The organism is Streptomyces sp. CB00316, from assembly GCF_001905595.1.
Classification (GTDB): Bacteria; Actinomycetota; Actinomycetes; order Streptomycetales; family Streptomycetaceae; genus Streptomyces.
Genome location: NZ_LIXI01000010.1, coordinates 170,828 through 226,930, shown reverse-complemented (window position 1 = coordinate 226,930; position 56,103 = coordinate 170,828). Strand labels below are relative to the sequence as shown.

General features: G+C 71.4%; 53 protein-coding genes and 5 pseudogenes (1 of these 58 running past the window's edge). 25 read left to right on the top strand and 33 right to left on the bottom strand.

The annotated features are described in order from the left end of the window. Positions 1–125: the 3' end of an aminopeptidase P family protein gene (locus tag AMK21_RS26435; protein ID WP_073881699.1), read on the top strand. 1,015 nt of this gene lie to the left of the window's left edge; the window shows 125 of its 1,140 coding nt (coding positions 1,016–1,140); its start codon lies off the left edge, out of view; its stop codon occupies positions 123–125. A 57-nt stretch (positions 126–182) separates the two neighbouring features. Here the strand turns inward: AMK21_RS26435 and AMK21_RS26430 are convergent, their stop codons facing one another. Continuing rightward, complete coding sequence (locus tag AMK21_RS26430) at positions 183–1,496, bottom strand: phytase (RefSeq protein WP_073881698.1); 1,314 nt, start codon at positions 1,494–1,496, stop codon at positions 183–185. Between the two features lie 216 nt (positions 1,497–1,712). After that, positions 1,713–3,473, bottom strand: coding sequence for a malto-oligosyltrehalose trehalohydrolase (treZ, locus tag AMK21_RS26425; RefSeq protein ID WP_073881697.1), 1,761 nt, complete (start codon positions 3,471–3,473; stop codon positions 1,713–1,715). A 210-nt stretch (positions 3,474–3,683) separates the two neighbouring features. Between treZ and AMK21_RS26420 the strand changes: the two genes are divergently transcribed. Both AMK21_RS26420 and AMK21_RS26415 read left to right on the top strand, forming a co-directional pair. Next, positions 3,684–5,078: a GH1 family beta-glucosidase gene (locus tag AMK21_RS26420; RefSeq protein WP_073881696.1), complete on the top strand. Its 1,395-nt coding sequence runs from the start codon at positions 3,684–3,686 to the stop codon at positions 5,076–5,078. A gap of 14 nt (positions 5,079–5,092) precedes the next feature. Continuing rightward, positions 5,093–6,241 carry an alpha-L-fucosidase gene (locus AMK21_RS26415; protein WP_073881695.1) on the top strand — a complete coding sequence of 383 codons (1,149 nt, stop codon included), beginning with the start codon at positions 5,093–5,095 and terminating at the stop codon, positions 6,239–6,241. Here the strand turns inward: AMK21_RS26415 and AMK21_RS26410 are convergent. Both AMK21_RS26410 and AMK21_RS36720 read right to left on the bottom strand, forming a co-directional pair. After that, positions 6,201–7,124 (bottom strand): GNAT family N-acetyltransferase, encoded by a 924-nt coding sequence (locus AMK21_RS26410; RefSeq protein ID WP_073881694.1) that lies wholly within the window; start codon positions 7,122–7,124, stop codon positions 6,201–6,203. The genes AMK21_RS26415 and AMK21_RS26410 overlap by 41 nt on opposite strands. 62 nt (positions 7,125–7,186) lie before the next feature. After that, positions 7,187–7,315, bottom strand: coding sequence for a hypothetical protein (locus tag AMK21_RS36720; RefSeq protein WP_267893935.1), 129 nt, complete (start codon positions 7,313–7,315; stop codon positions 7,187–7,189). A gap of 147 nt (positions 7,316–7,462) precedes the next feature. Here AMK21_RS36720 and AMK21_RS26405 point away from each other — a divergent pair, with 147 nt between their 5' ends. Together AMK21_RS26405 and AMK21_RS26400 are read left to right on the top strand one after the other, a co-directional pair. Continuing rightward, positions 7,463–8,029, top strand: coding sequence for a DUF1707 and FHA domain-containing protein (locus AMK21_RS26405; RefSeq protein WP_073881693.1), 567 nt, complete (start codon positions 7,463–7,465; stop codon positions 8,027–8,029). 198 nt (positions 8,030–8,227) lie between these two features. After that, positions 8,228–9,247: a cytochrome P450 gene (locus AMK21_RS26400; protein WP_073881692.1), complete on the top strand. Its 1,020-nt coding sequence runs from the start codon at positions 8,228–8,230 to the stop codon at positions 9,245–9,247. Between the two features lie 44 nt (positions 9,248–9,291). Here the strand turns inward: AMK21_RS26400 and treY are convergent, their stop codons facing one another. Next, complete coding sequence (gene treY, locus AMK21_RS26395; protein ID WP_073881691.1) at positions 9,292–11,679, bottom strand: malto-oligosyltrehalose synthase; 2,388 nt, start codon at positions 11,677–11,679, stop codon at positions 9,292–9,294. 81 nt (positions 11,680–11,760) lie between these two features. Beyond that, entirely contained in the window at positions 11,761–13,890 is a 2,130-nt protein-coding gene (gene glgX, locus AMK21_RS26390; RefSeq protein ID WP_073881690.1) for a glycogen debranching protein GlgX, read from the bottom strand. A 394-nt stretch (positions 13,891–14,284) separates the two neighbouring features. Between glgX and AMK21_RS26385 the strand changes: the two genes are divergently transcribed. Both AMK21_RS26385 and AMK21_RS26380 read left to right on the top strand, forming a co-directional pair. Further along, the gene (locus tag AMK21_RS26385) at positions 14,285–15,520 is read left to right on the top strand and encodes an SAV2148 family HEPN domain-containing protein (RefSeq protein ID WP_073881783.1); all 1,236 of its coding nucleotides are present in this window, start codon (positions 14,285–14,287) and stop codon (positions 15,518–15,520) included. 101 nt (positions 15,521–15,621) lie between these two features. Then, positions 15,622–16,335 carry a 3'-5' exonuclease gene (locus AMK21_RS26380; RefSeq protein WP_073881689.1) on the top strand — a complete coding sequence of 238 codons (714 nt, stop codon included), beginning with the start codon at positions 15,622–15,624 and terminating at the stop codon, positions 16,333–16,335. A 12-nt stretch (positions 16,336–16,347) separates the two neighbouring features. Here AMK21_RS26380 and AMK21_RS26375 read toward each other — a convergent pair whose 3' ends face one another. The 6 genes from AMK21_RS26375 to AMK21_RS26350 form a co-directional block, all read right to left on the bottom strand. Then, entirely contained in the window at positions 16,348–16,701 is a 354-nt protein-coding gene (locus AMK21_RS26375) for a DUF4333 domain-containing protein (protein ID WP_073881688.1), read from the bottom strand. 93 nt (positions 16,702–16,794) lie between these two features. After that, on the bottom strand, positions 16,795–17,307 hold the full coding sequence (locus AMK21_RS26370) for a hypothetical protein (protein ID WP_073881687.1): 513 nt from the start codon (positions 17,305–17,307) through the stop codon (positions 16,795–16,797). Between the two features lie 59 nt (positions 17,308–17,366). Continuing rightward, entirely contained in the window at positions 17,367–17,864 is a 498-nt protein-coding gene (locus tag AMK21_RS26365; RefSeq protein ID WP_073881686.1) for a hypothetical protein, read from the bottom strand. Positions 17,865–17,922: 58 nt separating this feature from the next. Further along, positions 17,923–19,248, bottom strand: coding sequence for a hypothetical protein (locus tag AMK21_RS26360; RefSeq protein WP_234422055.1), 1,326 nt, complete (start codon positions 19,246–19,248; stop codon positions 17,923–17,925). After that, positions 19,245–19,652, bottom strand: a complete 408-nt coding sequence (locus tag AMK21_RS26355) for a hypothetical protein (RefSeq protein WP_079181265.1) — start codon at positions 19,650–19,652, stop codon at positions 19,245–19,247. The genes AMK21_RS26360 and AMK21_RS26355 overlap by 4 nt, the downstream gene beginning before the upstream one ends. A 97-nt stretch (positions 19,653–19,749) precedes the next feature. Beyond that, positions 19,750–20,616, bottom strand: a complete 867-nt coding sequence (locus tag AMK21_RS26350) for a phosphotransferase enzyme family protein (RefSeq protein ID WP_073881781.1) — start codon at positions 20,614–20,616, stop codon at positions 19,750–19,752. A gap of 105 nt (positions 20,617–20,721) precedes the next feature. On the opposite strand from AMK21_RS26350, the pseudogene AMK21_RS26345 reads away from it, so the two are divergent. The 3 genes and pseudogenes from AMK21_RS26345 to AMK21_RS26335 form a co-directional block, all read left to right on the top strand. Further along, positions 20,722–21,323 (top strand): annotated as a pseudogene (locus AMK21_RS26345) (extracellular solute-binding protein); the annotation flags it as partial. A gap of 9 nt (positions 21,324–21,332) precedes the next feature. Further along, a pseudogene (mgt, locus tag AMK21_RS26340) lies at positions 21,333–22,578 on the top strand (macrolide-inactivating glycosyltransferase); the annotation flags it as partial. A gap of 536 nt (positions 22,579–23,114) precedes the next feature. Further along, positions 23,115–24,320, top strand: coding sequence for a S8 family peptidase (locus AMK21_RS26335; protein ID WP_073881683.1), 1,206 nt, complete (start codon positions 23,115–23,117; stop codon positions 24,318–24,320). Between the two features lie 137 nt (positions 24,321–24,457). Here the strand turns inward: AMK21_RS26335 and AMK21_RS26330 are convergent. Together AMK21_RS26330 and AMK21_RS26325 are read right to left on the bottom strand one after the other, a co-directional pair. After that, a pseudogene (locus AMK21_RS26330) lies at positions 24,458–25,248 on the bottom strand (transposase). 27 nt (positions 25,249–25,275) lie between these two features. Continuing rightward, complete coding sequence (locus AMK21_RS26325) at positions 25,276–25,830, bottom strand: ABATE domain-containing protein (RefSeq protein WP_073881682.1); 555 nt, start codon at positions 25,828–25,830, stop codon at positions 25,276–25,278. 104 nt (positions 25,831–25,934) lie between these two features. Here AMK21_RS26325 and AMK21_RS26320 point away from each other — a divergent pair, with 104 nt between their 5' ends. From AMK21_RS26320 to AMK21_RS36320, 6 genes and pseudogenes are all read left to right on the top strand, one after another. Beyond that, positions 25,935–26,228 carry a hypothetical protein gene (locus AMK21_RS26320; RefSeq protein ID WP_073881681.1) on the top strand — a complete coding sequence of 98 codons (294 nt, stop codon included), beginning with the start codon at positions 25,935–25,937 and terminating at the stop codon, positions 26,226–26,228. Positions 26,229–26,254: 26 nt separating this feature from the next. After that, positions 26,255–27,340 carry a DNA alkylation repair protein gene (locus AMK21_RS26315; protein WP_073881680.1) on the top strand — a complete coding sequence of 362 codons (1,086 nt, stop codon included), beginning with the start codon at positions 26,255–26,257 and terminating at the stop codon, positions 27,338–27,340. A 136-nt stretch (positions 27,341–27,476) separates the two neighbouring features. Beyond that, positions 27,477–28,025, top strand: coding sequence for a DUF1697 domain-containing protein (locus tag AMK21_RS26310; RefSeq protein WP_073881679.1), 549 nt, complete (start codon positions 27,477–27,479; stop codon positions 28,023–28,025). Next, complete coding sequence (locus tag AMK21_RS26305) at positions 28,018–28,401, top strand: DUF4440 domain-containing protein (RefSeq protein ID WP_073881678.1); 384 nt, start codon at positions 28,018–28,020, stop codon at positions 28,399–28,401. The genes AMK21_RS26310 and AMK21_RS26305 overlap by 8 nt, the downstream gene beginning before the upstream one ends. Before the next feature lie 819 nt (positions 28,402–29,220). Next, entirely contained in the window at positions 29,221–29,946 is a 726-nt protein-coding gene (locus tag AMK21_RS26300) for a DUF1775 domain-containing protein (RefSeq protein WP_234422054.1), read from the top strand. Positions 29,947–30,029: 83 nt separating this feature from the next. Next, positions 30,030–30,185 (top strand): annotated as a pseudogene (locus AMK21_RS36320) (disulfide bond formation protein DsbA); the annotation flags it as partial. Positions 30,186–30,205: 20 nt separating this feature from the next. On the opposite strand, the gene AMK21_RS26290 reads toward AMK21_RS36320, so the two are convergent. From AMK21_RS26290 to AMK21_RS26230, 14 genes and pseudogenes are all read right to left on the bottom strand, one after another. Beyond that, positions 30,206–30,958: a sirohydrochlorin chelatase gene (locus AMK21_RS26290; RefSeq protein WP_073881676.1), complete on the bottom strand. Its 753-nt coding sequence runs from the start codon at positions 30,956–30,958 to the stop codon at positions 30,206–30,208. Positions 30,959–30,966: 8 nt separating this feature from the next. Beyond that, entirely contained in the window at positions 30,967–31,893 is a 927-nt protein-coding gene (locus AMK21_RS26285; protein WP_073881675.1) for an ABC transporter permease, read from the bottom strand. After that, on the bottom strand, positions 31,880–32,671 hold the full coding sequence (locus AMK21_RS26280; protein WP_073881674.1) for an ABC transporter ATP-binding protein: 792 nt from the start codon (positions 32,669–32,671) through the stop codon (positions 31,880–31,882). The genes AMK21_RS26285 and AMK21_RS26280 overlap by 14 nt, the downstream gene beginning before the upstream one ends. Positions 32,672–32,736: 65 nt before the next feature. Then, positions 32,737–33,852: an aliphatic sulfonate ABC transporter substrate-binding protein gene (locus AMK21_RS26275; RefSeq protein ID WP_073881673.1), complete on the bottom strand. Its 1,116-nt coding sequence runs from the start codon at positions 33,850–33,852 to the stop codon at positions 32,737–32,739. A 230-nt stretch (positions 33,853–34,082) separates the two neighbouring features. Further along, positions 34,083–35,432 carry a sulfate adenylyltransferase subunit 1 gene (locus AMK21_RS26270; RefSeq protein ID WP_073881672.1) on the bottom strand — a complete coding sequence of 450 codons (1,350 nt, stop codon included), beginning with the start codon at positions 35,430–35,432 and terminating at the stop codon, positions 34,083–34,085. A 2-nt stretch (positions 35,433–35,434) separates the two neighbouring features. Next, entirely contained in the window at positions 35,435–36,370 is a 936-nt protein-coding gene (gene cysD, locus AMK21_RS26265) for a sulfate adenylyltransferase subunit CysD (protein WP_073881671.1), read from the bottom strand. After that, the gene (cysC, locus tag AMK21_RS26260; RefSeq protein ID WP_234422053.1) at positions 36,367–36,912 is read right to left on the bottom strand and encodes an adenylyl-sulfate kinase; all 546 of its coding nucleotides are present in this window, start codon (positions 36,910–36,912) and stop codon (positions 36,367–36,369) included. The genes cysD and cysC overlap by 4 nt, the downstream gene beginning before the upstream one ends. A 23-nt stretch (positions 36,913–36,935) precedes the next feature. After that, positions 36,936–37,652: a phosphoadenylyl-sulfate reductase gene (locus tag AMK21_RS26255; protein ID WP_073881669.1), complete on the bottom strand. Its 717-nt coding sequence runs from the start codon at positions 37,650–37,652 to the stop codon at positions 36,936–36,938. After that, positions 37,649–37,828 carry a hypothetical protein gene (locus tag AMK21_RS26250; RefSeq protein WP_073881668.1) on the bottom strand — a complete coding sequence of 60 codons (180 nt, stop codon included), beginning with the start codon at positions 37,826–37,828 and terminating at the stop codon, positions 37,649–37,651. Before AMK21_RS26250 ends, AMK21_RS26255 begins: the two co-directional genes overlap by 4 nt. Further along, entirely contained in the window at positions 37,825–39,522 is a 1,698-nt protein-coding gene (locus AMK21_RS26245) for a nitrite/sulfite reductase (protein ID WP_073881667.1), read from the bottom strand. Before AMK21_RS26245 ends, AMK21_RS26250 begins: the two co-directional genes overlap by 4 nt. Positions 39,523–39,637: 115 nt before the next feature. After that, a pseudogene (locus tag AMK21_RS36945) lies at positions 39,638–39,709 on the bottom strand (putative leader peptide); the annotation flags it as partial. A 188-nt stretch (positions 39,710–39,897) separates the two neighbouring features. Further along, positions 39,898–40,524, bottom strand: a complete 627-nt coding sequence (locus tag AMK21_RS26240) for a GNAT family N-acetyltransferase (protein ID WP_073881666.1) — start codon at positions 40,522–40,524, stop codon at positions 39,898–39,900. A gap of 61 nt (positions 40,525–40,585) precedes the next feature. Then, entirely contained in the window at positions 40,586–41,878 is a 1,293-nt protein-coding gene (locus tag AMK21_RS26235; protein ID WP_073881780.1) for a helix-turn-helix domain-containing protein, read from the bottom strand. A 237-nt stretch (positions 41,879–42,115) separates the two neighbouring features. After that, positions 42,116–43,753, bottom strand: a complete 1,638-nt coding sequence (locus AMK21_RS26230) for an acyl-CoA dehydrogenase family protein (RefSeq protein WP_073881665.1) — start codon at positions 43,751–43,753, stop codon at positions 42,116–42,118. A gap of 17 nt (positions 43,754–43,770) precedes the next feature. On the opposite strand from AMK21_RS26230, the gene AMK21_RS26225 reads away from it, so the two are divergent. Both AMK21_RS26225 and AMK21_RS26220 read left to right on the top strand, forming a co-directional pair. Continuing rightward, positions 43,771–44,985, top strand: coding sequence for a YihY/virulence factor BrkB family protein (locus tag AMK21_RS26225; RefSeq protein ID WP_199863291.1), 1,215 nt, complete (start codon positions 43,771–43,773; stop codon positions 44,983–44,985). A 34-nt stretch (positions 44,986–45,019) separates the two neighbouring features. Further along, entirely contained in the window at positions 45,020–45,835 is an 816-nt protein-coding gene (locus tag AMK21_RS26220) for a DUF6597 domain-containing transcriptional factor (protein WP_073881663.1), read from the top strand. Here the strand turns inward: AMK21_RS26220 and AMK21_RS26215 are convergent. The 4 genes from AMK21_RS26215 to AMK21_RS26200 form a co-directional block, all read right to left on the bottom strand. Further along, positions 45,748–46,167: a VOC family protein gene (locus AMK21_RS26215; RefSeq protein ID WP_073881662.1), complete on the bottom strand. Its 420-nt coding sequence runs from the start codon at positions 46,165–46,167 to the stop codon at positions 45,748–45,750. The genes AMK21_RS26220 and AMK21_RS26215 overlap by 88 nt on opposite strands. A 65-nt stretch (positions 46,168–46,232) precedes the next feature. Next, the gene (locus AMK21_RS26210; protein WP_073881661.1) at positions 46,233–47,783 is read right to left on the bottom strand and encodes a 3-hydroxyacyl-CoA dehydrogenase; all 1,551 of its coding nucleotides are present in this window, start codon (positions 47,781–47,783) and stop codon (positions 46,233–46,235) included. Positions 47,784–47,825: 42 nt separating this feature from the next. Continuing rightward, positions 47,826–48,611 carry a CoA-transferase subunit beta gene (locus tag AMK21_RS26205; protein ID WP_073881660.1) on the bottom strand — a complete coding sequence of 262 codons (786 nt, stop codon included), beginning with the start codon at positions 48,609–48,611 and terminating at the stop codon, positions 47,826–47,828. Then, positions 48,608–49,561, bottom strand: coding sequence for a CoA transferase subunit A (locus tag AMK21_RS26200; RefSeq protein WP_107429995.1), 954 nt, complete (start codon positions 49,559–49,561; stop codon positions 48,608–48,610). The genes AMK21_RS26205 and AMK21_RS26200 overlap by 4 nt, the downstream gene beginning before the upstream one ends. A 109-nt stretch (positions 49,562–49,670) precedes the next feature. On the opposite strand from AMK21_RS26200, the gene AMK21_RS26195 reads away from it, so the two are divergent. Both AMK21_RS26195 and AMK21_RS26190 read left to right on the top strand, forming a co-directional pair. Further along, positions 49,671–50,576 carry a LysR family transcriptional regulator gene (locus AMK21_RS26195; protein ID WP_073881658.1) on the top strand — a complete coding sequence of 302 codons (906 nt, stop codon included), beginning with the start codon at positions 49,671–49,673 and terminating at the stop codon, positions 50,574–50,576. Between the two features lie 137 nt (positions 50,577–50,713). Next, positions 50,714–51,934: an acetyl-CoA C-acetyltransferase gene (locus AMK21_RS26190; protein ID WP_073881657.1), complete on the top strand. Its 1,221-nt coding sequence runs from the start codon at positions 50,714–50,716 to the stop codon at positions 51,932–51,934. Positions 51,935–52,321: 387 nt separating this feature from the next. Here the strand turns inward: AMK21_RS26190 and AMK21_RS36940 are convergent, their stop codons facing one another. Next, positions 52,322–53,161 carry a chaplin gene (locus AMK21_RS36940; RefSeq protein ID WP_073881656.1) on the bottom strand — a complete coding sequence of 280 codons (840 nt, stop codon included), beginning with the start codon at positions 53,159–53,161 and terminating at the stop codon, positions 52,322–52,324. Between the two features lie 578 nt (positions 53,162–53,739). Between AMK21_RS36940 and AMK21_RS26180 the strand changes: the two genes are divergently transcribed. From AMK21_RS26180 to AMK21_RS26160, 5 genes are all read left to right on the top strand, one after another. After that, positions 53,740–54,141, top strand: coding sequence for a rodlin (locus AMK21_RS26180; protein ID WP_073881655.1), 402 nt, complete (start codon positions 53,740–53,742; stop codon positions 54,139–54,141). A gap of 313 nt (positions 54,142–54,454) precedes the next feature. Next, on the top strand, positions 54,455–54,688 hold the full coding sequence (locus AMK21_RS26175; protein WP_073881654.1) for a chaplin: 234 nt from the start codon (positions 54,455–54,457) through the stop codon (positions 54,686–54,688). A gap of 249 nt (positions 54,689–54,937) precedes the next feature. Further along, positions 54,938–55,228: a hypothetical protein gene (locus AMK21_RS26170; RefSeq protein WP_073881653.1), complete on the top strand. Its 291-nt coding sequence runs from the start codon at positions 54,938–54,940 to the stop codon at positions 55,226–55,228. A gap of 68 nt (positions 55,229–55,296) precedes the next feature. Continuing rightward, a complete protein-coding gene (locus AMK21_RS26165) occupies positions 55,297–55,707 on the top strand; it encodes a rodlin (protein WP_073881652.1) in 411 nt (136 codons plus the stop codon). A 189-nt stretch (positions 55,708–55,896) separates the two neighbouring features. After that, complete coding sequence (locus AMK21_RS26160; RefSeq protein WP_073881651.1) at positions 55,897–56,103, top strand: hypothetical protein; 207 nt, start codon at positions 55,897–55,899, stop codon at positions 56,101–56,103.

Below are 56,103 nucleotides of genomic sequence, written 5' to 3'. Positions count from 1 at the left end.
CCGTGGAGCCGGGCATCTATCTCCCCGGCCGCTTCGGGGTCCGCATCGAGGACATCGTGACCGTCACCGAGAGCGGCGGCCGTCGCCTCAACGCCACCTCGCGTGAGCTGGCGATCGTGGAGTAGCCCGACGTGCAGGACACCGCCTGGGGAGGAGCGCGCCCCCTCCCCAGGCGGCGGGCCTCAGTCCGAGTCGCGGGGGTCGAACGACTTGGTGTCGACCTTCAGCGGCTTCGGGAACGCTCCGGCGACGGCGTCCCAGCGGACGAACTTGAAGTTGGTGCCCTCGCGGTCGCCGTCGGCCGGGGTGGCCTCGCCGTCGTGGGTCACCAGCATGCCCTTCGGGAAGGCTCCGCCCAGGGGCACGTTGACCACGGTGGAGCCGTCGGAGTGCTGCACGCCGTCGGTGGCGCCGTCGGTGATGGCGAAGGAGCCGATGTAGTCGTTCTTCTTCTCCCGGCCGTACACGGCGAAGGTGTCGTCGCCCTGGCTGGAGGCGAGGACGTATCCGGTGCCGTCAGCGGCGTGGTAGAGGGTGATGCCCTCCGCGTCGGCGCCCAGGTGCTCACCACCGAAGCCGGGGTCGTTCTGCGGGTCGAGAACGCATTCCTCCTCCGCGTCGTACGTCCACGGAGTGCCGTACTCACGCACGCGGTCGATCAGCTTCGGCTTCTCGAACTTCTCGTCGTCGAGCCCGATACGCCACAGGCCCACGGTCTCCTGCGCGGCGTACAGGACGTGCCTCTCCTGGTCCACGGCCATGCCCTCGACCTGCGGGCGCTCGCCCGGGTCGGCGCACGGCGTCCACCTGGTGCCGTTGGGCAGGGTGAAGGTGTCGGGCAGGTCGAGGGTGTCCTCGGTCTTGTAGCCGACGCGCCCGCCACGGTCCTTGAGCTGGAGCAGCCGCAGGCGAGTCCGCTCACGCTGGGAGACCACCACGTAGGCGTCGTCGTCGTCCTTGAAGGCGGTCAGCCCGTACGAGGTGCGTTGGTCGTCCACCTCCGCCTCGTCGGCGGCGAAGACCGGGGCGGTTCCGGGGGCGGTCACATCCTTGAGCGGGGGTTTGCCTGCCGCGACAGCGGCCGGGTCGATGGCGTACGCGCGGACACGGTCGCGGCCCCGGTCGCTGACCAGAGCCAGGTCCGTCTTCCTGCCGCCCAGCTCGAAGCCGTAGATGACATCGACGTTGTTGAAGCGACCGGCGCCGGTGCCCTCCGTCGGAGCCTTGGGCGCCGGTACGTGCTGAAGGCGTCGGCCGTCGAGGCCGTAGACGTCGAGACCGGCTTCCTTCAGAGTGCCGATGACGATGCTGATCCCGGGGTTCTCGGGGTGGACCCAGACAGCCGGGTCGTCTGCGTCGGCGCTGCCGCCGGCCTGGTCGTCGTAGACCGTCGGGGTTTCGACGGTGGCCGTGAGAGTCACCGGGGCGGTGGGCCCGGTCACCAGGGCGAACGCGGTGACCAGTGAGGCCGTGGTGCTGAGTGCGAAGGCGCTCACGTTACTCCTCGGTAGGTGTGTGAACGCCTGAAACGCTATGCAGAGTTCGCGAAGCGAGCGGTACGGGACCGTGAATGCCGTGTGACCTCTCGGGGCACCCTGTGCGCCCACCAGCGGTCACCTTCCCGCCCGCGTCGCGTTCTTCGGTGTTCTCCCGCCGGACTCCCGAGAGCGCGACGTGAGCGAGTGTGACGCCTCGGCCGCGCATCAGGGAGTTCAGTCGTCCGCCAGCACGACGCACGACTTGGGCGGCAGATGCAGCACCCCGTCCGCACCCGGCGCCCCGACCGGCTCCCAGGCCGCCACCACCCGTCCGCCGACGCGCCGGTGGCGGCCGGAGCCGAGCGGGATCGTGGCCGGGCCGTCCGCCAGGTTGACCGCGATCCGCAGATCGCCCCTGCGGTACGCCAGCCAGCGGGCGTCCTCGTCGAACGCGGTCTTCACCGCGGCGAGGTCGGGGTCGTGGAGGTCCGGCAACGTCCTTCGCAGCGCGATCAGTTGGCGGTACCAGGCCAGCAGCCGGGCGTGCGGTTCGCGCTCCGGCTCGGACCAGTCCAGACAGGAGCGGTCGCGGGTCGACGGGTCCTGCGGGTCGGGGATCTCCTCCTCCGCCCAGCCGTGCGCGCCGAACTCCCGCCGCCGGCCGTTGCGCACGGCCTCCGCCAGCTCCGGGTCGGTGTGGTCGGTGAAGAACTGCCACGGGGTGCGCGCCCCCCACTCCTCGCCCATGAACAGCATCGGCGTGAACGGGCCGGTGAGCACGAGGGTGGCGGCGCAGGCCTGGAGGCCGGGGGAGAGGGAGGCGGCGAGGCGGTCGCCGAGGGCCCGGTTGCCGATCTGGTCATGGGTCTGGGCGTAGCCGACGAAGCGGTGGGCGGGGGTGCGGGACACGTCGACCGGGCGGCCGTGGGTGCGGCCCCGGAAGGTGGAGTACGTCCCGTTGTGGAAGAACGCCGACGTGACCGTCTTGGCCAGGGCGGCGAGCGGGGCCCGGGCGAAGTCCCCGTAGTAGCCCTGGGACTCGCCGGTGAGCGCGGTGTGCAGGGCGTGGTGGAAGTCGTCGTTCCACTGGGCGTGCAGCCCGAGGCCGCCCGCCGGACGCGGGCTGGTGGTGCGCGGGTCGCAGAGGTCGGACTCGGCGATCAGCCCCAGCGGCCGCCCCAGCTCCAGCGCGAGCGCGTCGACCGCCGCCGACAGCTCCTCCAGGAAGGTGAGCGCCCGGGTGTCGGCGAGCGCGTGCACCGCGTCCAGGCGCAGCCCGTCCAGCCGGTAGTCCCGCAGCCAGGCCAGCGCACTGCCCAGCAGGAACGCCCGTACCTCGTCCGAGCCCGGGGCGTCCAGGTTGACCGCCGCGCCCCATGGCGTGTGGTGGGTGTCGGTGAAGTACGGGCCGAAGGCGGGCAGGTAGTTGCCGGACGGGCCCAGGTGGTTGTGGACCACGTCCAAGACCACCCCGAGCCCCAGCCCGTGCGCCGTGTCGACAAAGCGCTTGAGCCCCTCGGGCCCGCCGTACGGCTCGTGCACCGCCCAGAGCGAGACCCCCTCGTACCCCCACCCGTTGGTGCCGGGGAACGGGCAGACCGGCATCAGCGACACATGGGTGATGCCCAGCTCCGCCAGATGGCCCAGCCGCGCCGCCGCCGCGTCGAACGTGCCCTCCGGCGTGTACGTCCCCACGTGCAGCTCGTACAGGACCGCGCGGTTCAGCCGCCGCCCCGCCCAGCCGTTACGCCAGGCGTACGCCCCCTGGTCGACGACCGCGCTCGGCCCGTCGGGTCCGTCCGGCTGGCGCCGCGACCGAGGATCGGGCAGCAGCGGCCCGTCGTCCACCCGGAACCCGTAACGCTCCCCGTCCGCCGCCTCCGCCTCGGCGCTCCACCACCCCTCCCGCCGCGGGTCGCGCTCCATCGGGTACCGGACCGCCGCCGCCTCCAGCACGACCGTGTCCGCCTCGGGGGCCCACACATCGAACCGCATCCACCACTCCTCGTCCGTACCGGGTCGTCAGATCGCCGGATCGCCGCGCGGACCGGGGGAGAGGTCGCCGTGCCCGGAGCACCTCAACCCACGACCGCGCACCCCTAGAACCGGCCCGTCACCGGCCACTAAGGTCTGGTCCTGATCATTGCCCGGCCTGCTCCCCGCTCATACAGGTTTCGTTCATCCGTACGACTCATGGAGGCCGCGATGCCCGTACCGCAGTTCCCGCCCGGCTTCCTGTGGGGCGCCTCCGCCTCCGCCTTCCAGACCGAAGGTGCGGTGGACGCCGACGGCAAGGGCCCCTCGGGCTGGGACGCGTTCGCCGCCCAGCCGGGCCGGATCAAGGACGGCACCGACACCACCCGGGGCACCGGCTTCCACGCCCGCTACCGCGAGGACGTCGCCCTGCTCTCCGGGCTCGGCGCCGACGCCTTCCGGTTCTCCATCAGCTGGCCCCGCGTGGTCCCGGGCGGCAGCGGCGCCGTCAACGCCGACGGCCTCGACTTCTACGACCGGCTCGTCGACGAGCTCTGCGCCCACGGCATCACCCCCGCCCCCACCCTCTACCACTGGGACACCCCGCTCCCGCTGGAGGAGGCCGGCGGCTGGCTCGACCGGGACACCGCCTACCGCTTCGCCGAGTACGCCGGAATCGTCGCCGAGCGCCTCGCGGACCGGGTCCCGATGTGGATCACCATCAACGAACCCGCCGAGGTCACGATGCTCGGCTACGCGCTGGGCGGGCACGCCCCCGGCCGCACCCTCCTCTTCGACGCCCTGCCCGCCGCCCACCACCAGCTCCTCGCCCACGGCCTCGCGGTCCGCGCCCTGCGCGCGGCGGGCGCCGACAACATCGGCATCGCGCTCTCCCACGCCCCGGTCTGGACGGCCGGCGACTCCGACGAGGACCGAGCGGGAGCCGAGCTGTACGACACCCTCACCAACTGGCTCTTCGCCGACCCCGTCCTCACCGGCCGCTACCCGGACGAAGGGATCGCCGGCCTGATGCCGGGCCCGGTCGCCGACGACCTCAAGGTCATCTCGACCCCGCTCGACTGGTACGGCGTCAACTACTACAACCCCACCCTGGTCGGCGCGCCCCGGCCGGAGGCCCTGGAGACCTTCTCCGGCTTCGCGATGCCCGCCGAACTCCCCTTCGGGATACGCGAGATCGAGGGGTACGAGAAGACCGGCTTCGGCTGGCCCGTGGTCCCCGAAGGGTTCACCGAGATCCTCACCCTGCTGCACCGCCGCTACGGCGACCGCCTCCCCCCGCTCCACATCACCGAGAACGGCTGCGCCCTTGACGAGCCGCTCGCCGACGACCGCCGGATCGCCTATCTGGAGAGCCACCTCACCGCCCTGCGCGCGGCGATGGACGCCGGGGTCGACGTACGCGGCTACTTCACCTGGTCGCTCACCGACAACGTGGAGTGGACGGAGGGGGCCTCGCAGCGGTTCGGGCTGGTGCACATCGACTACGAGACCCTCACCCGTACGCCGAAGGCCTCGTACGCCTGGTACCGCGACCTGATCCGAACGCAGAAGACGCAGATGCGGATCCAGGCCGCCGAAAGGGCTTACGCACGGCCCCCCGAATGATCAATACTCCCGCCATGGTCGCTTCATGGTGGTCCCGGGCCCGGCTGGGGATCTTCGTTCACTGGACGCCCGCCTCCGTCCCCGGCTGGGCCCCGCCCTACGTCCCGCCGGGCGAACTTCCGGTGGCGGGCCGGCGTGCGCCGCTCGGCTGGACCTCGTACGCGGAGTGGTACGAGAACTCCCTCCGTTTCCCCGGCTCCCCGGCCGCCGCCCACCACCGCGCCTCCTACGGCACCCGCCCCTACACCGACTTCGGCCGCGACTTCGAGGACGGGCTCGCCACCTGGGACCCGGCGGCCTGGGCGCGCAGCTTCCGTGAGGCGGGCGCCGGGTACGCGGTGCTGGTCACCAAGCACCACGACGGTTTCTGCCTCTGGCCCTCCGAGACCCGGAACCCGCACCGCACCGGCTGGCACACCACCCGGGACGTGGTCGGCGAGTTCGCCGAGGCCGTTCGGGCCGAGGGCCTGCGGTTCGGTGTCTACTACTCCGGCGGGCTCGACTGGACCTTCGACGACCGGCCCATCGGCACCGCCGCCGACATGTTCTCCGCCGTCCCGCGCGGCCGCTACCCGGCGTACGCCGACACGCAGGTGAGGGAACTGATCCGGCGCTACCGCCCCGACATCCTCTGGAACGACATCGCCTGGCCGGCCTCCGCCACCGAGATCCGCTCCCTCACCGACTTCTACCGCTTCACCGTCCCCCACGGCGTCGTCAACGACCGCCTGCTCCCGTACGCCCCGCACTGGCGGGCACTGAATCTGCCGGGTGCCAAGTCCCTCTACGACTGGTGGGACCGGCGCACGGTGGCGCAGGGCGAGGGCTTCGTACCGCGCACCCCGCCGGACTTCGACTTCCGTACGCCGGAGTACGCCCGGTACACCGGCTCCGACCCGTACGAGATCACCCGGGGCATCGACCACAGCTTCGGCTACAACCGCAACTCCGGCCCGGACGCCTTCATCGGCCGCCGCGCGCTGACCTCACTGGTCCGCGACACGGCGGCCGACGGCGGAAACCTGCTGCTCAACGTGGGGCCGCGCGGCGAGGACGCGACGATCCCCGCCGAACAGCAGCTCCGTCTCGACTGGCTCGCCGAGGAGGCGGCGAGCGGGTCACTCACCCCTGGGCGAACACCAGGTCGATGCGCTCCTGAGTGACGGGATGACCGGCGCGGGCGAACGCGGCCGCCATCGGCGCGTTCCCGCAGTCCGTCGCGCCCGCGATGGACTCCGCACCCTGTTCGACCAGGAAGCGGGTGCACTCCACCAGCAGGTCGTAGCCGTACCCGTGCCCGCGCGCCTCGGGGACGACGCCGATGAAGCCGATGCACGGCCCGGACGGGTTGTGCGCCGGCACGTGGATGCCGGCCACACCGCCGTCCGGCGTGTACGCCAGCTGCCACCACTCACGGGGCGAGGGACACCAGCGGAAGAAGTCCAACTCCTCCTGGGCCGCCGCGTCCAGACCGCCCGGCCCCTCGATGGCCCGCCGGGCATGGGCGTCCAGGGTGACCGAGTGGACCCGGCGCAGTACGTCGAGGATCACGGCGTCGTCCGGCTCGGGGCGGAAGGTGAGCCGGCCCGGCCGCTCGGGCAGCGGACAGCCGGGGGTCCACACATAGCGGAAGCGCTCGACGAGAACCTCCATACCGGCCGCTCGCGCCGCGGCGATCCGCGACTCGGCGGCGGCCCGGACGTCGGGTGCCTCCCGCCAGCCGGGCGGCACCAGCAGGGAGTATTCGCTGCGGAAGGGGGCCCGGCGCAGTAGTTCGGCGCCCGCCTCCTCCTCGCCCGGCGCGAAGTCGAACCAGTCGAGGGCGATGGGCGCGGTGTCGTCGGGGGCGCCCCACCAGGCGGCCCTGGCCACCACGGTGTTGTCGCGCAGGGCGACCCAGGTCCAGTCGGGGCGGTACTCGCCGCCGTCCGAAACGGTGGCGTAACGGTGGCCGAAGGCGCCACGGCCGACGAGAGCGTTGTCGTGAAGGGAGTGGAAAAGATTGGCGTCGCTCGGGGTGAGCGCGCGAATGACCGGATCGGTCATGGAAAGAGTCCTCCAGGGACGAGATATCGCGCTCCCGGTCGGACGTCAGGCTTTCCGAGACGTCAGACGGGGTCCGACTCCGCCCGGTGGGCGGAGCGGGAGCGCGGGGACGAGAAGCTGCGGATGCCGGTCATGCCGGTGGTGTTCTCACGCACGGTCTCGCCTCCCTCCAGGACTTCCAGGACTTCCACGGCCCGGGCCTACGTCGGTGCCGACCGTAACCGGGGCCCGGACACGGTGTCCACCGATTATCCCGCCGAGCCCCGGTGCAGGTCGGCACGGGCGGGAAGCGGTGCTGTTCTGGACACGTCGGGTCCCTCGGCCCGACAATCGTCGATGTGACGTCCTCCTTCGAGTTCCACACGTATCCCGCGCGGCTGTCGGACGCCCAGCGCGACCGTGTCCTCGGCGTGCTCAGAGAGGGTGCCGCACAGGGCAAGCTGTCGCACGACACCTTCATGCGGCGCATGGAGCTCGCCCTTGTCGCCCGCCGCCCCGAAGAACTGGCGGCCCTCACCTCGGACCTGGACACCGGCAGCCGCATCTCGCAGGGGCTGGTCAGGGCCGTCGGCGGGATATCCGCCTTTCCGGGGCGGCTGCGCCGGGCCTGGCAGACCGAGCGGCTCCCGAAGCTGCTGCTGCCCGCGCCGAGCCCGTATCCGCTGCTCATCGGCCGCGACCCGGCCAACGGACTGCGTCTCAACCACGAGACGGTCTCCCGGCTGCACGCCGAACTCACCGTGCGGAACGGCCGCTGGGTCCTGCGCGACCTCGGCTCCACCAACGGCACCTGCGTCAACGGCCAGCGGCTCGTCGGCTCCATCCCGGTGCGCGACGGGGACCAGGTGAGCTTCGGCCGGATGAGCTTCCGGCTGACCGCCCCTTCGCTGCGCCCGCCCGCCTGATCCGCCCCCTCTCAGGGCTGCCGCCCCCCCCCCCCCCCCCCCCCCCCGGGACACCGGAACGCGCCCTCTCCACCCCATCCGCCCCGGCGTCCCCTCACCCGAACGGGCGTACGCCGACTGCGCCGGGCCCCCGGCGGTGGTCCGCTGAGAGGCAGGTGCGTCGACAGGCGACGCCACGACCGCAGGGGGCGACGAGGGATGCCGGCCGACCGCTCCGAGGCGCTGCCCCCCGCCCGCCGCCCGCACCGGCTGGCGGGCGGGCAGCCGGGACTGCTGGAGCCGGGCGCCTCGACCGACCCGTACCGCCTGCGCCTCTACCGGATCCTCCGCACGGACTTTCCGCTCGGCTACGACCCGCCCCTCGGCGCCTGGCTGCTGAGCCGGTACGCGGACGTGGCCCTGGCCCTCACCGACCCCCGCTTCACCGGCTACCCGCGCGACGGGGCCCCGCGCGGCCCGGTCCCCACCCCGCTGGGGCTCTGCCGGGGCAGCCTGGTCTGTACGCCGCTGCCCGGCAGCGGTCCGGACCGGTTCATGGACAGCACCCCGGCCGCCGCCTCCGCCGTGGAGCGCACCGCGTACGTCCTGGCCCGCCGGATAGCCGGGCGCGACCAGGCCGACCTGGTCGGCGAGTTCTGCCGGTGGCTCCCCGCAGGGCTCTCCTCGCCGGAGCTGAACGCACCGGTCCGGACCGGCGTGGGCACCGCCGACTGCGCCCGGCACCCCGGGCTCCGGGAGCGGGCCCTCGCCTCGTTCCTCGCGAACATGCTGGACGACCCGGACCTGCTGGCCGCCGTGGCGGGCGGAGCAGGACCAGGGGCAGGGGCCGGGATGCTGCTCGGCCGGGCCTGGACGGAGACGCTGCGCCGTGACCCGCCCGTCCAGATCGTGCTGCGCCGCACCCGCACCGAGGTCCGCGTCAGCGGCGGCACACTGCCCGCCGGGGCTCCCGTCGCCTGCCTCATCGGCGCGGCGGGGCGCGACCCGGCCCGGTTCGCCGCCCCCGACCGGTTCGACCCGCTGCGCGCCGACGCCGACCCCCTGCTCACCGGCCCGGCCGGCTGCCCCGCCGCCCTGCTCGGCCGGCTGGAGGCCGGACATGGACTGCGCGCCCTGCTGACGGCGATGCCCGGCATCCGCTGGGCCGACGGCTTCCGTCCGGTCTCCAGCGGGGTGCTCACGCGGGGACCGCGGACCCTCCTCGTGCGTCCGTCCTGACCGATCTACCGGGACCGGGCGCCCCGTACCCTCCGGTCCGGGCGTCACCCCCGTACCCGCCGCAACAGCGCCACCGGCCGTTCCCGGAACAGTTCCCGGGCCGCCACCGCACCCCCCGCGAACTCCCGCCCCGGCGAGGACGAGGCCGCCAGCACATCCCGCCACGGCCCCCCGTCCGGCAACTCCACCACCGTGTCCCGCCACCCCCCGTCCTCCGCGAGCCGCAGCGACAGCCGGGTCACCGCCACCACCACCTCGCCGGACCGGGAGAACGCCACCACATGCCCGGCCGCCGCACCCCGCGCCTCCAGCGGCACGTACGTCCCCGACTCCCCGAACACCTCCGGCAGCTCCCGCCGCAGCCCCAGTGCCGCCGCCGTCACCTCCTGCTTCTCATCCGCCGGCTCGTCCGGCCGCCGGAACGGGCGCCGGTTGTCCGGGTCGACCAGGGCCAGATACTCGCTCTCCGTCCCCTGGTACAGGTCCGGCACCCCGGGCATCGTCAGCTGCACCAGCGCCGCCCCCAGCACGTTGGCCCGTACATGCGGGGCCAGCGACTCGGCGAAGCCGGCCACCAGCCCCCGGGCCGTACCGGAACCGTTGCCCGGGCCCGCCGCGACGAAGTCCGTCACCGCCCTCTCGTACGCCTCGTCCGGCTCCGTCCAGCTCGTGAACAGCCCTCCCTCGCGCACCGCCTTGAGCAGGGCGGGCTCCAGCCGGGCGCCCAGCTCCTCGGCGGGCAGCGGCGCGCAGCCGTAACCGGACTGCCAGGCCTGCCACGCCAGCTGCGGATCCGGCGCCGCGACGGGCGTGACCGCCGTCAGCTCGGCCACCAGCCCGGCCCACCGCTCCGGACACTCCGACAGGACCGCGATCCGGGCCCGGACATCGGCGCTGCGCTTGGTGTCGTGCGTGGTCAGGACCGTCCCCGTGGCGGGCCACTCCCGCGCGATCCGGGTGGCGAAGGCGTGGAACGCGTCCACCGTCACCGCGGGCTGCCCCGGGTCCCCGCCCACCTCCGTGGCCGAGATCAGAGGCACGTACCGGTAGAACGCCGTGTCCTCCACCGACTTCGCGTGCAGCGCGGACGCGGTCTGCGCGAACCGGGCGCAGAAGGACGCCTGTTCCTCGCCGTCCCCCAGCCGCCCGAGCGCCAGATCCCGTACGACGTCGACGGCGGCGGCCTCCTCCGGCACGGAGAACACCGCCTTCGCGTCCCGTACGGCATCGTCCGGAAGCGTCTCCTCCGCGATCCGGGTCGGCGGTACGCCCGCCGTGACGTACGGCCGGTAGACCGGCACCCGCACCAGCAGCTCCCGGATCGCCGTCCGCAGCGCCCAGGGCGCGTGGTCGCGCAGGGCGGGGTCGGCGGCGCAGACGGAGGCCGCCAGCCGGGTCAGCCAGGCCGTCTCGGAGGCCAGTTCGTGGGTGGCCACCCGGTACGCGGCCCGGCGGACGGTCGCCTTCCAGTAGCCGCCCCGGTCGCCTGGCGGGCCCGCGAACTCCCGGTAGCGGCCGAGCAGCTCCGCAGCGCCCGCCGGGTCGGTGAACAGCCCGTCGATCCGGTGCAGCGCGTCGTACCCCGTCGTCCCGGCGACCGCCCAGCCGGCCGGGAGGGGTTCGTCGCCGGTGAGGATCTTCTCCACGACCGTCCACCGGCCGCCGGTGGCCTCGTTCAGCTGCCGCAGGTACGCGGCCGGGTCGGCCAGGCCGTCCGGGTGGTCGATGCGCAATCCGTCCAGCACCCCGTCGCGGAGGAGTTCGAGTACCTTCCCGTGGGTGGCGTCGAAGACCTCGGGGTGTTCGACGCGGACGCCGATCAGCTCGGAGACGGTGAAGAAGCGGCGGTAGTTCAGCTCGGTACGGGCCAGCCGCCACCAGGCGAGCCGGTAGTGCTGGGCGTCGAGAAGCTCGGTCAGCGGAAGGTCCGCCGTGCCCGCCCGCAGCGGGAACTCCTGCTCGCCGTAGCGCAGCACTTCCGCGTCGACGTCGACGCTGAGGGCTTCCAGCTCGCCGCCGAGCGGACCGGCCAGAACAGGGAGCAGCACCTTGTCGCCGCCCGCCGCCCAGTCGATGTCGAACCAGCTGGCGTACGGGGAGGCGCGGCCCTCGCGGAGGACCTCCCAGAGCTGGCGGTTGTGGCGGGGCACGGCGGCCATGTGGTTCGGCACGATGTCGAGGACCAGCCCGAGCCCGTGCTGCCGGGCGGTGGCGGCGAGGCTGCGCAGCCCCTCCTCGCCGCCCAGCTCCTCCCGTACGCGGCTGTGGTCGACCACGTCGTAGCCGTGCCGGGAGCCGGGGACCGCCTCCAGGACGGGCGAGAGGTGCAGATGGGAGACGCCGAGCGCGGCCAGGTACGGCACCGCCTTCTCGGCCGCCGGAAAGGGGAAGTCGGGCTGGATCTGAAGCCGGTACGTGGCGGTGGGCGTCATGCACTTCTACGTACCCCGCCCGGGGCGACCTGTGTCACCCCGGGCGGGACGCTCACCCTTGTCGAACCTGTGGGCAGGGCTTCAGGCGGGCCGCTTCAGCACGGTCAGGCTGCGCCCGATCAGGGTCACCTGTTCGCCCTCGGCCACCTTCGGCCCCGTCCCCGGAGGCACCCCCTCCGGCCGCGCGGTGTCCACGACGACCTGCCACTGCTCCCCGTGGTCCACCGGGACGGCGAACTCCAGCGTCTCGGCGCTCGCGTTGAACATCAGCAGGAACGAGTCGTCGGTGATCCGCTCCCCGCGTGGCCCGGGCTCGGAGATCGCCTGGCCGTTGAGGAACACGGTCATCGCCTTGGCGTGGGCCGCCTGCCAGTCCCGCTGGGTCATCTCCTGGCCCTCCGGCGTGAACCAGGCGATGTCGGAGAGCTCGTCGTGCGTGCCCTCCACCGGCCTGCCGTGGAAGAAGCGGCGGCGCCGGAAGACCGGGTGGTCGCGGCGGAGCCACACCATGGAGCGGGTGAACTCCAGCAGGTTCCGCCGGAACTCGTCGTCGGGGGCGCCCGGGTCGGGCCAGTGGATCCAGGAGAGCTCGTTGTCCTGGCAGTAGGCGTTGTTGTTGCCCTTCTGCGTCCGGGCGAACTCGTCCCCGTGGCTCAGCATCGGCACGCCCTGCGACAGCATCAGCGTGGCGATGAAGTTCCGCATCTGCCGGCCCCGCAGCTCCAGGACCTCCGGATCATCGGTCTCACCCTCGGCACCGCAGTTCCAGGACCGGTTGTGGCTCTCCCCGTCCCGGTTGCCCTCGCCGTTGGCGTCGTTCCGCTTCTCGTTGTACGACACCATGTCGTGCAGCGTGAAGCCGTCGTGGCAGGTGGTGAAGTTGATCGAGGCGAGCGGGCGGCGCCCGTCGTCCTGGTAGAGGTCGGAAGAGCCCGTCAGCCGCCCGGCGAACTCCGCCAGCGTGCGCGGCTCGCCCCGCCACAGGTCGCGGACCGTGTCGCGGTACTTGCCGTTCCACTCCGTCCACAGTGGAGGGAAGTTGCCCACCTGGTAGCCGCCCTCGCCCACGTCCCACGGCTCGGCGATCAGCTTCACCTGGCTGACCACAGGGTCCTGCTGGACCAGGTCGAAGAAGGAGGAGAGCCGGTCCACCTCGTGGAACTGGCGGGCGAGGGTCGCCGCCAGGTCGAAGCGGAAGCCGTCCACGTGCATCTCGGTCACCCAGTACCGCAGCGAGTCCATGATCATCTGGAGTACGTGCGGGGACCGCATGAGCAGGGAGTTCCCGGTGCCCGTGGTGTCCATGTAGTACCGCTGGTCGTCGGTCAGACGGTAGTAGGAGGCGTTGTCGAGACCGCGGAAGGAGAGCGTGGGGCCCAGGTGGTTGCCCTCGGCGGTGTGGTTGTAGACGACGTCGAGGATGACCTCGATGCCCGCCTGGTGCAGGGCCTTCACCGCCTGCTTGAACTCCAGCACCTGCTCCCCGCGCTCGCCCCAGGAGGCGTACGCGTTGTGCGGGGCGAAGAAGCCGATGGTGTTGTAACCCCAGTAGTTGGCGAGCCCCATGTCGACCAGACGGTGGTCCTGGACGAACTGGTGAACGGGCATCAGTTCGATCGCCGTGACGCCCAGTTCGGTGAGGTGGGCGATGACCTCCGGGTGCGCGAGCCCCGCGTACGTACCGCGCAGCTCGGGCGGGAGCCCCGGATGGAGCATCGTCAGGCCCTTCACATGGGCCTCGTAGATCACGGTGCGGTGGTAGTCCGTACGGGGGCGGCGGTCGTCGCCCCAGTCGAAGTACGGGTTGACCACCACCGAGCTCATGGTGTGCGGCGCCGAGTCGAGGTCGTTGCGGGCGTCGGGCTTCCCGAACGGGTAGCCGTACACCGACTCGCCCCACTCGATCTGCCCGGCGACCGCACGGGCGTACGGGTCGAGCAGTAGCTTCGCGGAGTTGCACCGCTGCCCGTTCTGCGGTTCGTAGGGCCCGTGCACCCGGAAGCCGTACCGCTGACCCGGCATCACCCCGGGCAGATAGGCGTGGCGCACGAAGGCGTCGGTCTCGCGGAGCTCCACCGCCGTTTCTGAACCGTCGTCGTGCAACAGGCACAACTCGATCCGGTGGGCGGCCTCGGAGAAGACCGCGAAGTTGGTGCCGGCGCCGTCATAGGTGGCGCCGAGGGGATAAGCGTGTCCCGGCCAGACCTGCATAGATGAGACTCTTCCACTTCTGATCCGGGTGCGGTGGCTTTCCTCGGCCCGTTACTCCCCGAATACTCCCCGAAAGTGGGGCGCGCACCTAGTACGTCACACGGTGCGGCCGGGTCCCGTCGTCCGGCTCCGGCCACACCGGTCAACTTCGGACACCGGGGTGCCGCCCCGGACGCGATTACGGACACGCCCGGCCGGGCGGCGTCCGGATCGCGGCCTTCGTCGGGGTGCCTAATCACTATGAATCAGCTCACTCCACCCGATCTCGCCACAAGGAACAGGCCGCTGCGAAACGGGAGTTGGGAAACCGGCCCGGCCATCGGGCTGCATCGGATCCCGCTCCCGGAGTACCCTTCCTTGATCGTTGGGTGGGGGAGTGGAAGGCGGTACGCGGGTGAGCTCGGGAGGGTTCGAGCTACCCCCAGGTGACGCAGGTCACGAGGGGGAATCGACCGATGCGCCGCCCGGGGCGGTGTCCCTTGCGCAGCCCATGGAGATCGGTGCCGAGCTGGAGTGGGGCGCCGAGGCCTGGAGCGAGGTACGTACCCGTGCGCAGCGGGCCGGGCGCGCCTACATCTGGCTGAATCTGGTCGAACAGAGACTGCGCGCGGTCGTCGCCGCGGTGCTCCGGCCGATCTACGAGCCGGTGCACGGCGACGACTGGGTGGTGGCCGCGGCCGGACCGGCCGGGCAGGAGTGGGTGCAGCGGGCCGTCGCCGTGCGCGAGGTGTCGCGGCGCAAGGGCTATCTGCTGGACCCGGCCGACGACAACGTCCTCAGCTTCCTCACGCTCCCGCAGCTGCGGGAGCTGATGGTCCAGCACTGGCCGTGCTTCGAGCCGTACTTCGACGACCGGCGGGACGTCGAGCTGGCCCTCGACGAGCTGGAGGTGACCCGCAACGTCGTCTCCCGCAACCGCGCTCTGAACGAGGCGGTGCTCGCCCAGGCGGAGCGGGCCTCCGCCCGCCTCCTGGACATCCTCGGCAGCGGGGCCTCCGTGCCCTCCGCCGACCGGCTGCCGGTGGACGCGGTGGAGGAGCTGGTCGGCGACCGGTACGCGGACGTGGTCTCCGTCCACCCCGACCGGGTCCGGCTCCAGCGGCAGCTGCCGGCCGAGGACCTGTTCGGCGGGGCGCGGCGGCTGGACGCCATCGGCATAGGCCTCAACCTGCTCGTCCAGAACTTCTCCGGCCGTCGGCTGGTCCGGCTCGCCGAGTCGGGGTGCCGGGTCCGGCTGCTCTTCATCAACCCGGCCAGCAGTGCGGTGAAGCGCCGGGAGCGGGAACTGGGCCTCAAGAAGGGCGAGCTGAGCCGCTCGGTGGAGATGAACATCCTCCACATGCGCCGGGTCCGCTCCAGGCTCCGCGACCCGGGTGCCTTCGAGATCCAGGTCTTCGACGAGACCCCGCGCTTCACCGCGTACCTGGTGGACGGCGACGGGGCGGACGCGGTGGGTGTCGTCCAGCCCTATCTGCGGCGGGCCCGGGGCATGGAGGCGCCGGTGCTGGTGCTGCGCGGCGGAGGGCGGCGCACGGTGGTGCGGGCCGGGCAGGACAGCGAGAGCGGCCTCTTCGAGACGTACCGGGAGGAGTTCGAGTCGGTCTGGACGGACTCACGCCCGGTGTCGTAGGGCTCCCGCCACCCGTCCCCGTCGTTGTCAGTGCCGCGTGCGAAGGTGGTCATCACTCGGGGGAGAGCACCACGGGGGAGCACCACGAAGGAGGTATCGGGATGAGCTGGCATCAGGGACCACTGGTCGGCTTCGACCTGGAGACGACGGGGACCGACGTCGAGACCGACCGCATCGTCACCGCCGCGCTGGTCCGGCTGGAGCCGGACGGGACGGTCGCCGAGCAGCGGACCTGGCTGCTCGATCCGGGGGTGGCGATACCCGAGCAGGCCTCCGCGATCCACGGCATCGGCACGGACCACGCCCGCAAGCACGGCGCCCGGGCGGCCTCGGCCGTGGAGGAGATCGCCCACGCGGTCGCCGAGGTACTGCGCTCCGGTGTGCCGCTGGTGGTGATGAACGCGCGCTACGACCTCTCGCTCCTGGACCGCGAATGCGGGCGGTACGGACTGGACTCCGTCGAGCAGCGGATCGGCGGCGTGCCCTCGCCCGTCATCGACCCCCTGGTGATCGACAAGCACGTCGACAAGTACCGCAAGGGCAAGCGGGCCCTCCAAGCCCTGTGCGAGCACTACGGTGTGACCCTGTCCGACGCCCACGACGCGACCGCCGACGCGGTGGCGGCGGTCCGCGTGGTCCGCCGGATGGGCGAGCGCCACCGCCCGGTCAGCACCCTGCCCCCCACCGAGCTCCACGCCCTCCAGGTCCGGGCGGCCGCCGAACAGTCCGCCTCGCTGCAGGCGTACCTCCGCCGTACGGCGAACCCGACGGCTGTGGTGGAGCAGGCCTGGCCGGTGATCCCGCGGAGCGGGTGACCGGACGGCGTGTCAGTTCGGGGCCGGGGACGCCGTGTCGTCGGCCTTGATGTCGAAGTTGATCTGCTCTCCTTCGACCGAGGTGACCTTGACCGACACCCCCAGCGTGCTGCCGTCCTTCGCCGTGAGCGTGCAGCGGGTGGTGGTGCCCACCTTTCCGGCAAGGTCTTCGGGACAGGTGATGGCCGGCTTCGGCTGGTTCATGGTGGCCGCGAGCTTTTCGGAGACTGTCGTGGCGAGCTTGTCCGAAGACAGCTTCGGCTCCGAGTCTCCGACGCTGACCGACCCCGAACAGCCGACGAGCAGCGCGCCGACGGCCACGGCCGAGAGGCTCCATGTCACCGCGGTCAAACGGGCTATGGGCATGGGGAGGCTCCATTTCGAGTGATGGGAGAGAGTCGGCGGAAGCATACGCGGCACCGTGCCGCCGGTGTGTCGCCGGAGGGGCCGACGGGCCACTCAGAGCCTGCCGAAGATCACTCCACGCCAGGTCCAGCCCGACTTCAGGGTGGTGTTCCGCAGAGGGCCCGTCAGTTGCGCGCTGTCGAAGCTGAATGACTCGGCCGCTTCGACGCGGCCGTTCTCCCCTCGCTGGAGCGTGTACCGTCGCGAGACAGTCCTGCCCCCGCCGCGCCCGTACTCCGCCGAAATCCGGAGCCGCGGAGGATTCCCGACGCGGGTGACTTCCCAACTCTCCTCGACGGCACGCACCTCGGGGACGTCCTCGGCCAGACGCATCCGGATCCGGGTGGCGTGCGTCAGCTGGGATTCGATGAAGAACGTCTGCCAGGCGGGCTCGGCGATTCGCCACTCAGCCACCAGATCGGCGCCGTACGCCGCGCCGTCACTGATGATGTAGGGGGCATCCGGCCGGTTGAGACCGAGTAGGGCTGTCCGCAACTCCTCGGCCGGTCGCGGCGCCACCCCGGCCTCGGGGTGTCTGGTTCCGGTCAGCCTGTCGAAGAATCCCATGAGCTCAACCTATGAGGGGTTGGATTGCCGGTGCAAGAAAGGTCATTCTGGCGGAGGCCCTACGACGTCATATCGGTGTCCGGGCGGACTGTGCGCACGAAGTCCCGGAAGTCCTCGATGACGGCGCTGTGCTGGGCCGAGGTCACCGTCAGGATCAGACGGATCACCGCCCGCTTGCTCGGATCGGTGACGTCCAGCATGGCCAGGTAGACCTGTGACTGGACGAGGTTGCGGAGCGTACCCCCGGCGACAACTGAGACGGCAAGGGTCTGGGTGAGGCCAGGGGCGTCCTCGGAACCGACCTTCCGGCGTTCGGCGATGTCGACCGAGGCGGCGGACCTGCGCAGGTTCTCCACCGATTCGTCGGCGATCTCGGGGAGCGTTGCCGCGTCCAGGCGGAACTCGCCGTCGATCGTGATGTTGGCGGTGAATCCCGCATCCGGATGCGGGTGCAGGGCGACGAACGCCGCGCCTGTCGCGCCTACCCCGTCCGGCGGCGTGGCGCGCCAGCCGTCCGGTAGTTCGAACGCGATCGGTACAGGCAGAGTGGTGGTCATTCCGGTCTCTCCTTACGGTATTGGTGTGCTCAGGGCAGCGGGTCCGCTGTGGCGTGCGTCAGAACAGGCTGCCGAGCCCGTCTCCTACCCAGCTCGCCGCGTCGCCCACGGTATTGACGACCTTCCCCGGGTCGACGGTGAACTCGAACCCCACGGCGCCACCGAGGCCCGGGGAAATGCCCACCTTCGGGCCGAAGTGCCAAACGTCGTTGGCATCCTTGCTGGCGTTGAGACTCGCCTCGGCGCCAGGACCGGCCCAGCCCTCGGCTGTGACACCCACGCCGATTCCACCGGTGTCCGCGCCCGCACCGACGGCGGCCTTGGCGCCGGCGAATGCCTCGGCGCCCAGAGCTACGCCGTCCACACCTGCTTGCGCGTTGACCCCGGCCTCCACCCCCGCCATGGCCTCAGCCCGGCCGTACACGCCGACGGGGCCAGCGTCGGCGGTGCCGCTGGCCGAAGCCTCGCCGCCCGCGAAGGCTTTGGCCTCGGCCTGAGCGCCCTCGTTCGTGACGCCGGCGGCCGCCGATGCCTTGGCGCCCGCATAGGCTTCGGCTTCACCGGCCAGCTCCATCGGAGCGTTGGTGAGCGTGCCCTCCGCTTTGGCGCGGCCGAGGTCGGCGTGTGCCTCGGCTTCGGCCAGCTTCCCCTTCCCGATGTTCGGACCGCTGGCGTCCGTCCCGACTGCTGGTCCCGAGGCCTCGGAGTCGGTCTCGGCGACCCATCCGTCCTTCTTGCCGGGCTTGGGGTCCGGCTTACCGGCCTTCGCGAGATCGCCCTCGGCCTGGGTGTTGAACCCGCCGATGCCGATACCGTCGATCGAGGCATCGCTCGTAGCGCGGGACAGCGCCCGCTTCACGCTCTGGTCGGCGTCGTCGACGGCCTTGACCGCCTTGGCTATCTGATCGGTCCAGCCCTGCGCCTTCTCCCGGGCGTCGGCCAGCAGACGGGTGTGGTCGGGGTCGTGCTGGAAGACGTACCGCTCCTGCGGGGAGAGGTTGTCGTACCCGACGTAAGTCGCCTTGCCGAAGCTGTCGACCTTGTATTCCTTCTTCTCGGCGTCGGCGACCAGATTCTTGACCGCTTTCTGCAGACGGGTCAGCTCGGTCTGCGCATCCGTGAGGAGGCTGGCGATGGCCAGCGCCTCGGTCTTCGCAGCTTGGAACTCGAAAGCGATGGCCGCAGCACTGTTCTGCTGGGCACCGAATGCCTGGCCCTGCCAGCTCCCGTTGGCCAGCACGCCTTGCACGTTCTGCGCGTAATTGGTCTTCAACTCACCGAAGCGCTCGCCCATCTTCTCCCACGCCGCAGCCACGTCCGTGAAGGAAGACAGATCAGCCGTCACCACGTCCTGATAATTCAGCGTCATGGCGGTGCCCGTCACATCTCGTCGAGGCTGCTGGGGAGCCTTATGGAGTTGACCTGAGCGCCGGTGGCGAGGTCCTGGTTCTGGAAGATGGTCTTCGCGCCCTCCAGTCCGTTCAGCTCTTGCTGCAACCGTCCCATCAGCCGGTTCACCTGCGCCTGCCAGGCGCCCAGCGCGTCGGAGACGCCCTGGGCCGAGGCCCAGACGGGGAGCCCTTTCAGTCCGGTGTCCTGCTTCACCAGAGGGCTCGGGGGAGTCGCCGACGCGGCGAGGAACGGAGTCCGCACCGAGCCACCGCCGACAGCTATGCGGCCGGCGGCCTGGGTATCGGGCATCAGGTGCTCTCTTATGTACTTCGTCGCGCGCTTCTTGTCGCTCGCCGAGGTTGCGAGCTTCTGCTCGCCGCCTTCTCCGGTTCCCATAACCAACCCCCTTTGCAATCTCACCTGTTCGACCTCACGGCCAGGGCGCATCGTACGTACAGATCATCGGGCACCGGAACTGCACCCCCGCGCCCGTTCAGAAGGGGTACCAGCGAACCTCCGCGTCCCCCTCGCGTAGCGATGCCACCCTGCGGCGGAATTCGGTGAGCGCCTTCGGGTTGGCGGGGGCGTGCTGGGCGACCCAGGCGCAGCTGGCCGTCTCGCGGGCGCCGCGCAGGACCGCGCAGCCCTCCCACTCCCGCACGTCCCAGCCGTACGCGGTCGTGAACGCGTCGTAGGCCGCGGGGGCGAGCCCGTAGCGGTCGCGGGAGAGGGCGAGGACGACCAGGTCGTGTTCCCGCAGGTCCGTGGCGAAGGTCTCCAGGTCGACCAGGACCGGGCCCTCGGGGCCGACATGGACGTTGCGGGGGAGCGCGTCGCCGTGGATCGGGCCCGGGGACAGGTGCGGGGTGAGGGCGGCGGCCGCGGCCGCGAAGCCGTCGCGGCGGGCGCGGAGGTAGTCGGCGTCGGCCGGGTCGATCGTGTCGCCCGCCAGGGTCAGCCAGCGCTCCACCCCGCCGAGCAGCTCACGGCGCGGAAGCGTGAAGTCCGCCGGGGCCGGGAGCGCGTGCACCCGGGAGAGCAGAGGCGCCAGGTCGCGCGGCTCAGCGGGGCGTACGGGGTCGGGCAGGCGGTGCCACAGCGTCACCGGGTGGCCCTCCACCAGACGTACCCGGTGCTCGGCGGCCCGCACGGCCGGAACGCCCGACGCGGCGAGCCACTCAGCGACGGCCACCTCCCGCTCGGCCCTGGCCGCCAACTCCGGGTGGCCGGTGGCGTCCCGTCCGACCTTCACCACCAGACCGTCGGCCGCGAAGACCGCGTTCTCGCCCAGCGCCAGCAGCTCCGCCGCGCCCGAAAAACCGGCGGCCGTCAGCACCTCACGCGCACGCATCTCGTCCATGGGTGCGATTTTCGCATCCGCGCAGGCCACCTTGACGAACCGACGGCCCGTCAGCACGAGCACCGGGGCCGCCAGAACAGCCAGGACGGGATAAAGCGCGCCCGCGACCGGGTGGTGACCGGCATTATCCACGACCAGGTCAACACCGACCGCAGCGCGGCCCGTACGGCGCTGGGCATGGGCGGATCGGACGCCCTGTCCGGCTTCTTCGGCGGCCGGTACGCCATGCTCCCGCTCGGCTTCGCCTACCGCCAGCAGGTCGTCGAGCAGGCCCCCGAAGGCTTCGCGTGGACGGTCCTGCCCGCCCGGCGGGCAGCGGGGGACTGGCTCAAGGTGTGAGCCCGCAGACTCTCTCCGTCGCCGAGGACAGCCCGCACAAGGAGGAGGCCGTCGCCTTCATCGACTTCCTGCTGCGGCCGCCGAACATGGTGCGCCTGGCCCGGGGCGACTGGATGCTCCCCACCGGCACGACCGCCCTCGCCCACCCCTCCCTGCACACCGAAGAGAACGGTTGGGCCACCGGGAGCGCGCTCGCCGGGCATCTGTGCCCGGCGCCCGCGCAGACCGTACGGGGCTACCCCGAGTGGAAGGACAAGGTGGCGACCCCCGCGCTCCAGGAGTACTACAGCGGCGCGATCGGCGCCGGTGAGCTGCGGAAACGGCTGGTCGTCGACGGCAACCGGGTCCTGGCCCGCTACCAGCGCTGAGGAGGACATCGGAAATATTCAGACGAGACGTATCGTCTCGTTTATGGTGGGAGGCATGACGGAATCCCCGCGTGCCCACATCGCCATGTTCTCCATCGCCGCCCACGGACATGTGAACCCGAGCCTCGAAGTGATCCGCGAGCTCGTCAGCCGTGGGCACCGTGTCAGCTACGCCATCCCCGCCTCGTTCGCAGACAAGGTCGCGGCCACCGGAGCCGAGCCGGTGATCTACACCTCGACCCTGCCGACGGACGACGACCCCGAGGCCTGGGGCACCGAGTTGATCGACAACCTCGAACCCTTCCTCGCCGACGCCGTCCAGGCCCTCCCGCAGCTGACCGCCGCCTTCGAGGGCGACGAGCCCGACCTCGTCCTGCACGACATCACCTCCTACCCCGCCCGCGTCCTCGCCCATCGCTGGGGCGTCCCCGCCGTCTCCCTCTGGCCCAACCTGGTGCCCTGGGAGGGGTACGAGGAGGAGGTCGGCGAGCCCATGACCGCCGAGCTGAAGCAGACCGAGCGCGGCAAGGCGTACTACGCCCGCTTCGAGGGCTGGCTCGCCGACAACGGCCTCGGTCATGTCTCCAGCGACGACTTCGTGGCCCGTCCGCGCCGCGGCCTCGTCCTGATCCCCGAGGCGCTCCAGCCCAACGCGGACCGGGTGGACCGCGCGATGTACACCTTCGTCGGCGCCTGCCAGGGCGACCGGGCCGACCAGGGGGAGTGGGAGCGGCCGGCCGGGGCCGGGAAGGTGCTCCTGGTCTCGCTCGGCTCCTCGTTCACCAAGCAGCCCGCCTTCTACCGGGAGTGCGTCGCGGCCTTCGGTGACCTGCCCGACTGGCACGTGGTGCTCCAGATCGGCGCGCATGTCGACCCGGCCGAGCTCGGAGACGTACCGGCGAATGTGGAAGTGCACGCGTGGGTGCCGCAGTTGGCGGTGCTGAAGCAGGCCGACGCGTTCATCACCCACGCCGGTGCGGGCGGCAGCCAGGAAGGGCTCGCCACGGGGACGCCGATGGTGGCCGTGCCGCAGGCCGTCGACCAGTTCGGCAACGCCGACGTGCTCCAGGCGCTCGGGGTGGCCCGGCATGTCCCGATGGCGGAGGCCGACGCGGCGACGCTGCGCGAAGCCGTGTTCGCCCTGACCAACGACCCGGAGGTGGCGGAGCGGTCCGCCCGGCTGCGGGAGCGGATGGCGAAGGAGGGCGGCACGCCCCGCGCGGCCGATCTGATCGAGGCCGAACTGTCGCTCTGAGCGGATCGGCCGCACTGATATCCGGACGTTGTGCGCCCCGTCCTGCCCGCCGTGCGACACGGTGGTGCGGGGTGGGGCGTCGGTATGTGCGATGCCGGTGATCGTTGCATCTGCACGCATCCCCCGGGTGGCTCCACATCTCCGGCAGGGGACTTCACCCCTCTCGCGTACTTCTTCACGCACGTTCACAGGTCTTCACGCGTACCCGTGTGCGCCTCACGACGTCCCTTCCGGCCGCGCGGGTGCGGTCCGCAGTGGCGAAACGGACTCGGCCACGTCCCTGAGCTGGTGATTCATCGGTGAGTGAGCGCCTTCGCGAGGCGTCGATCCGGCTTTGTCGCTTGCGTGTTGACGACCGCCGCCCGTTGTGACCCGCCATGGCCGATTTCCTATTACGAAACCTTGTTGAGTAAGTCACAGCTGCAAGGGGGTCTTGATCTGTGCTCGTCAATCGGTCAGGGTTTCGAGCCAACCCCCGGAGATCTTCCGGCCGGAGGTCAATCCCCCCACAGAGATTGACGAGGAGACCCCTCTTCATGGCCAAGCGCCAGCGCACCACCACCCGCCGGACCAAGCTGACCGCCGCGATCACTGCCGTGGCAGCCGCAGCCGGAGTCACCCTGTTCGGAACCTCGTTCGCCGGAGCCTCGCCGGCCCCCATGGGCACGGTCTACGGCGCGGACGCCGAGAGCGCCGTCTCCGGCAGCTACATCGTCATGCTGGGCGAGAAGGCGGACAAGTCGAAGCTCGCCAAGGAGTACGGCGGCAAGCTCCAGCGGAACTACTCCTCCAGCATCAACGGCTTCTCCGCCAGCGGGCTTTCGGAGACCGAGGCCAAGCGCCTCGCCGCCGACCCGTCCGTCGCCAAGGTGGTGCAGAATAAGAAGTTCAGCATCAACGCCACCCAGGAGAACCCCCCGTCGTGGGGTCTGGACCGCGTCGATCAGACCGAGACCGCGGGCGACAACGCGTACACCTACCCCGACACCGCCGGTGAGGGTGTCACCGCGTACGTCATCGACACCGGTGTCCGCGTCACCCACGAGGACTTCGAGGGCCGCGCCACCTCGGGCTTCGACGCCGTGGACAACGACGACGACGCCGACGACGGCAACGGGCACGGCACCCACGTGGCGGGCACCATCGCCGGGGCCGCGCACGGCGTCGCCAAGAAGGCGAAGATCGTCGCCGTCCGTGTCCTGGACGACAACGGCTCGGGTACCACCGAGCAGGTCATCGCCGGCATCGACTGGGTCGCCGCCAACGCGTCCGGCCCGTCCGTCGCCAACATGAGCCTCGGCGGCGGCGCCGACCCGGCTCTCGACGAGGCCGTCCAGAAGGCCATCGCCGCCGGTATCACCTTCGGTGTGGCTGCCGGCAACGAGTCCAGCGACGCCGGCCAGGGCTCGCCCTCCCGCGTTCCCGAGGCGATCACCGTAGCCTCGTCCACGGAGGGTGACGAGCAGTCCTCGTTCTCCAACTTCGGCCCCGTCGTGGACATCTACGCCCCGGGCTCGGACATCACGTCGACCTGGAACGACAGCGACACCGGCACCAACACCATCTCCGGTACGTCCATGGCCACCCCGCACGTCGTCGGCGCGGCCGCGGTCTACCTGGCGGGGAACCCGGACGCCTCCCCGGAGGCGGTCGCCACGGCGCTGACCGAGGGAGCCACCCCGGACGCCATCTCCAACGCGACTGAGGGCACGGCGAACAAGCTCCTCAAGATCGTCGAGTAGGACCCGCTGCCGGACGGAGGCGCCCCACCGCCCCCGTCCGGCACCACTCGCGCACAGCAGCCGCCGCGCCCTCCCCCACCGGGCGCGGCGGCTGCGCGCCGGAGGAAGGATCGTTCTAGATGATCGATTCCAAGGGGTCAGTGGTCATAGGCGGTGAGCGAGCGTAGGACGGGCTGCCCAGTGTGGTCGTTGTGCCAGATCGCGGCGGTCAGCGCGAGGATTCGCTGCATGACGCGGGCGACGACGCCGCCGGGTGTGCGCCCTCGGTGCTGTTCGAGGTCGAGTTGGCCCTTGAAGGTCTCGTTGACCGACTCGATGACCTGCCGCAATGGCTTGAACATGGGTGCGCCGGGCCGCTCCGGCTCGCCCTTGCGAGCAGGTCCAGCAGGGTCTCGCGCTCGTCGGCCTTGGCCCCGGTCAGGGCGAAGGCGACGGGCAGGCCCTGGAGGGTGCACACCAGGTGCAGCCGCAGGACCCAGAAGAAGCGGCTGTGACTGGCGCAGTACCCGTACTCGGCCCATCCGGCCAGGTCGGAGCGTTTGACGGTCTCGCGTGAACGGCCACACTCCACCGGCGTGGAGTCCACGATCCACACGTCGTCGCTCCATGCCGAGCTATCGGTGGCCAGCAGCCGGGTGACCCGCTGAAGCAGTCCGGCGGCCTTGCGTAGACGCTTGTTGTAGCCGGGCTGCTTGGGCAGGTACGGGAAGAGATGCCGCAGGTGGGCGCGGGCATGCCGGAGCCACCTGGCCTCTGAGGTGAAGCCGGGCATGGCCTGCGTCATCGCCAGCGTGACCAGCTCGGCGTCGGTGAGCCGCGGGGTGATCCCCACGGCTGGCCGCCATGGCGCGAGATGCGGGGACGCCTTCAGCAGGTCGTCGGTCTTCACATAGAGTGCGGTCGCGAGGGAGTCCGAGTCTGGTGTCACAACCTGTCTTTGGGTTCCCTTGTCTCATCAGCTGTGGGTTCCCGTTTCTCGTGGCTGGCGCCGGGTGGACCTCGCCCGGTTGCCGCAGCCGAGGGAACACCATGCCTGGTCACGGCGCCTGGCCAGGAAGAACATGCCGCAGCTGGGGGCGTGGCAGCGCCGCACCCGCTGACGGTCTGGACCCGCGGCCAGGACGAGCGTCTCGCGAGCGACGACGGCGTCGGCGCCGCCACCCTGCTCCTGCTGTGCGAGCAGGCCGTCGCCGGTCATCCGGAAGACGACGGGGGCGGACGAGGCGAGTTCGTTCAGGCGGGTCCGCAGGCTGTCGGTGAGCGGCCGCTGTCCGGCTGTCGCGTCCAGCGCGTCGCGGACCAACTCACGCAGCCGCTCCAGCTCCTCCAAGGAGAGGGCGGCCAATCTGCGGTCGGCGGCGCGGGCGCGCCATCGCCTGGTGAGTTCCCGATCGGCGAGGAAGTCGACGTCGCCGCGCCCCGGGCCTGCGCCGACGACGACGGTGTTGGCCAGGTCGAGGACCGGGTCCTCGCCGATCCACGGCATTTCCTGCAGGTCCCGGATGGTCATGTCCCTCAATCTACTGGATTCAGGTCAGCGAACCCGTGATAACTTCAGCTCACGGGTTTGATCCGCCAAGTCCGTGAGTCGCGTGGTCGACGAAGGGTGATGCCATGAGTGCAACCATCGAGTACGTCAGGTTCGACACCGACGACCCTGCCGCCCTCACCGCCCACCGAGAGCAGCTCGTGGAACTACTCAAGGAGCTCTACGGCGACGGCTTTCAGGGCGCCCACCTCGCCCAGTTCGACGACGGCACCGTCCTGGACTTCATCATCTGGTCGTCCGCCGCCGTCGCCGAGCGCGCGGCCAAGGAAATGCCGACCGACCCCCGGGCACAGGGCTTCTTCAGCCGAATCGGCACAGTGCACGAGATGCGGCACGCTCAGGTACTGCACACCGCATAGCCCCCGAGATCAAGGAGAATGACGCTGTGCCCTCGGCAGACGAACTACTCAGCGCGGACACCGTCGCCGACCTCGCCCGATGCCTTACGCGAGCCGGTGACGGGATCACGGCGCAGGAGACCCGGGGGTGCGGCGCCGTCCTGGACGGGCTGAGCTTCACCGAGCGTGTCGCCCTGATCAGAAATGCCGTTTTGGCTGATCTTCCGGCGGACTACCCGGCCTTCGCGAACGTATTGCGCACCGCACTGCAGGACAGCGATTTCACCGGATGGATGATCTTCCCTGTCACCGAGGCCGTCGCCGTACGGGGCCGGGACGCCTTCGAACCGGCGCTCGCCCTGCTGGCAGAACTCACCCCGCGCCTGACCGCGGAGATCGCCGTCCGGCCCTTCCTCCGTGCCGACCTGGAACGCGCGCTCCACGTCATGACGCCGTGGACCGCGCATCCCGACCTCCACGTCCGCCGACTGGCCAGTGAGGGCACGCGGCCAAGACTGCCCTGGGCGCCCCAGCTTCCGGAACTGATCGCGGATCCGACACCCGCACTGCCCCTGCTCGACGCGCTGTACCGGGATGACTCCGAGTACGTCCGCAGATCAGTGGCCAACCACCTCAACGACATCAGCCGTGACCACCCCGACATCGCCACTGGTATCGCGGCGCGCTGGCTGAGCGACCCGGCACCGACGACGACCCGGTTGGTACGGCACGGCCTGCGCACCCTGATCAAGTCCGGCCACGCCGGCGCCCTTACGCTGCTCGGCTACTCCCCGGACAGTCCCGTCGCCGTCGAGGGCCCGCACGTCCACGCCTCAGAAATCCGGGTCGGCGACCACCTGCTGTTCGACTACTCGGTGACCAACACTCACGATCAGATCGCCCACCTCGTCATCGACTACGTCGTCCTCCACATGAAGGCCAACGGGACCCGAACTCCCAAGGTCTTCAAACTCACCACGCGGTCCCTGGCTCCCGGCGAGACGTGGCGCGCGACACGCAGACACTCCTTCAAGCCGATCAGCACGCGGCGCTACCACCCGGGTGTCCATCTGGTTCAGCTCCAGGTCAACGGCCGATCCCACGGGGAAGCCTCGTTCACGCTGCACTGCTGAGGGCAACCGCCTCGCATCCCGCTTCGGTGGCGTATCTGCCATCGCGGCGCCACCCCAATGGGGCGTCCGCCACCAGAAGCGGGAACCTGCATCCGCGCAGCTATCCCTTGGAATCGATCATCTAGTGTGTGGGGCCATGACGACGAAGTACGCGGCGTTGCTGCGCGGGATCAACGTGGGCGGCCACAAGAGGGTCCCGATGCCGGAACTGCGCACCGTGCTCGGGGAACTGGGGCACACCGACATCGCCACCCACCTGCAGAGCGGCAACGCCGTCTTCCGCAGCGAGGACGAGGACGAGAGCGCGCTCGCTCATGCCCTGGAGCAGGCCCTGCACCAGCGGTTCGGCTTCCCCGTCGGCTGCGTCGTCCGCAGCGGCTCCTATCTCGCCGCCGTCGCCGACGCCTGCCCCTTCCCCGCCGCCGAGCTGGAGGGCAAGCAGCTCCACGTCACCTACTTCGACCGGCCCGTGGAGAGCGGACGCTTCGCCGGAGTCGACGCACAGGCCTACCTGCCGGAGGCCTTCCAGCTCGGTGACCGCTGCCTCTACCTGTACGCCCCCGACGGGCTCGGCCGCTCCAAGCTGGCCGAAGCGCTGGCGCGCCCCCGGCAGACGGAGGGCCTCACCGCCACCACCCGCAACTGGAACACGGTGGCCAAACTTGTGGAGATGACACGTGTCTGAGCCGTCGCCCGCCGTGGCCGCAGCCATCGAAGGCGAACTCCGCCTGCTGGACCCGGTGGTACGCGCTTCCGCGGATCTCCTCGCCGTCCTGCTGCACCCCGAGTTCCGGGAGATCGGCACCAGTGGACGGCTCTGGGACCGGGAGTCGATCATCGAGGCGCTCACCGCCGACGACGCCCCGCGCCCCGGTCCGCTGACCGCCTCCCGGATGCGGGGCACGCAACTCGGCCCGGATCTGGTCCACCTCACCTTCGACACGGAGTCCAAAGGGCTGCGCTCGCACCGCAGCTCCCTGTGGCGGCTGACCGGGGCGGGGTGGCGGCTCTACTTCCACCAGGCGACCCCCTTCGTCGACGACCCGTTCGCGGAGGCCTGAGCCGCTCCCGGGATCGGCCGGGGGCGAGTTCGGGAGGCTCACCGACTTCCGCGACGGGCTGACGGACCGGGCCCGCCGTGCCTCATGATGGGGCAGCCATGCCGAGGGCCGCAGAGACACGCGACGACCGCCCCGCCCGGGATTCCGGGGCCGGAGCGGCGGTCGACGCTGCCCGGGCCCTGGTCTTCGCGGCGACCAGCACGGCCCTCGCGCTCCGCGCACATCACCTGTCCTCCGGGCAGGCGGTGCCGGGATGGTCCGTGCCGCTCGCGGCCGGGATGCTGTTCCTCCTCGCCCTGCCCGTCGTGCGACGGTGCGGGGCTCTGCCCGTGGTGCTCGCGGCGACCGGCGCGGGACAGGCCGCACTGCACCAGCTCTTCGTGGCCGTACACAGCGGCACGGCCGCCGCGACGCACCGGCACGGCACCGCACTGGACGTCCACCATGCCTGGCACGCGGACCACCGTCCCGCGGTGGTGATGACGGCCGCACACACGGTCGCCGCGCTGCTGGTGGGCTGGTGCATGCAGCGCGCGGACGCCTCCTGCCGGACGGTGGCCCGGCGTCTGGACCACACGCTGGACCGGTGGCTGGTCGGGCCCGCCCCGGCGGGTCCGTTCCCGGGGCGGCGGCCCCGGACCGGGCCGATGCGGGCATGGTCCCCGCCATCCCCGTACAACCGCACAGCGCTGTACCACACGGTGGTACGCCGGGGGCCTCCCGCGACGCGCTGGTCCGCGCCGCTCGCCCGGGGCGCGCTTCCGCGTGCCCGCACACCGTCACATCACCCGGGAGATCTCTGTGTCAACCTCTGTACGCGTGCGAACCGCCCGCCGGTGGGCCGGCGTCGCCGCTGCCGCGATAGCCGCCACCCTCGCTCTCGCCACCCCGGCCTCCGCCCACGTGGAGGTCGCCTCCGAGGGCGCCCGAGCGCTCGCCGAGAACGTCACGCTGAACTTCGACGCGGCGACCGAGTCCGACTCCGCGGGCATCACCAAGCTGGAGGTGTTCCTCCCCGAGGGGATCACTCCCGCCGACGTCACCTACGGAAAGGGCCCCACCGGCTGGAAGCTCGCCGCGACCGAGAAGGGCTTCACCGTGTCGGGCCCCGCCGTGGCGGTCGGCAAGGACGTCACGTACTCCGTCGTCGTCCGGCAGCTGCCGGACGCGAAGTCGCTGGTGTTCAAGACGCTCCAGACGTACGACGACGGGCGCGTCGACCGCTGGATCGAAGTGGAGGAGTCCAGCGGCGGCGGGCACGGACACTCCGCGCCCGTGCTGGAGCTCCAGGAGGCCGCCCCCGGCGCCGAGCCGGTCGCCCCCGTCCCGAGCGCGAGCCCCACCTCCGCGACCCCCTCGCCGTCAGCCCCGCCCGCCCCCGGGCCCGCGGACGCGAAGCCGACGGCGTCGGACCGGGCGACGGCCACGGCGGAGGAGGACGGCTCGTCGCCCGCCGTGCCGATCGGCATCGCCGTCGCCGTACTGGCTCTGGCCGGTGGCGGTCTGTGGTGGTTCCTCAAGAGCCGCCGCACCGGCACGGCCTGACCCGTCCGGTCCCACGGCCCCTGCCTCCTGTGCCGTGGGACCCGCCGTCGAGCCGTACCCCCGACCGGGGGTCCCGGCGAACGACGATCCACGTCGACGGCACGGCCTGGTCGGGCCCGGTCCTGAACGCGATCCCGCGCGGCGAGGAGGCGGCCGAACTCTTCGACGGTTTTTGGGGCCTCGCCAACCACCAGGGCTTCTTCGAGCTCAAGTGGGCCCGCTCGGGCGGCCTGTCCTTTCGAGTGAGCCGCAAGGCCCCTCACGCCGACAGCGATGCCCCCACCAGCACCCGCGCCTCGTCGTACCGGTCCAGCAGCAGTCGCGCCAACTCCGGCGCCGGGCCCAGGACATCGGCCAGCACGTCCGCACCGGCCGCCCCGGCGCCCGCCGCGATGCGGTCCGGGAGCCGGCCGGGGGCGATGACGTAGGGCGCCACCGCCACCCGCTCCACGCCCTCGGCCCGCAGGGCCCGTACCGCGTCCTCGGTGCGGGGAAGAGATGCGGAGGCGAACGCAGGCCGCACGGCGCACCAACCGGTGTGCCGCAGCTCCCGCGCGATTTCAGCGATCACTGCGATCGCCTCCGGGTCTGAGGATCCCGCCGAGGCCAGGACGAGGCCGGTCCGGGGGATGTCGCCGGGGCGGACCCCGGCCTCCCGCAGCCGCCGCCCCAGGGTGGCGTCGAGCAGCGGGGACGGGCCGAGGACCTCGGCCTGCCGGATGTGCAGCCTCGGCAGCCGGGCGCGGGCCTCGCGCAGCACCGAGGGGATGTCGGTCTTGGCGTGGAACGCCCGGGTCAGCAGGAGCGGCAGCGCGACGACCTCGTCCGCCCCCTCCGCGGTCAGGCGCTCCAGCACCCGGGGCACGGAAGGGGCGTTGAACTCCAGGAACGCCGTCTCCACGCGCAGCCCCGGCCGCTGCGCCCGCACCCGCTGGGTGAGGGCGTCCACGGTCGCGGCGTGCCGCGGGTCGCGGCTGCCGTGGGCGATGACGAGGAGGACGGGGTGGGACATGGCGTGACTCAGTTCTTGACGAGGAGGCCTCGGCTGCGCAGCACCCACCGCTCCAGCGGACTGAAGATCAGCAGGTCGATCGCGATGCCGACGAACAGGATGAGCAGGATCGAGAGGAAGACCCCGGGCATGTCGAAGTTGCTGCGGCCGTTCTCCAGCAACTGCCCGAGTCCCAGTCCCAGTTCGGGGGAGGAGGCGATGATCTCGGCGGCCATCAGCGAGCGCCAGGAGAACGCCCAGCCCTGCTTGAGCCCCGCCAGATAGCCGGGCAGCGCGGCCGGCAGCACGATGTGCCAGGTCCCGCGGATGCCGGTCGCCCCCAGCGTGCGGCCCGCCCGCAGGAACAGCGGCGGCACCTGGTCGACGCCCGAGACCAGCCCGTTGGCGATCGAGGGCACCGCGCCCAGCAGGATCACCGCGTACATCATGCTGTCGTTCAGCCCGAGCCAGATGACCGCCGGGGCCACCCACGCGACCGACGGCAGCGACTGGAGCCCGGACAGGATCGGCCCGATCGCCGCCCGGATCAGCCTCACCCGGGCGACCAGCAGCCCCAGCGGCGTACCGATGGCCACCGCGAGGAGGAAGCCGAGCAGACCGCGCGAGACGCTGGTCCAGACGACCTCCAGGAGCGTGCCCTTGAGCCACATGTCCGTGGCGCTGTCCCACACAGCGGACGGCGGCGGCAGCTTGTAGACCTCGGTGACCTGGGCGCGGACCAGCAGCTCCCAGACGATCAGGACCAGCGCCACCGCCACCACGGGTGGCAGCACCTTGCTCTGCAGGACCTCACGCACCGGCGTGCGGCGGATCTGCACCGCGTCCAGGGCGTCGAGACCGGCCTCCAGGCCTGCCAGATCGTCGGGCTTCGCGTCGACGGGTCCGGCCGTCCCGCCCGGCCGCTTCCGGTCGGACGTGATGTCAGTGCTGGCCATGTCGGCGGATCTCCCCACGCAGTTCTTCGGTGATCTCGACGGACAGCTCCGCCACGGCGGTGTCCTCGATGCGGCGCGGCTGCTCGATGTCGACCGTCCACTCGCGGGCGATGCGGCCCGGCCGGGACGAGAGCAGCACGACACGCTGCGCGAGCCGCACGGCCTCGCGCACGTTGTGCGTGACGAAGAGGACCGAGGCGTTCGTCTCATGCCAGATCCGGGTCAGCTCGTCGTGCAGCACATCGCGGGTGATGGCGTCCAGCGCCGCGAACGGCTCGTCCATCAGCAGCAGTTGGCAGTCCTGGGCCAGCGCGCGGGCCATCGCGACCCGCTGCCGCATACCGCCGGACAGCTCGTGCACCCGCTTGCCGTACGCGCCGCCGAGACGGACGAGTTCGAGCAGCCGCTCGGCCTCGGTGCGGCGCTCCGGCTTGGGGACCCCGCGCAGCCGCAGGGCCAGTTCGATGTTCTTGCCCGCGGTCAGCCACGGGAAGAGGGCGTGCTCCTGGAACATCAGGGCCGGCCGCCCGCCGGGCGTCTCGATGGACCCCGCGGACGGGCGGTCGAGTCCGGCCACCAGGTTCAGCAGCGTCGACTTTCCGCACCCGGAGGCTCCCAGGAGGGTGACGAACTCACCCGGAGCGACATCGAGGGTGATGTCGTCCAGGACGAGCTGCTGCCCCGTGGGTCCGGCGAAGGACTTCGAGACGTGCGCGAGTCGGGCGGCGTGCTCGACCGCCGTACGGTCCTCGGCCTTGGTGAGGGTGGTGGTCGCCATGGTCGTCACCTCCTGGGAATCCTGGGAATCCGATGGGTCCCGGTGCTGATGGTCGGGTGGTAGGGCTACTTGACGCCGAGACCGGCGTCGGAGACCTCGGTCTGACCCTCAGCCTTGAGGATCTTGTTCAGCGGGCCCAGGTCGTAGATGCCGTCGAGCTCCGGCTCCTCCAGCAGACCGGCCTTCACCGAGTGGCCCGCCTGCGCCCTCAGCGTGGTGGCCAGCGGGTCGTCGGTGATCTCGATGGATTCCCACGCCGGGTCGAGGACCTCCTTCGGCAGCGGCTTGCCGCTCAGCTTCTCCAGAGCCTTGTTGGCGGACGCCTTGGCCTCCTGTGGGTTGGCGTTGATCCACTTGTTGGTGGACACCGAACCCTTGACCACGGCCTCGACGACGTCGGGGTGCGCGTCGAGGAACTTCTGCGACACGACGATGTGCGTGATCACGAACTTCTTGTCCGGCCACAGGTCCGTCTCGTCCAGGAGCACCTTCGCACCCTCGGAGACCAGCTTCGAGGCGGTCGGCTCGGGGACCCACGCGCCGTCCAGCGAACCGGACTTGTAAGCGGCGGGTGTCACCTTGTTGTCCGAGCGGACCACGGAGACGTCGCCCTTGCCGCTCTGCGGGTCGACCTTCCAGCCCCTCTCGGAGATCCAGTTGAGGAAGGCCACGTCCTGGGTGTTGCCGATCTGCGGGGTCGCGATCCGCTTGCCCCTGAGGTCGTCCAGGGTCCTGATCTTCTTCGGGTTGACGACCAGCCTCACCCCGCCGGAGGCCGAGCCGGCCACGATCCGCAGGCCCTTGCCCTGGGATCTGACGTAGGCGTTGATGGCAGGGGAGGGGCCGATGAAGCCGATGTCGATCGAACCCGCGTTCAGCGCCTCGATCTCGGAGGGACCGGCGTTGAAGGTCGTGGACTCGACCTTGGTACCGCCGAGCTCCTTCTGGATGGTGCCCTCCTGGATACCTACCAGGGCCGTGACGTGAGTGAGGTTCGGGAAGTAGCCGATCTTCACGGTGTCCGCGGAGAGCTTCTGCCCTCCGGCGGAGACGTTCGCCTTCTTCGCGTCGTCGTCCTCGGCTTGGGAGCCGTAACCGCAGGCTGTGGCGGCCAGGGCGAGCAGCGGCAGGGCCGCGACGGCGGCCAGGGTGCGGCGAACGGCGGAACGGGCGGCAGGCACGGGAGGCTTTCCTCTGGTTGGCCCGGTGCTCGCGTCCCGCTGTTGGTCAGGGGGGCGCGGCCGGGAGATCGGCAGGTCTTCGGCGGTACGGGTGCGGGGGGTTCAGGGCGCGCGAGCGGTGCGCGTACGTCATCACGCACATCGCCCCACGCCTCCCTGGCCGCTGCCGAGGGCGCCGCTGCCCACACGGCCGCCCTCCTTCGCGAAGGTGGAGAAGAAGTCGTCGGCCATCAGAAGTCCCATTCGGCGTCGTCGTCCGTCACGACCGGTTCGGGGGCCGTGGCGAACGCGGCCCCCGCCATGCCGGCGCTGAGCGTCGTTCCGTCCGCGGGGTCGATCAGCAGGAACGATCCGGTACGCCGGGAGTCGGCGTACGCGTCGAGCGCGAGCGGCTCGGCGGTCCGCACGACGACCCGGCCGATGTCGTTGGCGACCAGCTGTCCGGGGGCCGGGTGCTGGGAGAGGTCGTCCAGGGTCAGCCGCGACGGGATGTCCTTGACGATCGCCTTGACCGTACGGGTGGTGTGCTTCAGCAGCACCCGCTGGCCCACGGAGAGCGGCTGGTCCGCCACGTGGCAGACGGTCGCCTCGACGTCCCTCGTGACCGGCGGCGCGTCGTCGAGCGGGGCGATCAGGTCGCCGCGCGAGATGTCGATGTCGTCGGCCAGCCGGAGCGTCACCGACTGCGGCGCCCAGGCGATGTCGACGCTCTCGCCGAGCGTGTCGATGCCCGTGATCGTGGTGGTGCGCCCCGAGGGGAGTACGGAGACGGCCTCGCCGACCCGGAAGACCCCGGCGGCGATCTGACCGGCGTACCCCCGGTAGTCGGGGTGCTCGGCGGTCTGCGGGCGGATCACGTACTGCACGGGGAAGCGCGCGTGGCAGGCGGTGAGGTCATGGCTGACCGGCACCGTCTCCAGGTGCTCCAGGACGGTCGGCCCGCCGTACCAGTCCATGTGCGCGGACGGCTCCACCACGTTGTCCCCGGCCAGCGCCGAGATCGGGATCGCGGTGATCTCCGGGACCCCGAGCGAGGCGGCGTACGCGGTGAAATCCTCGGCTATCGCGGCGAACACGGGCTCCGCGTACTCCACCAGGTCCATCTTGTTGACGGCCAGCACGACGTGCGGGACGCGCAGCAGCGCGGCGACGGCGGCGTGGCGGCGGGTCTGCTCGACGACCCCGTTGCGGGCGTCGACCAGGACCACGGCCAGCTCGGCGGTGGAGGCGCCGGTCACCATGTTGCGGGTGTACTGCACATGGCCCGGGGTGTCGGCGAGGATGAACCGGCGGCGGGTGGTGGCGAAGTAGCGGTAGGCGACATCGATGGTGATGCCCTGCTCGCGCTCGGCCCGCAGCCCGTCGGTCAGCAGCGCCAGGTCCGGCGTCTCCTGGCCGCGGCTCAGCGACACCTGCTCGACGGCCTCCAGCTGGTCGGTGAGGATCGACTTGGAGTCGTGCAGCAGACGTCCCACGAGGGTGGACTTGCCGTCGTCGACCGACCCGGCGGTGGCGAACCGGAGCAGAGTGGTGGCCGACAGCTGTTCGGCCGAGAGAGCCGACAGGATGGGTGTGGTCATGGTTAGAAGTACCCCTCGCGCTTGCGGTCTTCCATCGCGGCCTCGGACATCTTGTCGTCCGCGCGGGTCGCGCCCCGCTCGGTGAGCCGGGAGGCGGCGATCTCGGTGATCACGGCCTCCAGCGTGGTGGCGTCGGAGTCGACGGCACCGGTGCAGGACATGTCGCCGACCGTGCGGTAGCGCACCAGACGGGTCTCGGTGGCCTCGTGCTCCTTGGGCCCGCCCCAGCCGCCCGCCGTCAGCCACATGCCGCTGCGGGAGAAGACCTCGCGCTCATGGGCGAAGTAGATCTCCGGGAGCTCGATGCCCTCGCGCTCGATGTACTGCCAGACGTCCAGCTCGGTCCAGTTGGAGATCGGGAAGACCCTCACGTGCTCACCGGGGGCGTGCCGCCCGTTGTAGAGCTGCCACAGCTCGGGGCGCTGGCGGCGCGGGTCCCACTGCGAGAACTCGTCGCGCAGCGAGAACACCCGCTCCTTGGCGCGCGCCTTCTCCTCGTCGCGCCGCCCGCCGCCGAACACCGCGTCGAAGCGGTGCTGCTGGATCGCCTCGGTGAGCGGGACGGTCTGGAGCGGGTTGCGGGTACCGTCAGGGCGCTCGCGGAGCTTCCCCGCGTCGATGTACTCCTGCACGGAGGCGACGTGCAGTCGCAGGCCGTGCTTCTTCACCGTGCGGTCGCGGTACTCCAGGACCTCGGGGAAGTTGTGCCCGGTGTCCACGTGCAGCAGCGTGAACGGCACGGGCGCCGGCGCGAACGCCTTGAGTGCCAGGTGCAGCATCACGATGGAGTCCTTGCCGCCGGAGAACAGGATCACCGGCCGCTCGAACTCCCCCGCCACCTCACGGAAGATGTGGACCGCCTCCGACTCCAGGGAGTCCAGGTGGCTGAGCGCGTACGGATTGACCGTGCCTTCCGGCACGCTGGTGACGGTGCTCACGCCAGGCCCCTCTCGGTGAGCAGCGCGTGGAGCGCCGCCGCTGACTCCTGCACGGTCTGCTGGTGCGACTCGATCCGCAGGTCGGGCGATTCGGGCGCCTCGTAGGGGTCGTCGACCCCGGTGAGCCCGCTGATCTCGCCCGCCGCCTGCTTGGCGTAAAGACCCTTCACGTCCCGTACGGAGCACACCTCGACGGGCGTCGCGACGTGCACCTCCAGGTAGGTGGTGGACTCGGCGGCGTGCCGCTTGCGGACCGCCTCGCGGCTGTCGGCGAAGGGGGCGATGACGGGGACCAGCACCTTCACGCCGTTGGCGGCGAGGAGTTCGGCGACGAAGCCGATCCGGGCCACGTTGGTGTGCCGGTCCTCGCGGGAGAAGCCGAGCCCCTTGGAGAGGAACTCCCGGATCTCGTCGCCGTCGAGCACCTCCACCTTGTGGCCCTCGGTCCGCAGCCGGCCCGCCAGCTCGTACGCGATGGTGGTCTTGCCCGCGCTCGGCAGACCGGTCAGCCAGATCGTGGCTCCCGTCTCCGTCACGCTCATCGAACTCTCCTGATCAGTCGTCATCAGCCGTGCAGCCCGCATTCGGTCTTGCCGCGGCCGGCCCAGCGGCCGGCCCGTGCGTCCTCGCCCTCCAGCACCCGGCGGGTGCAGGGCGCGCAGCCGACGGAGGCGTAACCGTCCATCAGCAGCGGGTTGGTGAGCACCCCGTGCTCGGCGACGTAGGCGTCCACGTCGTCCTGGGTCCAGCGGGCGATGGGGGAGACCTTCACCTTGCGGCGCTTGGCGTCCCAGCCCACGACCGGGGTGTCGGCCCGGGTCGGGGACTCGTCGCGGCGCAGCCCCGTCGCCCACGCTGCGTACGCGGTCAGGCCGTCCTCCAACGGCTTGACCTTGCGCAGCGCGCAGCACAGGTCGGGGTCGCGGTCGTGCAGCTTCTCGCCGTGCTCCGCGTCCTGCTCGGCCACCGTCTTCCGGGGGGTGATCGTGATGACGTTGACGTCCATCACCGCGTCCACCGCGTCCCGGGTCCCGATGGTCTCGGGGAAGTGGTAGCCGGTGTCCAGGAAGACCACGTCGACGCCTGGCATCACCCGCGAAGCCAGATGCGCGACCACGGCGTCCTCCATGGAGGAGGTGACGCAGAAGCGCGGCCCGAAGGTGTCGGTCGCCCACTTCAGGATCTCTGCGGCCGAGGCGTCCTCCAGCTCCCGGCCCGCGCTCTCGGCCAGCTTCTGGAGCTCGCTGTCCGTCAGCTCGTCGCTCAGCAGAGTGTCCGTCATATCCGGCCTCCTTCACCGTCGTTGCGCTGCACGCCGCGGGTCAGCAGACCGAGGAACTTCAGCTGGAACGCACGGTTGCAGGAGGCACATTCCCAGGCGCCGTGGCCGGTCTCGTTGGGACGCAGGTCCTCGTCGCCGCAGTACGGGCAGTAGAACGGGGCGGCTCGCTCGCTCATGACAGCGACTCCGCACTGGCGCGCGCCGCCCAGGTCGCGAAGCGCTCGCCGTCCTCGCGCTCCTCCTGGAACCGGCCGAGCACCCGCTCGACGTAGTCCGGCAAGTCGGCCGAGGTGACCTTCAGACCACGGACCTTGCGGCCGAAGCCGGCCTCCAGGCCGAGCGCGCCACCGAGGTGCACCTGGTAGCCCTCGACCTGCTCGCCGTTCTCGTCCAGCATCAACTGGCCCTTGAGACCGATGTCGGCGACCTGGATACGGGCGCAGGCGTTCGGGCAGCCGTTGATGTTGATGGTGATCGGGTGGTCGAACTCCGGGATGCGGCGCTCCAGTTCGTCGATGAGGGAGGCGCCGCGCGCCTTCGTCTCGACGATCGCCAGCTTGCAGAACTCGATGCCGGTGCAGGCCATCGTGCCGCGCCGGAACGGGGAGGGCGTGACCCGCAGGTCGAGCGCCTCCAGCCCGGCGACCAGGGACTCGACCTGCTCCTCGGTCACGTCCAGCACGATCATCTTCTGCTCGGCGGTGGTCCGCACCCGGCCGGAGCCGTGCTGGTCCGCCAGGTCGGCGATCTTGGTGAGCGTGGTTCCGTCGACCCGGCCCACCCGCGCGGCGAAGCCGACGTAGAAGCGGCCGTCCTTCTGCCGGTGCACGCCGAGGTGGTCGCGCCAGGTCTGGGCGGGCTGCTCGGGTGCGGGGCCGTCGACCAGCTTGCGCTGGAGGTAGTCGTCCTCCAGGACCTGGCGGAACTTCTCGGCGCCCCAGTCCGCGACGAGGAACTTCAGACGGGCGCGGGTGCGCAGCCGCCGGTATCCGTAGTCACGGAAGATCCCGATGACCCCGCCGTACACGTCGGCCACCTCGTCCAGCGGCACCCAGGCGCCGAGCCGGACCCCGAGCTTGGGGTTGGTGGAGAGGCCGCCGCCGACCCAGAGGTCGAAGCCGGGGCCGTGCTCCGGGTGGTTCACGCCGACGAACGCGATGTCGTTGATCTCGTGCGCCACGTCCAGCTGCGGCGAGCCGGAGACGGCGGACTTGAACTTGCGGGGCAGGTTGGAGAAGTCGGGGTTGCCGATGAAGCGGCGCTGGATCTCGTCGATCGCGGGGGTGCCGTCGATGATCTCGTTCTCGGCGATGCCCGCCACGGGAGAGCCGAGGATCACGCGGGGCGTGTCACCGCAGGCCTCGGTGGTGGAGAGGCCCACCTCTTCGAGGCGCCGCCAGATCTCCGGCACGTCCTCGATCCGGATCCAGTGGTACTGCACGTTCTGTCGGTCGGTGAGGTCGGCGGTCCCGCGCGCGAACTCCTGGGAGATCTCCCCGATCACCCGCAGCTGCTGCGTGGTCAGCCGTCCGCCGTCGATGCGGACGCGCAGCATGAAGAACTCGTCGTCCAGCTCCTCCGGCTCCAGCACAGCGGTCTTGCCGCCGTCGATTCCGGGCTTGCGCTGGGTGTACAGCCCCCACCAACGCATGCGTCCACGCAGGTCGTTGGGGTCGATGGAGTCGAAGCCGCGCTTGGAGTAGATCGTCTCAATACGTGTCCGTACGTTGAGACCGTCGTCGTCCTTCTTGAACTGCTCGTTCCCGTTGAGGGGGGTGTGGTGGCCCACGGCCCACTGACCCTCGCCACGGTGGCGTCCGGCCTTGCGGCGGGGCGTGGTGGTCGCAGGCTGTTCCGGGGTAGCGGCCATGACAGTACGTCCTTCGGGACTGCAGGAGGGCGGCTCTGAACGGCACACTCGCGCTGAGGCGCGGCGGTGCGCTGGTTCGGGCAGAGGTAAGAGGAGTGCGGCGGCGCTGGGACTCTCAGCCCGCCGGACAGATGGCGCTGGACATGCGGCAGAGGTCGACGTGGCGTCGACTCACCAAGGCAATTCCAGTTCCAGACATGACGGAAGCGTGTCACGCGGATCTCGGGGCAGTCCACCACTATCCACGATGTGGACGACTTGGTCTCGGAAGGTGAGACGTTGTGGTGCCGGTCACACATTGCATCCGTGGTATTGGGGACAAATCGCCCCGGGGTGGGGCCGGTGAGGGCCCCGGTGAAGGGTTCGGGGGCACGATCAGGCGCCGTACGCTCCCGGCCACGGCCCCGGGGTCGCCACGTCCGGCTCCACCTCGGTCTTCGTGTCGAAGAGCCGGAAGCCCCGGCGCAGATAGTTGTCCATCGCGTACGGGCCGTCCTTCGAGCACGTGTGGAGCCACACCCGCTCCGTCGGCGGCCGCTCGGGCCATCGCTCCGCCAGGTCCCAGGCGCGCGCCACCCCGCACGACAGGAGGTGGCCGCCGATCCGCCGTCCCCGGAAGACCGGGATCAGCCCGAAGTACATGATCTCGACCACACCGCCGTCCTGCGCGTCCAGCTGGACGTACCCGGCCGGCGTCCCGTTCACGTACGCCACCCAGGTCTCCGCCCCGGGCCGCTGAAGCAGCTCCTGCCACTGGGCGTACGTCATCCCCAGCCGGTCGGTCCAGTGGATGTCGCCACCCACGGCGGAGTAGAGGAACCGGCTGAACTCCGGCAGCACCACCTCGGAGCGGACGATGCGCAGATCGCCCTCCGGTACGGCGGCGGGCCGCAGATCGGCGGGCGAGGTCTGTTCCAGCGACCAGATGGTGACCTCGATGGTCGCGTCGGTGGCGTCGGTCACCTCTATGGCCTGTGCGGGGCGCTGCGCGGGGTTGCTCATGGCGGCCAGAAAACCATGCCGCCGGCGGCCGGCGCACAGCGGGCCTGCCCATCGGTGCCGGTCAGGCCTGCACCGCACCCCGCCGCGCCCCCGTCACCACCGGCGCCTTCGAGTGCGGCAGCAGGTCGGCCGGGTGCTCCGGGTGGACGACCTCCACCTCCACCCCGTCTCCGAAGCGGTACGGGCGGTGCGCCAACACCTCCGCCAGATGGCGCCGCAGCCGCGAGATCTCGGCCCGGACCGTCACCGTCCGGGTCGCGTCCCCGAAGAGGTCCTGCGCCAGCTCGGAGGCGCTGCGCCCCTCCCGGTGCACCGCCAGCGCGTACAGCAGCTCCGCGTGGCGCGGCGAGAGCCGCTGTGTCGAGGTGCCCAGAGGTCCCATCAGGTGCACCGCGAGCGCCCGCGGCCGGCTCAGGTCGAGCACCGCCCGGCGCGGCGCCCCCTCGGCCGTACTGTCCGACACCTGCACCAGCCAGCCGCCGGGCAGCGGCTCCACCCGGCACATGCCGAGCGAGGGCAGCCACACCCTCCCCGCCACCAGCGACTTCGGCAGCGGCAGACGGTCCACCGGCGGCATCCCCGTCACCGCCGCCAGCCACCCGTGCGTGTCCACCGCCAGCGCACGCCCCCCGAGCCGGCACAGGATCGGCGCAGCCACCGCGCGCAGCCGCTCGATCGTCACCAGGTGACGGGTGCGGATCTCCCCCTCGGCGAGCCGCGCCACCGAGTCCACCAGGGCCAGCGTCGCCGGATGGAAGGTGGAGGCGGGGCCGCTGATGTCGACGATCCCCACCAGCCGCCCGTCCCGGGGGTCGCGTACCGGGGCCGCCGCGCAGGTCCAGTTGTGCAAAGCCCGGATGAAGTGCTCGGCCGAGTGGACCTGGACGGGCGCGCGGGCGGCCAGCGCCGTACCGATCGCGTTCGTCCCCGTCGCCCCCTCCGCCCAGGCCGCCCCCTCCTCCAGGCAGATGTCGTGCGCCCGGTGGAGCACCCCGGAGTTGCCCTGTCGCCACAGCACCCGGCCCTCCACGTCCGTGACCACCATGATCTGCTGCGCGGCGTCGGCGATGGACGCGAGCCCCGCCCGCAGCAGCGGCATCACCTCCCCGAGGGCCGTGCTGTGCCGCCGGTGCTCGATCTCCTCCGCCTCCAGCAGCTCGCTCTCCGGCGACTGCTCGGGGTCGATACCGCTGCGTACCACCCGCTCCCAGGAGGCGTCGATCTCCGCGCGCGGGGCGACCGAGGACCGATCGCCCGCCAGCCGGGCCTCCCTGGCCCGGTGGAGCAGCCGGGTCGCGCGGTCCGCCTCCTGGCCGATCACCCGCACCACTCCGGAAGAACTCGTCCGACTCATGGTCCCCCCCTTGTTCCCCCGGAACACTCCGCCCCATCCTGCCGCTGCCCGGACGTACCCACCGCGCAGTCCACACAATGGTTGCAACCCTTTGCAACTCTGGCGATGCCCCACCAGAACGTACGAGAGTGGCAGCGTGCCGGTCGCCGGGCCCGTGCCCGGCGACCGGCACGGTTCAAGCATGGAGGGTGGTGCCGTGTCGGCGCAGCACCACCCTCCGTCGCTTGCCCCGGGCCCCTACTCGGCGACCGGCCGGGCCCGCGCCACCACCGAGGCCAGGTCCAGGCTGTGCGGCAGCGTCCCGAACGCCGCGCCCCAGTCCCCGCCCAGGCGCGAGGCGCAGAACGCGTCGGAGACCTCCGGCCGCGCCCACCGCACCAGCAGCGAACCCTGGAGCACCAGCGCCATCCGCTCCACCAGCCGCCGGGCCCGCGCCTCGATCCCCTCCAGGTCCGCCAACTCGGTCAGCAGGTCCTTGATGGCCGAGTCCAGCCGGTGATCGGCGCCGCGCGCCTTCCCGACCTCCCGCAGGAACGCGTCCAGCGCCTGCGGCTCCCGCTGGAGCGCCCGCAGCACGTCCAGCGCCTGTACGTTGCCCGAGCCCTCCCAGATCGAGTTGAGCGGCGCCTCACGCAGCAGCCGCGGCATCCCCGACTCCTCCACGTACCCGTTGCCGCCCAGGCACTCCAGCGCCTCGCCGACGACCGGGGTGCAGCGCTTGGTGACCCAGTACTTCGCGGCGGGCACCGCGATCCGCAGGAACGCCCGCTCCTCCTCGGTGTCCGTGTCGTACGCCGCCGCCAGCCGCATCGCCAGGACGGTCGCCGCCTCCGACTCCAGCGCCAGATCGGCCAGGACGTTGCGCATCAGCGGCTTGTCGATCAGCAGCCCGCCGAACGCGCTGCGGTAGGTGCTGTGGTGGATCGCCTGCGCCACCGCCTGCCGCATCAGCGCCGCCGAACCCACCACGCAGTCCAGCCGGGTGGCCGCCACCATCTCGATGATGGTGCGCACCCCGCGCCCCTCCTCGCCGACCCGGCGGGCCCAGGTCCCGTCGAACTCGACCTCGCTGGAGGCGTTGGACTTGTTGCCCAGCTTGTCCTTCAGCCGCTGGATCGCGAACACGTTGCGCGTGCCGTCGGGCAGAACACGCGGCACCAGGAAGCACGTCAGCCCGCCCGGCGCCTGCGCCAGCACGAGAAACCCGTCCGACATCGGCGCCGAACAGAACCACTTGTGCCCGGTGAGCAGATACTCACCCTCCCCGGAGACGGGCTCCGCCCGCGTGGTGTTGGTCCGTACGTCGGTGCCGCCCTGCTTCTCCGTCATGCCCATCCCGAAGAGCACCCCGGCCTTCTCCCGTGCGGGCCGCAGCCCCTCCTCGTAGACGTACGAGGTCAGCCGCGGCTCCCACTCGGCGGCCAGCACCGGGTCGGTCCGCAGCGCGGGCACCGCGGCGTGCGTCATCGAGAGCGGGCAGCCGTGCCCCGCCTCCGCCTGCGTCCAGACCAGGAACCCGGCCGCACGCCGGACATGACCGGCCGGCCGGCCCCAGGCGTCGGTCAGCCCGGCGGCGACCGCGTGGCCCAGGAGCCGGTGCCAGGACGGATGGAACTCCACTTCGTCGATCCGGTGCCCGTACCGGTCATGGGTGCGCAGAACGGGCGGATGTTCGTTGGCCTGCGCACCCCACTCCTGTGCCTGCGCCGATCCCGCGGACCGGCCGAGCGTCCCGAGTTCCTCCCGCGCTGCGGGCAGGACGCCCGGTTCGATGTGCCGCTCGACGGCCTCGGACAGGGCCCGGTCCGCGGCGAAGACGTCATAGCCGACCAGCGGCGGAACCTGATTGGTCACTGTGTGGGTGGTGGCTGCCATGCCGATACGGTAAGGAGGTGCAGGCAGCAAATGAAACACCCGAGCGGCCACCGGGCCGACTCCACCGGGCCCGAGTCCTCTACCGCAACGTCTCCAAGCGGCGGATGGCATGGCAGTTGCTCAAGGACACCGTCAACTCGTGCATCGAGTACCGGATCCTCGGGCTGGCGGCCGAGGCGGCCTTCTTCACCCTGCTCTCCCTGCCGCCGCTGCTGCTCGGCATGATCGGGCTGCTCGGTTACGTCGACGAGTGGACGACCACCACCACGGTCGCCTCCATCGAGCGCAACATCCTCTCGGCCTCGCAGACCGTGCTCTCCGAGCGCGGGGTCAACGACTTCGCCAAACCGCTGCTGGCCGACGTCACCACCGGCGCCCGCCCCGACATCATCTCCATCGGCTTCGCCATCGCCCTGTGGTCCGGCTCCCGCGCGGTGAACGTCTTCATCGACACCATCACCGTCATGTACGGCCTCGACGGCCACCGCGGCATCGTCAAGACCCGCCTGCTCGCCTTCCTGCTGTACGTCGTCGCCCTGCTGCTGGGCGCGGTGGTGCTGCCGCTGCTCGTCGTCGGCCCCGACCGGGTGGTCGAGTTCGTGCCCTGGGGCACCGAGGTCATCGCCGTCCTCTACTGGCCGCTGGTGATACTGCTGACGATCGCGTTCCTCACGACGCTCTACCACGTGTCCGTCCCCGTCCGTTCGCCCTGGATCGAGGACGTCCCCGGGGCGCTCGTGGCGCTCGGGATGTGGGTGGTCGGCAGCTTCCTGCTCCGGATCTACCTCACGAACACGGTCGAAGGCCCCACGATCTACGGCTCCTTGGCGGCGCCCATCGCCGTCCTGCTCTGGATCGGTATCTCCGCTTTCGCCGTCCTCGTCGGCGCCGCGGTCAACGCGGCCATCGACCATGTGTGGCCCTCGCTCGCCACCGCCGCCGCCCGCGAGGCCACCGAACGCGTCCGGGCCGCGCAGGCCGCTGAGTTCGTCGCCCGGACCCGCCCGTCCGTCCGGGACAGCGGGGACGACGACGAGGACGAGGACGACGGCCCGGCGTACATGCCCTCGGAGTTCCCCGAGCGCTGGTCCCGCTTCCTGCCGCCCGACGACGTGAAGTCGCGGCTCCAGTCGACATGGGAGAAGGAGCCGAAGGGACCCAAGGAGCCGAAAGAGGCCAAGGCCAAGGAGCCCGGCCAGCCCCGGGACGACTCCGGGCCGCCGTCCTCCTGAACCTGTTCCCACCCCTCCGCGCTAGCGTGGAGACATGCCCCAGGCGCAGGAGCACGTACGGGAGCAGAAGCAGGAGCGGCACCGCTACCGGGAACGGCCCTCCCGGCTGCCCGGTGCGGTCGTCTGGACCTGGGACGCCCCCGCCCGCCCGCCGCGGGATCCCCACTCGGTGCTGCCCGACGGCTGCATGGACCTGATCTGGACCGGCGGCCGCATCGTCGTCGCCGGGCCGGACACCCACGCCTTCGAGGTGGAACCGCAGAACCGGGTCTCCTGCGCCGCGGTCCGGTTCGCCCCCGGCACCGCACCCGTACTCCTCGGCGTACCGGCGTCACTGCTGCGCGACCGACGGGCCGACCTGGCCGAGCTCTGGCCTTCGGCGGCCGTACGCCGGCTCACCGACCGGTTCGAGGGGGCCACCGACCCCGCAGCGGCCCTGGAACGGTTCGCCCTGGACCGGATCGCCGACACCGGGCCCCCGGACCCCCGGACGGTCGCCGTCGCCGAGGGGCTGCGCCGAGGCCGGTCCGTCGCGGCGACGGCGGCGGACGCCGGGCTCGGCGCCCGCCAGCTCCACCGCCGGTCCCTGGCCGCCTTCGGCTACGGCCCCAAGACGCTGGCCCGCGTGCTGCGCCTCCAGCGCGCCCTGGAGTTCATCCGCACCGGCCTCCCGTACGCCGAAGCGGCCTCGGCGGCGGGCTGCACCGACCAGGCCCACCTCGCCCGCGAGATGCGCGACCTGGCCGGAACGACCCTCGGGGCCTACTTCTCGGCGGGCGGAGCAGGAGAAGCGGAGGCCGCGGCGAAGAGCGAGACCCCGCAGCCGTCCGGGTCCAGCACCACCGCGTAGCGCTGCCCCCACACCGCGTCCCACGGCTTCAGGTGCCCCGCGTACCCGGCACCGGTGAGCTCCGCGTACAGGGCGTCCACCTCCGCCGGGCTGTCACAGACGAACGCCAGCCCCAGCCGCTCGCCGCCCGCCGGGCGCTCCCAGCTCGGGTCGAACGAGAGGATGACGTCCTCGGTGTCCCACAGCAGCCGCTGCCCGCCCGGCAGGACCACCTCCACATGCGGGGCGGACTCCGCCCCGGCCGGGATGTCGAGGCCGAGCCTGCGGTAGAAGGCGAGCGAGGCCGCCAGGTCGGCCGTGATGATGCTGATCGCGTCGAGTCGTGGAGTCATGGGACGACCGTAGCCATCGGGCCTCCCCACGGTCTTGTACGAATCGGACGCGCGTCCGCCAGAGGTCACCCCCAGCAGTCGTCGACCGAAGTCCCCGCCTCGGTCAGCGCGAGCCCCAGATCCGCCCGCTCGGTCACCCACCGCGTCGGCCGGTGGCGCGGGTCGCCCGTCGTCGCGTGCAGCGCCCGCTGGAGCTCCAGCAGCCGGGGAGCCCCGATCCGCTCGCCCCAGGCCAGCGGCCCGGCCGGATAGCCGAGCCCGGTCGTCACCGCCAGGTCGATGTCGGCCGGGGTGGCGAGGAGGCGCTCCGCGATCGAGGCACCCACCGCGACGATCGACGACAGCAGCCTCTGCGCGACGGATCCCGCCGTGTCCCGCACCACCGTCACGGCGTACGGCTCGTCGTCGCCCGCCGCCCGCGCCAGCACCGCCCGGGCGTCCCGGGCCGCCGCCGGACCGGTGGCGGCCGTCACCGCCAGGACCCGCCGCCGCCCGGCCGCGGGCAGCACCTCCACGCCCACCGTCCGCTCCGGCGGCAGCCCGCCCGCCCGGATCGCACCGGACACCGTGGTGCCCCAGACCGGCACCAGCACCAGCGCCTCGGCGGAGGGCCCGTCGCCCCGCTCGACCCGGACCCCGGCCGCCTCCAGCGCACCGGCGAGGGCCTCCACGTACGACGCGATCTCCGCGGACCCGCTCGCGGCCAGGAACACCGGCCGGTCGCCCATCCCGGCCACCGCCGGTTCCGGCGCGGGCGCGCCGGCGCCCTCGCCGTACGCGTACCAGCCCTGCCCCGTCTTGCGGCCGTGCAGCCCGGCCACCACCCGGTTCGGGGTGAGGTAGGACGGGCGCAGCCGGTCCTCGTACCGGAAGCCCTGCCAGATCGAGTCGATCACCGCGGCAGTGACGTCGAGCCCGGTGAGGTCCATCAGCTCGAACGGGCCCATCCGCAGCCCCAGCACGTCCCGCGCGATCCGGTCGATCTCCGCCGGCCCCGCCACCGACTCCTCCAGCAGCGCGAGCGCCTCAGTCACCAGCCCGCGCCCCGCGTGGTTGACCAGAAAGCCGGGGGTGTCGGCCACCGTCACCGCCCGGTGCCCGCACCCCTCCACCAGCTCGGTCAGCGCGGCCGGGATCTCCGGGCGGGTCGCCGCGCCCGGCACCACCTCCACGATCCGCATCAGCGGCACCGGGTTGAAGAAGTGCAGCCCGGCCAGGCGCGAGGGGTCCTGGAGGGTCGCCGCGATCCGGGTCACCGACAGGGACGAGGTGTTGGTCGCGAAGACGGCGGAGGAGGGCAGCGCCCGCTCCAGCTTCCCGAACACCTCGGCCTTGGTCTCCAGGTCCTCCCGTACGGCCTCGATGACCAGCTCCACGTCCGGCCCGGCCGCCCACGGGTCGGCCAGCGGCACCAGCCGCGCCACGGACGAGTCCCGGTCGGCGACGGACATCCGGCCCTTGGCCACCGCCCGGTCCAGCATCGAGACGACGAACTCCACGGCGTCCGTCACCGCTTCGGCCCGTACGTCGCCCAGCTCCACGGTGTGTCCCGCGCTCGCCGCCCACTGGGCGATGCCGCGGCCCATGGCCCCGGCTCCGACGATCCTGATACGCATGGCAGTTGGGCCCTTCCGGCGGAGATGGTGATGAAGAGGGTGTCAGCGGAGGTAGACGCGGTGCGGGTCGACATCGTCGCGCAGGAGCCGCAGCTCCGCATCCGTGGGCGGCTCCACCGTCGTCACCGTGTCGGCCACCTTCAGCTCCCAGCCGGTCGCGGCCCGCACCTGCCCGACGGTGACCCCGGGGTGCACAGCGACCAGCCGCAGTTCGTCGCCGACGCCGTCACGGGCGAGGATGCCCAACTCGGTGATGACCCGGGTGACGCCGGTGCCGAGCGGGCGGATGCCGTCCGCGAGCGCCCGGTCGGGGCCGGGCGTGGTGCAGAAGTCGAGGGTGCCGGCGAAGGAGCGCGGGGTGTGGCGGCGCATCACGACGAAGACCTCCCGGGCGTTGGCCATCACCTCGACCGCGCCCCCGGAGCCCGGCAACCGCACCGACGGGCGCTCCCACTCCCCGATCACCGAGGTGTTGAGGTTGCCCCACCGGTCGATCTGCGCGGCGCCCAGGAAGCCGACGTCGATGTGGCCGCCCTGGAGCACGGAGCCGAACAGCGCGGGCATCGTCAGCACCGCCTCGGCACCCGTGATCAGCACGGCGTCCGCGATGGTCTCCGGCAGACGGGACGGATGAGCCCCGCAGACCCCCGACTCGTACACCGCCTCGATCTCCGGCGCGACGGTCAGATGCGCCAGCTCGGCGGCGAGCGTCGGCAGCCCGATGCCCGCGAACACGGTCCGGCGGCCCGCCAGTTCGCGGGCGGCGACGACGGAGAGCAGCTCCGACGAGGTGACGGCCCCCGTGGTCTGCGTACACTCCTCGCTCACAGCCGCCTCCCGTAGTTCACCGGCTCGCTCAGCGCCTCGCCGATCGCGAGCCCGGACCAGAACTCCTCGCCGAGCTTCGCCACGTACGCCGCGTGGTCGGTGGTTCCGTACACCCACTCCTCCAGCCACTCCCGCAACCGCACCGGGTCCTTGCTGATCGCGGACCAGGCCCGGTAGAAGGCGTTGTCCCGGTCGTAGTAGCCCTGCGCGAACGAGGGATGCGCCCCGCGCGGGCAGAGGACCACCGCGTCGACCGCGTGCGCGGGGACGAGGGTGCGGTTCGGGTCCGCGCGCACCACCTCGTCCGCCACCAGCTCCTCCACCACCACGACCGCCTTCTCCGCCGCGTACACCGCCTCGGCCTGGATGCCGGTCACCCCCCAGATCTGCGTGTTGCCCCGGCGGTCGGCACGCTGGGCGTGGATGAACGTCACGTCCGGGTTGACGGGCGGCACGACGTAGATCTGCTCGGTGGTTCCATCGGCAGCCGGGTAGGGCGAAGTGACTTTACGCATACCGGGGTTGACCGACGGGAGGTCGCTGCCCGCGTACGAGCGCAGCGGGTGGAACGGCAGCCGCTGCGCACCGGCGAGGTAGCGGCAGACCATCCCGTAGTGGCTGTACTCCTCGAACGCCAGCGGCTCGGGGTCGGCGTGCTCGATACGCCGCCGCAGCTCACCGAGCGAACCGGCGGAGGAGTTCCCCACGAAGGAGGAGACCAGCCGCGTCACGCACCCCGCGGCCAGCATCTGGTCCACCACGATGTCCGCCGTCATCCGGACGACCGTGAGATCCCGGCGGCCCTGCCGGATGATCTCGTGCCCGGCGGCGGTCGGGATGAGATGGGTGAACCCTTCGAGGCTCACGGTGTCCCCGTCGTGGACGAAGGAGGCGACGGCCTCCCTCATCGACATGACCTTGCCGGCCGTCCGGTCCACGCTTCTCCTCATCGTCCGCCTACGCGGGCCCCACGGTGCCAGCGCCCATTGATGGCTGTCCAATACCGAATTAAGGTCGGATCAAGACGCAGGGCATATCAATGACGCGAGGGGTGTCCCCATGGAAGTGCGCCACCTGAACGCCTTCCTCGCCGTGGCCGAGGAGCTGCACTTCGGCCGGGCCGCCAAGCGGCTCCAGATGGCCCAGCCGCCGCTGAGCCAGCAGATCCGCCAGCTGGAGAGGGAGCTCGGCGTCCAGCTCTTCCACCGCAACACCCGCTCCGTCCGGCTCACCAGCGCGGGGGAGTCCTTCCTCGGACCCGTACGGACCGTCCTCGACGACCTGGACACCGCCGTGCGGGCCGCCAGATCGGCGGGGATCGGCGAGTACGGCCGGATCACCATCGGCTTCGCCGGGGCCTCCAGCCACGAGACGCTGCCCCAGCTCACCCGTGCCGTGCGCGCCGCCCACCCCGGGCTCGAACTCGTCATGACCGGCCAGACGTACGCCAACACCGCCCTCTCCCGGGTCGCCGACGGCTCGCTCGACCTCGGCTTCGTCCGGCTGCCGGTCACCCGGCCCGGCGTCGCCCACCGCGTGATCGACGAGGAGGAGCTGGTCTGCGCCCTGCCCTCCGACCACCCGCTCGCTCGGCGGGAGGCCGTACCCCTCGACGTACTCGCCGGCGAACCGTTCGTCTCCTTCCCCGCCAACTCCGGCTCCACCGTCCGCGACGCCATGACCGAGGCATGCGAGAGCGCCGGGTTCACCCCGCGCGTCGTCCAGGAAGCCCCCGACTCGTACACGATCCTCGCCCTGGTCGCCGCCGGGGTCGGCGTCACCCTCACGGTCACCTCCGTCCAGCACATCCAGCAGAACGGCCTGGTCTACCGCCCTCTCGCCGGTCCTCCCATCCGCCTCCGCGCTGCTCTCGCCTGGCGCGCCGACAACCCCTCCGCCGCCCTGCGCGCGGTACTCGCGGTGGCGGAGGACGCCCTGCCGACGCCCGTGCCTCACGCCGATTGAGACGCTGAGCCTCTCAACCAGGCACGCATTCGATATTGGACCGACTCAGCGCCGCAATGCGAAGGTCACTACCACCGCACGCCCGCACCCGCGCCTACCGCCACCGCCACCGCCCTCAGGACAGGAAAGGCCCCGCCGTGCCGCTCGAAGTCGTCATCTGCGAACCGCTGCGCACCCCCATCGGCCGCTTCGGCGGAGCGTTCGCGCAGCAGACACCGGCCTCGCTCGCCGCGCACGTCATCGCCGAGGTCGTCGCCCGCACGGGCATCGACCCCGACCGGGTCGACGAGGTGATCCTCGGCCACGCCTATCCGTCCAGCGAGGCCCCCGCCATCGGCCGGGTCGCCGCCCTGGACGCCGGGCTGCCCACCACCGTCACCGGCACCCAGATCGACCGCCGCTGCGGCTCCGGGCTCCAGGCGGTCCTGGACGCGGCCATGCAGATCACGACCGGGTTCAGCGAGGTCGTGATCGCCGGCGGGGTCGACGTCATGAGCGCCGCGCCTTACTACACCCACGACGGACGCTGGGGCATCAAGGGCCCCGGCCTCCAGCTCCACGACTCCCTCGCCCGGGGCCGGGTCACCGCCGGAGGTGTCCACCACCCGGTCCCCGGCGGCATGATCGAGACCGCCGAGAACCTGCGCCGGGAGTACGGGATCAGCCGCGCCGACCAGGACGCCCTGGCCCTGCGCTCCCAGCAACGGGCGGTCACCGCCACCGCCGAGGGCCGGTACGCGGCGGAGACCGTCCCCGTCACCGTACGCACCCGCAAGGGCGAAACGACCGTTACCGTCGACGAGCACCCCCGCCCCGACACCACCGCCGAACAGCTCGCCGCGCTGCGCCCGGTGATGGCCGAGTCCGACCCGGAGGCCACGGTCACGGCGGGCAACGCCAGCGGCCAGAACGACGCGGCCGCCGCCTGCCTGGTCACCAGCGCCGAGACCGCCGAACGCCTCGGCCTCACACCGCTCGTCCGCCTCGTCTCCTGCGCTCGCGCCGGCGTCCCCGCCGCCACGATGGGCATCGCCCCCGTCGCCGCCACCCGTACGGCACTGGACCGGGCCGGCCTCACCCTCGCCGACCTCGACCTGATCGAGCTGAACGAGGCGTTCGCCGCCCAGGTCCTCGCCTGCACCCGGGAGCTGGGCCTCGGCGAGAAGGACCACGAACAGCGGATCAACGTCAATGGCTCGGGCATCTCGCTCGGCCACCCGGTCGGCGCCACCGGGGCCCGCATCCTCGCCACGCTCACCCGCGAACTCCATCGCCGCGAGGGCCGCTACGGCCTGGAGACGATGTGCATCGGCGGCGGCCAGGCACTCGCCGCCGTCTTCGAACGGGTCACGCCGTGACGCCGGCCCCTGGCTGCTCGTACAGGTAGTGCCGCGTCCCGGCCAGCACCCCACGGAACCAGCTGTCCACGTCCTCCCGCTCCCATGGCCGACCGGTCGGGGGTCTCCTCCGCCTGGGCCCGCCCGGCCCAGGCGGAGGCCCAGCTCGCGTACGTACGGCCCCGGAACGGCGTCCGCATCCGAGGTGACGGGCTCTCCCCGCAGATACCGCATCGCCCCGACGCTCGCGCGCAACGACCGCCACAGCAGGCTCCAGTTGCACGGCGTCAGGGGGAGGGCCGGCGGGCCAGTTCCCGCGTCGAGCGCCCGTCCGGCTCGAGCGCGGAGAAGGTCCGGCCGGACAGTCCCCGCTGTCCGGCCGGACCTCGTTCCTGCGGCGGGTGGGTATCAGTCCCGCGCGTTACGGGTGCGGCGCATCAGCACCGTCCCGCCCAGCAGCAGCGCGGCGCTCGCGCCTGCCGCCAGGCCGAGACCGGCCGCACCGGTGTCGGCCAGGCCCGGGGTCTCGGAGCCGGGGGTGTGCGTGCCCGGAGTGTTCGGCCCGGGGGTGTTCGACCCGGGCGTGTCGGTGGGCGGCTGCTCGGCCGGGGGCTCCTCGACCGGCGGCTCGTCGACGGGGGGCTCCTGGGTCGGCGGCTCGTCGACCGGAGGCTCCTCGGTGGGCGGCTCCTCGGTCGGGGGCTCCTCCGTGGGCGGCTCTTCGGTGGGGGGCTCCTCGGTCGGCGGCTCCTCGACCGGCGGCTCGGTGGGCGGGTAGTCGTCCTTCGGGCCGCTCACGTTCGCGCACTTGTTGCCGAAGACCGGGTTGAGCGCACCGACCACGTTCACGGTGTTGCCGCACACGTTCAACGGCACGTGGACCGGGGCCTGGACGAGGTTGCCCGAGAGCACCCCGGGGGAGCCGACGGCCGCGCCCTCGGCGCCGGCACCGCCCGTGCCGTTCCCGCCCTGACCGTTCCCGTAACCGTCGTCGTGGCCGCTGGAGCTCACGTTCGCGCAGGAGTTGCCGAACGCGGGGTTCAACAGGGCGATCACATTGACGGTGTTGCCGCACGCGTTGACCGGGATGTGCACCGGCACCTGCACGGCATTCCCCGAACCGACCCCCGGCGAACCGACGGCAGCGCCCTCGGCCGACGCGTCGGCGTGCGCGGAACCGCCGGCCGCGGCCAGGAGGCCCGACGCGGCTGCCATGACGATCATGCTTTTATTCAAGGCCTGTCGCATTATTTGCCCTTCCTTAGGACATTCGCGAAACATTCGCGTGGGTGCTTCGCGCGGAGCCGTCGGGTGGTGCCGCTGTTGTGACGGATACCCGGATCCCCGCGGGAAGCCATGGTGAAAGTCGATACACGCGCGCTGGACGATTGCCCTAACGATCGAAGACCGGGCGGGAAACTCGGGGCGGCGTGGAAAATGTGTAATCACCCGAACGGATGGATTGGGTGAACCGTCCCCTGACCCCACCGCTGTTGAAGGGAAACGATTCAGCCCCAACTTTCCGTTCGATGAACGGTGTTGACCTCGCCGGGGGCGGTGCGGTGATGGGTGCGGGGTGAGGGGGCGGTCGGCGCAGGTCGACCCGTTCGGGCGAGCGCGCAAGGCGCCGCGTACGCAGTTTCTTCACGAACAGATGGTCGTGCGAACAGAGGCAGTGTTGGGGCGCGCGCAGGCATGGGCCGGTCGCACTCCCGCGCAGTGCGCCCCCGTGCCCGGCATTCGGGTGAACGCGCGGAACCAAACCGCAGGCGCCGAGTTGATCAGGGCGCTCCGCTACGGGGCGACCGGTACGAGAAGGGTTAATCGTGATCAAGAAGGTTCTGGCTACGGGCGCTGTCGCTGCCTCCATCCTCGGGCTCGGCTCGACGCAGGCCATGGCGATCGCCAACGATGGCGGCACCACGACGGTCAACGGCAACGGCGCTTCGCAGTCGTACGGCAACTCCGAGACCCACGGTGACTGGAGCCCGCAGTTCGCGCTGATCCAGGGCTCGCTGAACAAGCCCTGCATCGCGCTGCCGGCCAAGGCGAACCTCGGTTCGCTCGTGGGCCTCGTGCCGATCACGGTCCAGGACATCAACGTCCTGTCCTCCCCGCAGAACCAGCAGTGCACCGAGAACTCCACCCAGGCCAAGGGTGACGAGGCTCTGTCGCACATCCTGGAGGACATCCCGATCCTCTCCGGCAACGGTGCCGGCAACGGCTGATCCGCAGCCGCTCTACTCGGGCCCGGGCCATCGGCGTTCCTCCACCGAGCGGCCCGGGCTCGTCGTTCTTCCGGGAATGCGGCATCGTATCTTCAGCTTTTCCCGCCGTATTCCCTGTCGCACGTCCTGTCGCACGTCCGACGGGTGTTGCGGCATTCGGGCGGAGATCCGGGAATCTTCTCGTCGAACAGTTTCGATCCCGGGCGTTCATCGTTACGTAGGACAGCGCCGGAGTCGCGAGCGATCAGTACCGGCTCGGGCGGTCACGACAGTCGTGACCGCACATGGCTCCGCCGAGGAAAGGGACAAAAAAGTGAAGTACACCAAGGTTGCCGCAGTCGCCGCCGGAACGCTCATGGCGATGGGTGCCGCTGCGCCGGCCATGGCCGACTCGGGTGCCGAGGCCATCGCCGTGGGCTCCCCGGGCGTGCTGTCCGGCAACATCGTGCAGGTCCCGGTGCACATCCCGGTCAACGTCTGCGGTAACACCGTCAACGTGATCGGCCTGCTCAACCCGGCCTTCGGTAACACCTGCATCAACGCGTGAGTATCTGACCGGCCGGGCCCCGCGCCCGGAACCGGTCGGCCCCGGGACGGCATCGCCCGCCCGGGGCCTTCGCTCTGCCCGCCGGAATTCCTCGCAGCCCCGGCGGGAGAAAGTCGCACGGGCGCAGTTTCCCGCACGCGGCCTGTTCGTTATCCCTGAGGAAAGCGGCAGAAGTCACAGGTAAAGAAAGCTTGTGTGCGGCACGGAGACGTGACCGAAGCAGACGCCGCGCAGAAGGGAACCAGAAAAGTGAAGTACGCGAAGACCGCCGCACTCGTTGTCGGTTCCGTGGCTGCCCTTGGAACGGCCGCTCCCGCCTTCGCCGTTACCACCCCCACGGCCCCCAGCTTCAGCCTTGACAGCGGCCTCAACCAGGTGATGGCCAGTGCCCCGCAGGTCGTGGACCCGCTGGTGGGCGCGGCCGCCGAGGCCGCCGAGACCGTCGCCGAGGACGGCACGGTCGGCAAGCTGGCGGGCGAGGCGACCCAGGTGGCCGAGAGTGCGGCTCCGCTGCTCGGCGGAGTTCCCCTCGGCCGTTGACCGCCGCAGGACAGTCGTTCCCCCTGGTTCCTTCACCGATCCGCATCACACCCCAGAAGGGCTCTTACATGTTCAAGAAGATCATGGCCTCGGCAGCGGTTGCCGTCTCGGTCGTCGGTGTCTCCGCCGCGGCCGCCCCGTCCGCCATGGCGATCGCCAACGACGGCGGCACCACGACGGTCAACGGCAACGGTGCCTCGCAGGCGTACGGCAACTCCGAGACCCACGGTGACTGGAGCCCGCAGTTCGCGCTGATCCAGGGCTCGCTGAACAAGCCCTGCATCGCGCTGCCGGCCAAGGCGAACCTCGGTTCGCTCGTGGGCCTCGTGCCGATCACGGTCCAGGACATCAACGTCCTGTCCTCCCCGCAGAACCAGCAGTGCACCGAGAACTCCACCCAGGCCAAGGGTGACGAGGCTCTGTCGCACCTGCTGAACGACATCCCGATCCTCTCCGGCAACGGTGTCGGCAACAACTGAGACGGGGTAGCTCCGGTCCGCACCGCGTGACCCGCGTGGGGCCAGTCCGTCCGGTCCGGCGACCGTTCTTCGCCTGACCGGACGGACTGGCCCTTCGTCGTATGCCGACGCCTCCGGACGGGGCACCTGGTTGGGCCGGATGCCGTAGCCCCGGCTGACGATCCGTGCCGGGCCGGGTAGGGCCTCTCCATGGATCCGTACGACAGTCAGACCTCGCAGAGCAGAGAGCCGTGGCTCGCCCCGGGCGGCACACCGATCTACGACCGGCTCGTCGCCGAGTGGCGGGCGGCCGGACGCGACCACCCGTCGGCCGAACCGCGTCAGGAGCCCGCCGCCCGCCGCAGTAGCGGATTGGTACCGGCGGCCCGCACCTCGGACGAGGCCTCCAACAGGTGA

Excerpts from the sequence above, each read along its gene's own strand:
- treZ (WP_073881697.1), bottom strand. The coding sequence starts at position 3,473 with ATGCGGTTCGATGTGTGGGCCCCCGAGGCGGACACGGTCGTGCTGGAG.
- AMK21_RS26230 (WP_073881665.1), bottom strand. The coding sequence starts at position 43,753 with ATGGCAGCCACCACCCACACAGTGACCAATCAGGTTCCGCCGCTGGTC.
- AMK21_RS26235 (WP_073881780.1), bottom strand. The coding sequence starts at position 41,878 with ATGAGTCGGACGAGTTCTTCCGGAGTGGTGCGGGTGATCGGCCAGGAG.
- AMK21_RS26220 (WP_073881663.1), top strand. The coding sequence starts at position 45,020 with ATGCCCCAGGCGCAGGAGCACGTACGGGAGCAGAAGCAGGAGCGGCAC.
- AMK21_RS26380 (WP_073881689.1), top strand. The coding sequence starts at position 15,622 with ATGAGCTGGCATCAGGGACCACTGGTCGGCTTCGACCTGGAGACGACG.
- AMK21_RS26200 (WP_107429995.1), bottom strand. The coding sequence starts at position 49,561 with ATGAGGAGAAGCGTGGACCGGACGGCCGGCAAGGTCATGTCGATGAGG.
- AMK21_RS26335 (WP_073881683.1), top strand. The coding sequence starts at position 23,115 with ATGGCCAAGCGCCAGCGCACCACCACCCGCCGGACCAAGCTGACCGCC.
- AMK21_RS26250 (WP_073881668.1), bottom strand. The coding sequence starts at position 37,828 with ATGAGCGAGCGAGCCGCCCCGTTCTACTGCCCGTACTGCGGCGACGAG.
- treY (WP_073881691.1), bottom strand. The coding sequence starts at position 11,679 with ATGACGCCCACCGCCACGTACCGGCTTCAGATCCAGCCCGACTTCCCC.
- AMK21_RS26270 (WP_073881672.1), bottom strand. The coding sequence starts at position 35,432 with ATGACCACACCCATCCTGTCGGCTCTCTCGGCCGAACAGCTGTCGGCC.
- AMK21_RS26375 (WP_073881688.1), bottom strand. The coding sequence starts at position 16,701 with ATGCCCATAGCCCGTTTGACCGCGGTGACATGGAGCCTCTCGGCCGTG.
- AMK21_RS26400 (WP_073881692.1), top strand. The coding sequence starts at position 8,228 with ATGCCGGCCGACCGCTCCGAGGCGCTGCCCCCCGCCCGCCGCCCGCAC.
- AMK21_RS26355 (WP_079181265.1), bottom strand. The coding sequence starts at position 19,652 with ATGGGAACCGGAGAAGGCGGCGAGCAGAAGCTCGCAACCTCGGCGAGC.
- AMK21_RS26320 (WP_073881681.1), top strand. The coding sequence starts at position 25,935 with ATGAGTGCAACCATCGAGTACGTCAGGTTCGACACCGACGACCCTGCC.
- AMK21_RS26415 (WP_073881695.1), top strand. The coding sequence starts at position 5,093 with ATGGTCGCTTCATGGTGGTCCCGGGCCCGGCTGGGGATCTTCGTTCAC.
- AMK21_RS26280 (WP_073881674.1), bottom strand. The coding sequence starts at position 32,671 with ATGGCGACCACCACCCTCACCAAGGCCGAGGACCGTACGGCGGTCGAG.
- AMK21_RS26310 (WP_073881679.1), top strand. The coding sequence starts at position 27,477 with ATGACGACGAAGTACGCGGCGTTGCTGCGCGGGATCAACGTGGGCGGC.
- AMK21_RS36940 (WP_073881656.1), bottom strand. The coding sequence starts at position 53,161 with ATGCGACAGGCCTTGAATAAAAGCATGATCGTCATGGCAGCCGCGTCG.
- AMK21_RS26285 (WP_073881675.1), bottom strand. The coding sequence starts at position 31,893 with ATGGCCAGCACTGACATCACGTCCGACCGGAAGCGGCCGGGCGGGACG.
- AMK21_RS26245 (WP_073881667.1), bottom strand. The coding sequence starts at position 39,522 with ATGGCCGCTACCCCGGAACAGCCTGCGACCACCACGCCCCGCCGCAAG.
- AMK21_RS26160 (WP_073881651.1), top strand. The coding sequence starts at position 55,897 with ATGGATCCGTACGACAGTCAGACCTCGCAGAGCAGAGAGCCGTGGCTC.
- glgX (WP_073881690.1), bottom strand. The coding sequence starts at position 13,890 with ATGCAGGTCTGGCCGGGACACGCTTATCCCCTCGGCGCCACCTATGAC.
- AMK21_RS26325 (WP_073881682.1), bottom strand. The coding sequence starts at position 25,830 with ATGACCATCCGGGACCTGCAGGAAATGCCGTGGATCGGCGAGGACCCG.
- AMK21_RS26195 (WP_073881658.1), top strand. The coding sequence starts at position 49,671 with ATGGAAGTGCGCCACCTGAACGCCTTCCTCGCCGTGGCCGAGGAGCTG.
- AMK21_RS26350 (WP_073881781.1), bottom strand. The coding sequence starts at position 20,616 with ATGGACGAGATGCGTGCGCGTGAGGTGCTGACGGCCGCCGGTTTTTCG.
- AMK21_RS26210 (WP_073881661.1), bottom strand. The coding sequence starts at position 47,783 with ATGCGTATCAGGATCGTCGGAGCCGGGGCCATGGGCCGCGGCATCGCC.
- AMK21_RS26165 (WP_073881652.1), top strand. The coding sequence starts at position 55,297 with ATGTTCAAGAAGATCATGGCCTCGGCAGCGGTTGCCGTCTCGGTCGTC.
- AMK21_RS26240 (WP_073881666.1), bottom strand. The coding sequence starts at position 40,524 with ATGAGCAACCCCGCGCAGCGCCCCGCACAGGCCATAGAGGTGACCGAC.
- cysC (WP_234422053.1), bottom strand. The coding sequence starts at position 36,912 with ATGAGCGTGACGGAGACGGGAGCCACGATCTGGCTGACCGGTCTGCCG.
- AMK21_RS26255 (WP_073881669.1), bottom strand. The coding sequence starts at position 37,652 with ATGACGGACACTCTGCTGAGCGACGAGCTGACGGACAGCGAGCTCCAG.
- AMK21_RS26420 (WP_073881696.1), top strand. The coding sequence starts at position 3,684 with ATGCCCGTACCGCAGTTCCCGCCCGGCTTCCTGTGGGGCGCCTCCGCC.
- AMK21_RS26365 (WP_073881686.1), bottom strand. The coding sequence starts at position 17,864 with ATGACCACCACTCTGCCTGTACCGATCGCGTTCGAACTACCGGACGGC.
- AMK21_RS26410 (WP_073881694.1), bottom strand. The coding sequence starts at position 7,124 with ATGACCGATCCGGTCATTCGCGCGCTCACCCCGAGCGACGCCAATCTT.
- AMK21_RS26290 (WP_073881676.1), bottom strand. The coding sequence starts at position 30,958 with ATGTCCCACCCCGTCCTCCTCGTCATCGCCCACGGCAGCCGCGACCCG.
- AMK21_RS26215 (WP_073881662.1), bottom strand. The coding sequence starts at position 46,167 with ATGACTCCACGACTCGACGCGATCAGCATCATCACGGCCGACCTGGCG.
- AMK21_RS26370 (WP_073881687.1), bottom strand. The coding sequence starts at position 17,307 with ATGGGATTCTTCGACAGGCTGACCGGAACCAGACACCCCGAGGCCGGG.